Origin of the sequence: Cellulomonas sp. PS-H5 (assembly GCF_019265565.1) — a bacterium.
Lineage (GTDB): Bacteria > Actinomycetota > Actinomycetes > Actinomycetales > Cellulomonadaceae > Cellulomonas.
In genome coordinates, this window is record NZ_JAHVCI010000019.1 from 1 (window position 1) to 57,671 (window position 57,671).

The 57,671-nt window shown below is 73.0% G+C and carries 53 protein-coding genes (1 of these 53 running past the window's edge); 50 read left to right on the plus strand and 3 right to left on the minus strand.

What is annotated here, in order from left to right:
* The 46 genes from J5O08_RS09540 to J5O08_RS09765 form a co-directional block, all read left to right on the plus strand.
* A partial coding sequence (locus tag J5O08_RS09540; protein ID WP_218706642.1) for a D-alanyl-D-alanine carboxypeptidase family protein occupies window positions 1-1,227 on the plus strand: 1,227 nt, incomplete at its 5' end.
* Window positions 1,228-1,324: 97 nt separating this feature from the next.
* Window positions 1,325-1,765, plus strand: a complete 441-nt coding sequence (locus J5O08_RS09545; RefSeq protein WP_217614952.1) for an OsmC family protein — start codon at window positions 1,325-1,327, stop codon at window positions 1,763-1,765.
* A 129-nt stretch (window positions 1,766-1,894) separates the two neighbouring features.
* A complete protein-coding gene (locus J5O08_RS09550; protein ID WP_218706644.1) occupies window positions 1,895-4,849 on the plus strand; it encodes an FAD-binding and (Fe-S)-binding domain-containing protein in 2,955 nt (984 codons plus the stop codon).
* A 277-nt stretch (window positions 4,850-5,126) separates the two neighbouring features.
* Entirely contained in the window at window positions 5,127-5,657 is a 531-nt protein-coding gene (rplJ, locus tag J5O08_RS09555; RefSeq protein ID WP_147794370.1) for a 50S ribosomal protein L10, read from the plus strand.
* Between the two features lie 81 nt (window positions 5,658-5,738).
* Entirely contained in the window at window positions 5,739-6,131 is a 393-nt protein-coding gene (gene rplL, locus J5O08_RS09560; RefSeq protein ID WP_147794369.1) for a 50S ribosomal protein L7/L12, read from the plus strand.
* Window positions 6,132-6,639: 508 nt separating this feature from the next.
* The gene (gene rpoB, locus J5O08_RS09565; protein WP_217614949.1) at window positions 6,640-10,146 is read left to right on the plus strand and encodes a DNA-directed RNA polymerase subunit beta; all 3,507 of its coding nucleotides are present in this window, start codon (window positions 6,640-6,642) and stop codon (window positions 10,144-10,146) included.
* Between the two features lie 121 nt (window positions 10,147-10,267).
* Window positions 10,268-14,137, plus strand: a complete 3,870-nt coding sequence (locus J5O08_RS09570; RefSeq protein ID WP_217614948.1) for a DNA-directed RNA polymerase subunit beta' — start codon at window positions 10,268-10,270, stop codon at window positions 14,135-14,137.
* 443 nt (window positions 14,138-14,580) lie between these two features.
* Window positions 14,581-14,949 (plus strand): 30S ribosomal protein S12, encoded by a 369-nt coding sequence (rpsL, locus tag J5O08_RS09575; protein WP_147794366.1) that lies wholly within the window; start codon window positions 14,581-14,583, stop codon window positions 14,947-14,949.
* Window positions 14,950-14,953: 4 nt separating this feature from the next.
* Window positions 14,954-15,424, plus strand: a complete 471-nt coding sequence (gene rpsG, locus J5O08_RS09580; protein ID WP_122147699.1) for a 30S ribosomal protein S7 — start codon at window positions 14,954-14,956, stop codon at window positions 15,422-15,424.
* A gap of 42 nt (window positions 15,425-15,466) precedes the next feature.
* Window positions 15,467-17,584: an elongation factor G gene (gene fusA / locus J5O08_RS09585; RefSeq protein WP_308281515.1), complete on the plus strand. Its 2,118-nt coding sequence runs from the start codon at window positions 15,467-15,469 to the stop codon at window positions 17,582-17,584.
* Window positions 17,585-17,706: 122 nt separating this feature from the next.
* Window positions 17,707-18,897 carry an elongation factor Tu gene (tuf, locus tag J5O08_RS09590; RefSeq protein WP_147794364.1) on the plus strand — a complete coding sequence of 397 codons (1,191 nt, stop codon included), beginning with the start codon at window positions 17,707-17,709 and terminating at the stop codon, window positions 18,895-18,897.
* 186 nt (window positions 18,898-19,083) lie between these two features.
* Window positions 19,084-20,709 carry a methyl-accepting chemotaxis protein gene (locus J5O08_RS09595; protein WP_218706646.1) on the plus strand — a complete coding sequence of 542 codons (1,626 nt, stop codon included), beginning with the start codon at window positions 19,084-19,086 and terminating at the stop codon, window positions 20,707-20,709.
* 251 nt (window positions 20,710-20,960) lie between these two features.
* The gene (locus tag J5O08_RS09600; RefSeq protein WP_218706648.1) at window positions 20,961-21,914 is read left to right on the plus strand and encodes a hypothetical protein; all 954 of its coding nucleotides are present in this window, start codon (window positions 20,961-20,963) and stop codon (window positions 21,912-21,914) included.
* A gap of 548 nt (window positions 21,915-22,462) precedes the next feature.
* Entirely contained in the window at window positions 22,463-22,771 is a 309-nt protein-coding gene (gene rpsJ, locus J5O08_RS09605) for a 30S ribosomal protein S10 (RefSeq protein WP_122147693.1), read from the plus strand.
* Window positions 22,772-22,794: 23 nt separating this feature from the next.
* Complete coding sequence (gene rplC / locus J5O08_RS09610) at window positions 22,795-23,454, plus strand: 50S ribosomal protein L3 (protein ID WP_147794361.1); 660 nt, start codon at window positions 22,795-22,797, stop codon at window positions 23,452-23,454.
* A 5-nt stretch (window positions 23,455-23,459) separates the two neighbouring features.
* The gene (gene rplD, locus J5O08_RS09615; RefSeq protein ID WP_218706665.1) at window positions 23,460-24,152 is read left to right on the plus strand and encodes a 50S ribosomal protein L4; all 693 of its coding nucleotides are present in this window, start codon (window positions 23,460-23,462) and stop codon (window positions 24,150-24,152) included.
* Window positions 24,149-24,451 carry a 50S ribosomal protein L23 gene (gene rplW, locus J5O08_RS09620; RefSeq protein WP_203669141.1) on the plus strand — a complete coding sequence of 101 codons (303 nt, stop codon included), beginning with the start codon at window positions 24,149-24,151 and terminating at the stop codon, window positions 24,449-24,451. The genes rplD and rplW overlap by 4 nt, the downstream gene beginning before the upstream one ends.
* A 33-nt stretch (window positions 24,452-24,484) precedes the next feature.
* Window positions 24,485-25,321 carry a 50S ribosomal protein L2 gene (gene rplB, locus J5O08_RS09625; RefSeq protein ID WP_147794359.1) on the plus strand — a complete coding sequence of 279 codons (837 nt, stop codon included), beginning with the start codon at window positions 24,485-24,487 and terminating at the stop codon, window positions 25,319-25,321.
* A 16-nt stretch (window positions 25,322-25,337) separates the two neighbouring features.
* Window positions 25,338-25,619 (plus strand): 30S ribosomal protein S19, encoded by a 282-nt coding sequence (gene rpsS / locus J5O08_RS09630; RefSeq protein ID WP_147794358.1) that lies wholly within the window; start codon window positions 25,338-25,340, stop codon window positions 25,617-25,619.
* A gap of 55 nt (window positions 25,620-25,674) precedes the next feature.
* A complete protein-coding gene (gene rplV / locus J5O08_RS09635; protein WP_147794357.1) occupies window positions 25,675-26,040 on the plus strand; it encodes a 50S ribosomal protein L22 in 366 nt (121 codons plus the stop codon).
* A 2-nt stretch (window positions 26,041-26,042) separates the two neighbouring features.
* Window positions 26,043-26,882, plus strand: coding sequence for a 30S ribosomal protein S3 (gene rpsC / locus J5O08_RS09640; protein ID WP_147794356.1), 840 nt, complete (start codon window positions 26,043-26,045; stop codon window positions 26,880-26,882).
* 3 nt (window positions 26,883-26,885) lie between these two features.
* Window positions 26,886-27,302, plus strand: coding sequence for a 50S ribosomal protein L16 (rplP, locus tag J5O08_RS09645; RefSeq protein ID WP_122147685.1), 417 nt, complete (start codon window positions 26,886-26,888; stop codon window positions 27,300-27,302).
* Complete coding sequence (gene rpmC, locus J5O08_RS09650; RefSeq protein WP_109130752.1) at window positions 27,302-27,541, plus strand: 50S ribosomal protein L29; 240 nt, start codon at window positions 27,302-27,304, stop codon at window positions 27,539-27,541. The genes rplP and rpmC overlap by 1 nt, the downstream gene beginning before the upstream one ends.
* A 7-nt stretch (window positions 27,542-27,548) precedes the next feature.
* Window positions 27,549-27,842 carry a 30S ribosomal protein S17 gene (gene rpsQ / locus J5O08_RS09655; RefSeq protein ID WP_218706649.1) on the plus strand — a complete coding sequence of 98 codons (294 nt, stop codon included), beginning with the start codon at window positions 27,549-27,551 and terminating at the stop codon, window positions 27,840-27,842.
* A 79-nt stretch (window positions 27,843-27,921) separates the two neighbouring features.
* Window positions 27,922-28,290, plus strand: coding sequence for a 50S ribosomal protein L14 (gene rplN, locus J5O08_RS09660; protein WP_146838605.1), 369 nt, complete (start codon window positions 27,922-27,924; stop codon window positions 28,288-28,290).
* A gap of 1 nt (window position 28,291) precedes the next feature.
* The gene (gene rplX / locus J5O08_RS09665) at window positions 28,292-28,639 is read left to right on the plus strand and encodes a 50S ribosomal protein L24 (RefSeq protein ID WP_147794354.1); all 348 of its coding nucleotides are present in this window, start codon (window positions 28,292-28,294) and stop codon (window positions 28,637-28,639) included.
* Window positions 28,639-29,220 carry a 50S ribosomal protein L5 gene (gene rplE, locus J5O08_RS09670; RefSeq protein WP_218706650.1) on the plus strand — a complete coding sequence of 194 codons (582 nt, stop codon included), beginning with the start codon at window positions 28,639-28,641 and terminating at the stop codon, window positions 29,218-29,220. Before rplX ends, rplE begins: the two co-directional genes overlap by 1 nt.
* A 1-nt stretch (window position 29,221) precedes the next feature.
* Window positions 29,222-29,407 (plus strand): type Z 30S ribosomal protein S14, encoded by a 186-nt coding sequence (locus J5O08_RS09675; protein WP_122147680.1) that lies wholly within the window; start codon window positions 29,222-29,224, stop codon window positions 29,405-29,407.
* 82 nt (window positions 29,408-29,489) lie between these two features.
* Window positions 29,490-29,888 (plus strand): 30S ribosomal protein S8, encoded by a 399-nt coding sequence (gene rpsH, locus J5O08_RS09680; protein ID WP_147794352.1) that lies wholly within the window; start codon window positions 29,490-29,492, stop codon window positions 29,886-29,888.
* 25 nt (window positions 29,889-29,913) lie between these two features.
* Window positions 29,914-30,453 (plus strand): 50S ribosomal protein L6, encoded by a 540-nt coding sequence (gene rplF / locus J5O08_RS09685; RefSeq protein ID WP_147794351.1) that lies wholly within the window; start codon window positions 29,914-29,916, stop codon window positions 30,451-30,453.
* 3 nt (window positions 30,454-30,456) lie between these two features.
* On the plus strand, window positions 30,457-30,828 hold the full coding sequence (gene rplR / locus J5O08_RS09690) for a 50S ribosomal protein L18 (RefSeq protein ID WP_217614944.1): 372 nt from the start codon (window positions 30,457-30,459) through the stop codon (window positions 30,826-30,828).
* A 37-nt stretch (window positions 30,829-30,865) separates the two neighbouring features.
* Entirely contained in the window at window positions 30,866-31,510 is a 645-nt protein-coding gene (gene rpsE / locus J5O08_RS09695) for a 30S ribosomal protein S5 (protein WP_147794349.1), read from the plus strand.
* On the plus strand, window positions 31,510-31,692 hold the full coding sequence (rpmD, locus tag J5O08_RS09700) for a 50S ribosomal protein L30 (protein WP_146838591.1): 183 nt from the start codon (window positions 31,510-31,512) through the stop codon (window positions 31,690-31,692). The genes rpsE and rpmD overlap by 1 nt, the downstream gene beginning before the upstream one ends.
* Before the next feature lie 2 nt (window positions 31,693-31,694).
* The gene (rplO, locus tag J5O08_RS09705) at window positions 31,695-32,390 is read left to right on the plus strand and encodes a 50S ribosomal protein L15 (protein WP_218706651.1); all 696 of its coding nucleotides are present in this window, start codon (window positions 31,695-31,697) and stop codon (window positions 32,388-32,390) included.
* Window positions 32,391-32,650: 260 nt separating this feature from the next.
* Window positions 32,651-33,946, plus strand: a complete 1,296-nt coding sequence (gene secY, locus J5O08_RS09710) for a preprotein translocase subunit SecY (protein ID WP_217614943.1) — start codon at window positions 32,651-32,653, stop codon at window positions 33,944-33,946.
* Window positions 33,943-34,539, plus strand: coding sequence for an adenylate kinase (locus J5O08_RS09715; protein ID WP_218706652.1), 597 nt, complete (start codon window positions 33,943-33,945; stop codon window positions 34,537-34,539). Before secY ends, J5O08_RS09715 begins: the two co-directional genes overlap by 4 nt.
* 14 nt (window positions 34,540-34,553) lie before the next feature.
* Window positions 34,554-35,408: a type I methionyl aminopeptidase gene (map, locus tag J5O08_RS09720; RefSeq protein ID WP_218706653.1), complete on the plus strand. Its 855-nt coding sequence runs from the start codon at window positions 34,554-34,556 to the stop codon at window positions 35,406-35,408.
* Window positions 35,409-35,708: 300 nt separating this feature from the next.
* Window positions 35,709-44,348 carry an SdrD B-like domain-containing protein gene (locus J5O08_RS09725; RefSeq protein WP_218706654.1) on the plus strand — a complete coding sequence of 2,880 codons (8,640 nt, stop codon included), beginning with the start codon at window positions 35,709-35,711 and terminating at the stop codon, window positions 44,346-44,348.
* A gap of 365 nt (window positions 44,349-44,713) precedes the next feature.
* A complete protein-coding gene (gene infA / locus J5O08_RS09730) occupies window positions 44,714-44,935 on the plus strand; it encodes a translation initiation factor IF-1 (RefSeq protein WP_146838576.1) in 222 nt (73 codons plus the stop codon).
* 74 nt (window positions 44,936-45,009) lie between these two features.
* A complete protein-coding gene (rpmJ, locus tag J5O08_RS09735; RefSeq protein WP_013117849.1) occupies window positions 45,010-45,123 on the plus strand; it encodes a 50S ribosomal protein L36 in 114 nt (37 codons plus the stop codon).
* Window positions 45,124-45,324: 201 nt separating this feature from the next.
* A complete protein-coding gene (rpsM, locus tag J5O08_RS09740; protein WP_203669150.1) occupies window positions 45,325-45,705 on the plus strand; it encodes a 30S ribosomal protein S13 in 381 nt (126 codons plus the stop codon).
* 93 nt (window positions 45,706-45,798) lie between these two features.
* Window positions 45,799-46,200: a 30S ribosomal protein S11 gene (gene rpsK / locus J5O08_RS09745; protein WP_147794341.1), complete on the plus strand. Its 402-nt coding sequence runs from the start codon at window positions 45,799-45,801 to the stop codon at window positions 46,198-46,200.
* A 145-nt stretch (window positions 46,201-46,345) separates the two neighbouring features.
* Window positions 46,346-47,356 (plus strand): DNA-directed RNA polymerase subunit alpha, encoded by a 1,011-nt coding sequence (locus tag J5O08_RS09750; RefSeq protein WP_147794340.1) that lies wholly within the window; start codon window positions 46,346-46,348, stop codon window positions 47,354-47,356.
* 68 nt (window positions 47,357-47,424) lie between these two features.
* The gene (rplQ, locus tag J5O08_RS09755; protein ID WP_217614939.1) at window positions 47,425-47,961 is read left to right on the plus strand and encodes a 50S ribosomal protein L17; all 537 of its coding nucleotides are present in this window, start codon (window positions 47,425-47,427) and stop codon (window positions 47,959-47,961) included.
* Between the two features lie 134 nt (window positions 47,962-48,095).
* Window positions 48,096-48,836: an alpha/beta fold hydrolase gene (locus J5O08_RS09760; RefSeq protein ID WP_218706655.1), complete on the plus strand. Its 741-nt coding sequence runs from the start codon at window positions 48,096-48,098 to the stop codon at window positions 48,834-48,836.
* Window positions 48,837-48,907: 71 nt separating this feature from the next.
* Window positions 48,908-50,533, plus strand: a complete 1,626-nt coding sequence (locus tag J5O08_RS09765) for an HNH endonuclease signature motif containing protein (RefSeq protein ID WP_218706656.1) — start codon at window positions 48,908-48,910, stop codon at window positions 50,531-50,533.
* Window positions 50,534-50,655: 122 nt separating this feature from the next.
* Here J5O08_RS09765 and J5O08_RS09770 read toward each other — a convergent pair whose 3' ends face one another.
* Window positions 50,656-51,672, minus strand: coding sequence for a WYL domain-containing protein (locus J5O08_RS09770; protein WP_308281520.1), 1,017 nt, complete (start codon window positions 51,670-51,672; stop codon window positions 50,656-50,658).
* Between the two features lie 106 nt (window positions 51,673-51,778).
* On the opposite strand from J5O08_RS09770, the gene J5O08_RS09775 reads away from it, so the two are divergent.
* The gene (locus tag J5O08_RS09775; protein ID WP_218706657.1) at window positions 51,779-52,210 is read left to right on the plus strand and encodes a VOC family protein; all 432 of its coding nucleotides are present in this window, start codon (window positions 51,779-51,781) and stop codon (window positions 52,208-52,210) included.
* Between the two features lie 25 nt (window positions 52,211-52,235).
* Here J5O08_RS09775 and J5O08_RS09780 read toward each other — a convergent pair whose 3' ends face one another.
* On the minus strand, window positions 52,236-53,009 hold the full coding sequence (locus J5O08_RS09780; protein ID WP_217614935.1) for an ROK family protein: 774 nt from the start codon (window positions 53,007-53,009) through the stop codon (window positions 52,236-52,238).
* A gap of 43 nt (window positions 53,010-53,052) precedes the next feature.
* On the opposite strand from J5O08_RS09780, the gene J5O08_RS09785 reads away from it, so the two are divergent.
* Together J5O08_RS09785 and truA are read left to right on the plus strand one after the other, a co-directional pair.
* A complete protein-coding gene (locus J5O08_RS09785) occupies window positions 53,053-54,426 on the plus strand; it encodes an ADP-ribosylglycohydrolase family protein (protein ID WP_308281521.1) in 1,374 nt (457 codons plus the stop codon).
* Window positions 54,423-55,412, plus strand: coding sequence for a tRNA pseudouridine(38-40) synthase TruA (gene truA, locus J5O08_RS09790; RefSeq protein WP_218706658.1), 990 nt, complete (start codon window positions 54,423-54,425; stop codon window positions 55,410-55,412). Before J5O08_RS09785 ends, truA begins: the two co-directional genes overlap by 4 nt.
* Window positions 55,413-55,486: 74 nt before the next feature.
* Here the strand turns inward: truA and J5O08_RS09795 are convergent, their stop codons facing one another.
* Window positions 55,487-55,906, minus strand: coding sequence for a DUF5709 domain-containing protein (locus J5O08_RS09795; RefSeq protein WP_217614933.1), 420 nt, complete (start codon window positions 55,904-55,906; stop codon window positions 55,487-55,489).
* Window positions 55,907-55,994: 88 nt separating this feature from the next.
* On the opposite strand from J5O08_RS09795, the gene J5O08_RS09800 reads away from it, so the two are divergent.
* Window positions 55,995-57,671 carry the 5' portion of an ATP-binding cassette domain-containing protein gene (locus tag J5O08_RS09800; protein ID WP_217614932.1) on the plus strand. Its footprint extends 18 nt past the window's final position, so the window shows 1,677 of its 1,695 coding nt (coding positions 1-1,677); its start codon is at window positions 55,995-55,997; its stop codon lies beyond the right edge, outside the window.

Below are 57,671 nucleotides of genomic sequence, written 5' to 3' on the forward strand. Positions count from 1 at the left end.
CCGGTCGCGACCCTCGCCTCCGCGGAGGCGCCGAACCGTGCCGAGCGCCGCCGGCACCGGCCCCCGCGGCGGTCCGCGGCCCGCATGGCGCAGGGCGCCGTCGCCGTCGGCCTGGCCCTCGGCGTCGGCGGGTTCGCGATCGCGCCGGCCGCCGTGGGCGGCGCCTCCCTCGGGGCCGCCGGAGCGGCCACCGACGCCGAGCCCACCGCGGCGCCGAGCCCGGAGGCGACTGCCGCGACGCTGTCCCCGGCGGTCGTGCAGGAGCGCGGCGCCGCCGTGGTGTCCGCGTCGAGCACCGCCCAGGCGGCCGGCAACGCCAAGGCCGACGCGATCGCCGCGTCGGTCCCGGCCGATGCCACCGCGGCCCTCGACACCGCGGTCGCCGAGCTCGACACGCTGATCGCGGCGACCCAGGCGGAGCAGCCCGCGCTGAGCGCGCTGCAGCCGGCGACCGGCACCACGCCGGCGCCCGTGCTGTCCGGCGACGTGCTCGCGCAGGCGGTCGAGCAGGCCGGCTCCTCGGCGCTCGCGGATGCCGCTGCCGCCGACGGGGCCGTGACCACGTCGGACGACGACACCGCCGCGGACGCCTCGGCGGCGACCGCCTCCCCGTCGGCCCTGCCGACGGACGGCGCGGCGACCGCCGACGCCACGGCCGACCGGGCCGAGGACGCCGACCCCACCACGGTCCGCCTCTCCGCCGCGCGCGACCGGGTCGCCACGCTGACCGCGGAGCTGCAGACGGTCACCCAGCAGACGCAGGAGGCGGCCGCGGCCGCCGCTGCCGCCGCGGAGACCGCCCGCAAGGAGGCCCAGCGGACCTCGCTCGAGGGCTACGCCAACGGCAAGATCCCGTCCTCTGCGCTGTGCGAGCTCGACTTCGCCCCCGGCCAGGAGCTGCGCTGCGACGCGGCCGAGGCGCTGGAGCAGCTGAACGTCGCCTTCACCCAGGCGTTCGGCATCCCGCTGGCGATCACCGACTCCTACCGGTCCTACGGCCAGCAGGTCGCGTGCCGGGCGCAGAAGGGCAACCTCTGCGCGACGCCGGGCACGTCGAACCACGGCGGCGGCGTCGCGATCGACCTCGGCGGGAACGCCTACTCGTTCGGCACCGACCAGCACGACTGGATGCTGGCGCACGCCGAGGAGTACGGCTGGACCCTGCCCGACTGGGCCCGCGCGACCGGGTCGAAGCCGGAGCCGTGGCACTGGGAGTACGTGGGCTGACCACCGGAGCGCGGGTGCGTCGGCGGTCGGGGCGACCTACCGTGTGCAGCGCGGCGGCCGACCGGCCGCCGAGCCACCACTCGTGAGGAGCCTCGACATGCCCACTCGCACCGCACGCACCGCCTGGAACGGCACCCTCAACGAGGGCGGCGGCCAGGTGGAGCTCACCAGCTCGAAGGTCGGCACCTACGACGTGTCGTTCCCGAAGCGCGCGGCCGACGAGGCCGGCGGCACCACCAGCCCCGAGGAGCTGATCGCGGCGGCGCACTCGTCCTGCTACGCGATGCAGCTGTCCGCGCTGATCGGCGAGGCGGGCGGCACGCCCGAGTCCCTCGAGGTCTCCGCCGACGTGACGCTCAGCCCCGACCCCGCCGGCGGCTTCCGGATCAGCGGCATCGCCCTGACGGTCCGCGGCGAGGTCTCCGGCCTGGACGAGGCCGGCTTCCTGAAGGCCGCGCAGGACGCGAAGGCCACCTGCCCGGTCAGCAAGGCGCTCACCGGCACCGAGATCACGCTGGACGCCGCGCTCGAGTCCTGAGCGCCCCGCCCCGACGCCCCGCCCCGCCCCTCCGGGCGGGGCGGGGCGTCGCCGCGTCCGGGGCCGTGCGGCACGTCCGGGGCCTGGACGGGGCGCCACCCACCGCCCGGCCGGTGGAACACTGACCGCGTGCCGACCGCCACGTCCCTCCCCCCGGGCGCCGACCCCCGCACGCCGCAGGGCCCCGACGCCGCCGAGCTCGTCCGCGCGCTGCGCGCCGCCGTCGGGGGGGCGGTGGACGACTCCGCCCGCCGCCGCGCCGAGTACTCCACGGACGCGTCGAACTACCGCGTGGTGCCGTCGGTGGTCGTGTTCCCGCGCGACGTGGACGACGCGCTCGCCGCGCTCGACGTCGCCCGCGGCCTCGGCGCCCCGGTGACCTCCCGCGGCGGAGGCACGTCCGTCGCCGGCAACGCCGTCGGCACCGGCGTCGTCCTCGACTGGTCGCGGCACGTGAACCGGGTGCTCGACGTCGACCCCGAGGCCCGCACCGCGCGCGTCGAGCCCGGCGTCGTCATGGCCATGCTGCAGAGGGCGGCGGCGCCGCACGGGATGCGGTTCGGCCCGGACCCGTCGACCCAGGCGCGCGCCACCCTCGGCGGGATGATCGGCAACAACGCCTGCGGGCCCCGCGCGGTGGCCTACGGCCGGACCGCCGACAACGTGCTGGAGCTCGACGTCGTCGACGGGCGCGGCCGGCGGTTCACCGCCGCGAAGGGTCTCGACCCCGTCGACGGGCTGGACGCGCTGGTCCGCGCCGAGATGGCGACCCTCCGCACCGAGCTCGGCAGGTTCGGCCGCCAGGTGTCGGGCTACTCGCTCGAGCACCTGCTCCCGGAGAACGGCGCCGACCTCGCCAAGGCCCTGGTCGGCACGGAGGGCACCGTCGTCACCCTGCTCGGCGCGACGGTGCGCCTGGTGCCGGTGTCCGCCGCCCCGGTGCTGGTCGTGCTCGGCTACCCCGACATGGCCACGGCCGCCGACGCCGTCCCCGCGCTGCTGGCGCACCGGCCCCTGGCCGTCGAGGGCATGGACGCCCGCCTCGTCGACGTCGTGCGCCGGGTCAAGGGCGCCGCCGCCGTCCCGCCGCTGCCCGAGGGCGCCGGCTGGATGATGTGCGAGGTCGGCGGCGACACGCTCGACGAGGCGCTGGAGCGGGCGCACGCCCTGGCGGCCGACGCCGGCACCCGGGCGGTCGGCGTGTTCCCGCCCGGGCCCGAGGCCGCGGCGATGTGGCGCATCCGCGAGGACGGCGCCGGGCTCGGCGGCCGGACACCGTCGGGGGAGCAGGCCTGGCCCGGGTTCGAGGACTCCGCGGTGCCGCCCGAGCGGCTGGGCGCGTACCTGCGCGACCTCGAGGCGCTCATGGCGCGGCACGGGGTCGACGGCCTGGCGTACGGGCACTTCGGCGACGGCTGCGTGCACCTGCGGCTCGACGTCCCGATGGAGCGGTCCGGCGACCCCATGCGGGCGTTCATGACCGACGCCGCGCACCTCGTCGCGTCGCACGGCGGCTCGCTGTCCGGCGAGCACGGCGACGGGCGCGCCCGCTCCGAGCTGCTGCCGGTCATGTACTCCGAGCAGGCCATCGGCGCGTTCGAGGCGTTCAAGGCGCTGCTCGACCCGGACGACCTGCTCAACCCCGGCGTCCTCGTCCGCCCGCGCCCGCTCGACGCCGACCTGCGCCGCCCGCACGCCCGCCCGATCCCCGCGGGCCACGGCGGCTTCGCGTTCGGCCACGACCACGGCGACTTCACCACGGCCGTGCACCGGTGCGTCGGCGTCGGCAAGTGCCGCGCGGACTCGTCGGCGGCGGGCGGGTTCATGTGCCCGTCGTACCTGGCGACGAAGGACGAGAAGGACTCCACCCGCGGGCGCGCCCGCGTCCTGCAGGAGATGGCGAACGGGACCCTGGTGTCCCGCGGCTGGTCCTCGCCCGAGGTGCACGACGTCCTCGACCTGTGCCTGTCCTGCAAGGCGTGCTCCTCGGACTGCCCGGCCGGGGTCGACATGGCGCAGTACAAGGCGGAGGTGCTGCACCGCACCTACCGGGGCCGGCTGCGCCCGGTGAACCACTACGCGCTCGGCTGGCTGCCGCGGTGGACCCGGCTCGTCACCGGGGTCCCGGGACTGGCGCGGCTGGCCAACGCCGCGCTGTCCGTCCGGCCGCTGGCGAAGGTCGTGCTGAAGCTCGGCGGCATGGACAGCCGGCGGAAGATGGTCTCGTTCGCGCCGTCGCCGTTCCGCGCGCGCGTGCGGAACGGCGAGGTCGCGGCGCGACGCGGGGCCGCGCCGAAAGCCCAGGGCGCCGGCGCGCTGTCCGTCACCGGCACCTCGGGCCGCCCGCCCGTGCTGCTGTGGACCGACTCGTTCAGCGACAGCCTCGCGCCGTCGGTGCCCGTCGCGGCCGTCAAGGTCCTGCGGGCCGCCGGCTACGACGTGCTGGTCCCCGAGCACGACGCGTGCTGCGGGCTCACCTGGATCTCGACGGGGCAGCTCGACGGCGCGCGCAAGCGGCTCACCCACCTGCTCGAGGTGCTCGGGCCGTACGCGGTGAACGGCGTGCCGATCGTCGGGCTGGAGCCGTCCTGCACCGCCGTCCTGCGGTCCGACCTGCTCGACCTGCTGCCCGACGACCCGCGCGCCGTCGCCGTCGCCCGGTCCACCCGGACGCTCGCCGAGCTGCTCACCGCGCCCGCGCCGATCGGCCCGGGGGAGCGGTGGCGGCTGCCGGACCTGTCGGACGTCACGGCGGTCGTGCAGCCGCACTGCCACCACCACAGCGTGATGACCTACACCGCCGACCACGCGCTGCTGACCGAGGCCGGTGCGTCGTTCTCGGAGCTCGCCGGCTGCTGCGGGCTCGCGGGCAACTTCGGCATGGAGGCCGGTCACTACGACGTGTCGGTCCAGGTCGCCGAGCGCGCGCTGCTGCCGGCGCTGCGGGCGGCGGCGTCGGGGGACGTGTTCCTGGCCGACGGGTACTCCTGCCGCACCCAGGCCGACCAGCTCGCGGACGTGCAGGGCGTGCACCTCGCGGAGCTCCTGGCGGCGCACCTGCCGGCCGCGACGGCGGAGCGGTAGGGCGGCCGGCCAGCGGATTTGGGCCACGGCGTCGCGTGCCGTACTCTGGTCGCTGCCCAAGACCGCAGGTCGTCGGCTCCCGTGCTCGTCCCGCCTCCGCGGGGTGCGCCCGTGAGCCGCCCGAAGTCCCGCTCACGCGGAGGCCCGCGCAGGTGATCGAAGTTCGATGGTGGGGCGCGCGAGCGCCTCGACTGCGAGCCCCGGCGCCTGCGCCGGGGCTCTTTCCGTGCCGGGGCCGAGGACGACGCCCGGCGGCACCACCATCGGAAGGATTGCCATGGCGAGGCCGGACAAGGCAGCCGCAGTCGCCGAGCTCACGGAGCAGTTCCGTGACTCGAACGCGGCCGTGCTGACCGAGTACCGCGGGCTCACCGTCGCGCAGCTCAAGCAGCTGCGACGGTCGCTGAGCGGCAACGCGAACTACGCCGTGGTGAAGAACACGCTGACCGCGATCGCGGCCAAGGAAGCCGGCATCGAGGGGATCGCCGACGAGCTCAAGGGCCCGTCCGCCATCGCCTTCGTGACCGGTGACCCGGTCGAGGCCGCCAAGGGTCTGCGTGACTTCGCCAAGGCGAACCCCGCACTGGTCATCAAGGGTGGTGTCCTCGACGGGCGCGCCCTGACCGCTGCGGACGTCACCAAGCTCGCGGACCTCGAGTCCCGCGAGGTCCTGCTGGCCAAGGCGGCCGGTGCGATGAAGGCCAAGCTGTTCCAGACGGCTTACCTCTTCACCGCGCCCGCCTCGAAGGCCGTGCGCACCGTCGAGGCGCTCCGCGTCCAGCAGGAGACCGCCGACACCGCTGCCTGAGCCGTCCCGGCTCACGCGCTCCCCACACTGCCCCGCACGGTCGACCTGACCGGCGAGGACCGAACGGAAGGAACCGCCATCATGGCGAAGCTCACCACCGACGAGCTCATCGAGCAGTTCAAGGGCCTCACCCTCATCGAGCTCTCCGAGTTCGTGAAGGCGTTCGAGGACGTCTTCGAGGTCACCGCCGCGGCCCCGGCCGCCGTGGCCGTCGCCCCCGCCGCCGGCGGTGCCGGTGCCGAGGCCGCCGCCGAGGAGGAGAAGGACGAGTTCGACGTCATCCTCGAGGCCGCCGGCGACAAGAAGATCCAGGTCATCAAGGAGGTGCGCGGCCTCACCTCGCTCGGTCTGAAGGAGGCCAAGGACCTCGTGGACGGCGCCCCGAAGCCGGTCCTGGAGAACGTCAACAAGGAGACCGCGGACAAGGCCAAGGCCGCCCTCGAGGGCGCCGGCGCCACCGTCACCCTCAAGTGACCCGCTCCGGGTGCGGCGCGCTCGCGCGCTGACACCCGGGTCCCCTCGCACGCAGGCCCGCACCCCCTCGGGGGTGCGGGCCTGCGTCGTCCCCGGGGCGCGGCGAGCGCGCCCGGCCGCCCGGCTGACTCCCGGCAGCGCGAGCGAGTAAGGGACACGCCGAGCGAGTAGTCCGCGGGTACTCGCTCGACGCGCCGCGTACCCCCTCGACGCGCTGCGGAATGCGCGCGGGGGAGCGGGCGTTGCAGGTCACCGGAGGCACGACGGCGTGCTCCGGCACGGACGGTCCAGGTCCGCGACCAGGTGTGGCGCACGCCCCATACCACGGCGTGTGGACATGGCGCCACGTCTGTACTACGCTAGCGCTTTGCGCTGGCCTGTGCCCGCTACCCCGTATAACCCGCGCCCGACGGCATCGTAGTACGCGATGCCCGCAGGGCCTGTGGCCGGGGGGTCGCGAACCGCCGGGCCCGTCGCAGGGAACTCGATCTGCTGGGAAGGACCCCTCTTGGCTGCCTCGCGCACCTCCTCCGCAACGTCCGAAGCCATCGCGAACCGCACCATCTCCCGCCGCGTCTCGTTCGCCCGGATCGACGAGCCCCTCGAGGTCCCGGACCTCCTCGGGCTCCAGACGGAGAGCTTCGACTGGCTGCTCGGCAACGAGAAGTGGCAGGCCCGCGTCGCCGCCGCTCTCGAGAACGGCCGGCAGGACGTCCCGGAGACCGCTGGACTGGAGGAGATCTTCGAGGAGATCTCCCCCATCGAGGACTTCGGCGGCACCATGTCGCTGTCGTTCCGCGAGCACCGTTTCGAGCCGCCGAAGTACACGGCCGACGAGTGCAAGGAGAAGGACTTCACCTACGCGGCGCCGCTGTTCGTCACCGCGGAGTTCGTGAACTACACCACCGGTGAGATCAAGAGCCAGACGGTCTTCATGGGCGACTTCCCGCTCATGAGCGAGCGCGGCACCTTCATCATCAACGGCACCGAGCGCGTCGTCGTCTCCCAGCTCGTCCGCTCCCCGGGCGTGTACTTCGAGCGCGCCGCCGACAAGACGTCCGACAAGGACATCTTCTCGGTCAAGATGATCCCGAGCCGCGGTGCCTGGCTGGAGTTCGAGATCGACAAGCGCGACAACGTCGGCGTCCGCGTCGACCGCAAGCGCAAGCAGAACGCCACCGTGCTGCTCAAGGCCCTCGGCATGACCGAGTCGGAGATCCGCGAGGAGTTCGCGCAGTTCCCGGCCGTCATCGACACCCTGGAGAAGGACCACGTCCAGACCCAGGACGAGGCGCTGCTCGACCTGTACCGCAAGATCCGCCCGGGCGAGCCGCCGACCGTCGAGGCCGGCCGCGCGCTGATCGAGAACTTCTACTTCAACCCGAAGCGCTACGACCTGGCGAAGGTCGGCCGCTACAAGCTGAACAAGAAGCTCGGCATCGACGTGCCGCTCGCCGACTCGGTGCTGTCCAAGGACGACATCGTCGCCGCGATCAAGTACATGGCCGCGCTGCACGCCGACGTGGCGACCCTGCCGGGCCGGCGCAACGGCGAGGCCGTCGAGGTCCGCGTCGAGACCGACGACATCGACCACTTCGGCAACCGCCGCATCCGCGCCGTGGGCGAGCTCATCCAGAACCAGGTCCGCACCGGCCTGTCCCGGATGGAGCGCGTCGTGCGCGAGCGCATGACCACCCAGGACGTCGAGGCGATCACGCCGCAGACCCTGATCAACATCCGCCCCGTCGTGGCCTCCATCAAGGAGTTCTTCGGGACGTCCCAGCTGTCGCAGTTCATGGACCAGAACAACCCGCTAGCCGGCCTGACGCACAAGCGTCGCCTGTCCGCGCTGGGCCCGGGTGGTCTGTCCCGCGACCGCGCCGGCATGGAGGTCCGTGACGTCCACCCGTCGCACTACGGCCGCATGTGCCCGATCGAGACCCCCGAGGGCCCGAACATCGGCCTCATCGGCTCGCTCGCGACGTTCGGGCGGATCAACCCGTTCGGCTTCGTCGAGACCCCGTACCGCAAGGTCGAGTTCGGCCGCGTGACGGACGAGGTGCACTACCTCACCGCCGACGACGAGGACCGCTACGTCATCGCCCAGGCCAACGCGGCCGTGGACGCGAACGGCAAGTTCGCCGACGAGACCGTGCTGGTCCGCGTCAAGGGCGGCGACACCGAGGACGTCCCGGCCGAGACGGTCGACTACATGGACGTCTCGCCGCGCCAGATGGTGTCGGTCGCGACGGCCCTCATCCCGTTCCTCGAGCACGACGACGCCAACCGCGCGCTCATGGGCGCCAACATGCAGCGCCAGGCCGTGCCGCTGGTCCGCTCCGAGGCGCCGCTGGTCGGCACCGGCATGGAGTGGCGCGCGGCGGTCGACGCCGGCGACGTCATCGTGGCCTCGAAGCCCGGTGTGGTCACCGAGGTGTCGGCCGACCTCATCACGGTCGCCAACGACGACGCGACGACGAGCACCTACCGCGTGGCGAAGTTCCGCCGCTCGAACCAGGGCACGTCCTACAACCAGCGCGTGCTGGTCGACCAGGGCGCCCGCGTCGAGGTCGGCTCCGTGCTGGCCGACGGCCCGGCGACGGACGAGGGCGAGCTGTCCCTCGGCCGCAACCTGCTGGTCGCGTTCATGTCGTGGGAGGGCCACAACTACGAGGACGCGATCATCCTGTCGCAGCGCCTCGTGCAGGACGACGTCCTGTCCTCGATCCACATCGAGGAGCACGAGGTCGACGCCCGCGACACCAAGCTCGGCCCCGAGGAGATCACGCGGGACATCCCGAACGTCTCCGAGGACGTGCTGGCGGACCTGGACGAGCGCGGCATCATCCGCATCGGCGCCGAGGTCTCCGCGGGCGACGTGCTGGTCGGCAAGGTCACCCCGAAGGGCGAGACCGAGCTGACCCCGGAGGAGCGCCTGCTGCGCGCGATCTTCGGCGAGAAGGCCCGCGAGGTCCGCGACACGTCCCTCAAGGTGCCGCACGGCGAGTCCGGCACGGTCATCGAGGTGCGCACGTTCAACCGCGAGGACGGCGACGAGCTGCCCGCCGGCGTGAACGAGCTTGTCCGGGTGTACATCGCCCAGCGCCGCAAGATCACGGACGGCGACAAGCTCGCCGGCCGCCACGGCAACAAGGGCGTCATCTCGAAGATCCTGCCCGTCGAGGACATGCCGTTCCTCCCGGACGGCACCGCGGTGGACATCGTCCTGAACCCGATGGGTGTCCCCGGGCGCATGAACGTCGGCCAGGTGCTGGAGGTCCACCTCGGGTGGATCGCCAAGCAGGGCTGGAACGTCGAGCTGGCCGAGGGCGACCTGTCCTGGATCGACGAGGTCCCGGACATCGCCAAGTCGTCGCAGCCGGGCGTCCCGGTCGCGACGCCGGTGTTCGACGGCGTGCCGGAGGAGACCCTCACCGGTCTGCTCGGCTCGACCCTGCCGAACCGCGACGGCGAGCGCATGGTCGGCGTGGACGGCAAGGCGCGGCTGTTCGACGGCCGCTCCGGCGAGCCGTTCCCGGACCCGGTGGCCGTGGGCTACATGTACATCCTCAAGCTGCACCACCTCGTGGACGACAAGATCCACGCCCGGTCGACCGGCCCGTACTCGATGATCACGCAGCAGCCGCTGGGTGGTAAGGCGCAGTTCGGCGGCCAGCGGTTCGGCGAGATGGAGGTGTGGGCCCTCGAGGCGTACGGCGCGGCCTACACGCTGCAGGAGCTCCTGACCATCAAGTCGGACGACATCCCGGGCCGCGTGAAGGTGTACGAGGCCATCGTCAAGGGCGAGAACATCCCCGACTCGGGCATCCCGGAGTCCTTCAAGGTGCTCCTCAAGGAGATGCAGTCCCTCTGCCTGAACGTGGAGGTGCTGTCCTCCGACGGCGTGTCGATCGACATGCGGGAGAACGACGACGAGGTGTACCGCGCCGCCGAGGAGCTGGGCATCGACCTCTCGCGCCGCCCGAACGCCGCGAGCACCGTCGACGAGATCTGACGCCGAGCGTCCGCCGGCCCCCTCACCGGGGCCGGCGGGCCGCCCGCACCCCTTGCAGCATCTCCATTCCGCCGGAACGAGGCGCCCCGCGCGCACCGGCATGCGAAGGAAGTAGGACCCCTTGCTCGACGTCAACGTCTTCGACGAGCTGCGCATCGGCCTGGCCACGGCCGACGACATCCGGACCTGGTCGCACGGCGAGGTCAAGAAGCCCGAGACCATCAACTACCGCACCCTGAAGCCGGAGAAGGACGGGCTCTTCTGCGAGAAGATCTTCGGCCCCACCCGGGACTGGGAGTGCTACTGCGGCAAGTACAAGCGCGTGCGCTTCAAGGGCATCATCTGCGAGCGCTGCGGCGTCGAGGTGACCCGTTCCAAGGTGCGTCGTGAGCGCATGGGCCACATCGAGCTGGCCGCGCCCGTCACGCACATCTGGTTCTTCAAGGGCGTGCCCTCGCGCCTCGGCTACCTGCTCGACCTCGCCCCGAAGGACCTCGAGAAGGTCATCTACTTCGCGGCGTACATGATCACGTGGGTCGACACCGACGGTCGCCAGGAGGACCTGCCGAACCTCCAGAACGAGATCGACCTGGAGCGCAAGGAGATCGCGGACCGCCGCGACAACGACATCAACACCCGCGCGTCGAAGCTCGAGGCCGACCTGGCCGAGCTCGAGGCCGAGGGTGCCAAGGCCGACGCGCGCCGCAAGGTCCGCGACTCGGCCGAGCGCGAGATGGCGCAGATCCGCAAGCGCGCGGACGCCGAGATCGAGCGCCTGGACACCATCTGGGACAAGTTCAAGAACCTCAAGGTCGCGGACCTCGAGGGCGACGAGCTGCTCTACCGCCAGCTGCAGGACCGCTACGGCAACTACTTCGAGGGCTCGATGGGCGCCGCGGCGATCCAGAAGCGCCTCGAGGCGTTCGACCTGGACGCCGAGGCCGAGAACCTGCGCGAGATCATCCGCACCGGCAAGGGCCAGCGGAAGACCCGTGCGCTCAAGCGCCTCAAGGTCGTCAACGCGTTCCTCACCACGACGAACTCGCCGACCGGCATGGTGCTGGACGCCGTCCCGGTCATCCCGCCGGACCTGCGCCCGATGGTGCAGCTCGACGGCGGCCGGTTCGCCACGTCCGACCTGAACGACCTGTACCGCCGCGTCATCAACCGGAACAACCGCCTCAAGCGGCTCCTGGACCTGGGCGCGCCGGAGATTATCGTCAACAACGAGAAGCGGATGCTCCAGGAGGCCGTGGACTCGCTGTTCGACAACGGCCGCCGCGGCCGCCCGGTCACGGGCCCCGGCAACCGCCCGCTGAAGTCGATCTCCGACATGCTCAAGGGCAAGCAGGGCCGGTTCCGCCAGAACCTGCTCGGCAAGCGCGTCGACTACTCGGGCCGTTCGGTCATCGTCGTCGGCCCGCAGCTCAAGCTGCACCAGTGCGGTCTGCCCAAGCAGATGGCGCTCGAGCTGTTCAAGCCGTTCGTGATGAAGCGCCTGGTCGACCTGAACCACGCGCAGAACATCAAGTCGGCCAAGCGCATGGTCGAGCGCGCGCGCCCGGTCGTGTGGGACGTGCTCGAGGAGGTCATCACCGAGCACCCGGTGCTGCTGAACCGCGCGCCCACGCTGCACCGCCTCGGCATCCAGGCGTTCGAGCCCCAGCTGGTCGAGGGCAAGGCGATCCACCTGCACCCGCTCGTCTGCGGCGCGTTCAACGCCGACTTCGACGGCGACCAGATGGCCGTGCACCTGCCCCTGAGCGCGGAGGCGCAGGCCGAGGCCCGCATCCTCATGCTCTCGAGCAACAACATCCTGAAGCCGTCGGACGGCCGTCCGGTGACCATGCCCTCGCAGGACATGATCATCGGTCTGTTCCACCTGACCTCCGACAAGGTGGACCCGGTGGGCGCGGGCCGGGCGTTCAGCTCGGTGTCCGAGGCGATCATGGCGTTCGACCAGGGCTCGCTGGACCTCAACGCGGTCGTCAAGATCCGCATGGAGGGCCTCGTGTTCGGCCCCGGCCAGGAGCCCGAGGGCTTCTCCGCCGACGAGCCGTTCCTGTTCGAGACCTCGCTCGGCCGGGCGCTGTTCAACGAGCTGCTGCCGGTGGACTACCCGTACGAGAACGGCGTCGTCGACAAGAAGCGCCTCTCCGTGATCGTCAACGACCTCGCGGAGCGGTACCCGAAGGTCGAGGTCGCCGCCTCGCTCGACGCCCTGAAGGAGGCCGGCTTCCGCTGGGCCACCCGCTCGGGCGTGACCATCTCCATCTCGGACGTGGCGGCGCCGACCGCCAAGGCGGAGATCCTCACCGAGCACGAGGCGCGCGCGGCGAAGGTGCAGGGCCAGTACGACAAGGGCCTCATCACCGACGACGAGCGTCGCCAGGAGCTCATCGAGATCTGGACGCAGGCCACCGACAAGGTCGCCAAGGCGATGCAGGAGAACTTCAACGCCCGCAACACCGTGTTCCGCATGGTCGGCTCGGGTGCGCGCGGTAACTGGATGCAGGTCCGTCAGATCGCCGGCATGCGCGGCCTCGTGGCGAACCCGAAGGGCGAGATCATCCCCCGCCCGATCAAGTCCAACTACCGCGAGGGCCTGTCGGTCCTGGAGTACTTCATCGCGACGCACGGCGCCCGCAAGGGTCTGGCGGACACCGCGCTGCGGACCGCCGACTCGGGCTACCTGACCCGTCGTCTGGTGGACGTGTCGCAGGACGTCATCGTCCGCGAGGAGGACTGCGGCACCGAGCGCGGCCTGACCATGCCGATCGGCGTGGCCACCGCGGACGGCTCGCTCCGCCGGCACGACAAGGTCGAGACCTCGGTCTACGCCCGCACCCTGGCCACCGCCGTCGAGATCGACGGCGAGGTCATCGGGAACTCGGGCGACGACGTGGGCGACGTCCTGCTGGACCGCCTGCTCGCGGCCGGCGTCGAGTCGCTCAAGGTCCGCTCCGTGCTGACCTGCGAGTCGCGCGTCGGCACCTGCGCCAAGTGCTACGGCCGCTCCCTGGCCACCGGCAAGCTGGTGGACATCGGCGAGGCCGTCGGCATCATCGCGGCGCAGTCCATCGGTGAGCCCGGCACGCAGCTGACGATGCGGACCTTCCACACCGGTGGTGTCGCGTCGGCCGAGGACATCACGCAGGGTCTGCCGCGTGTCCAGGAGCTCTTCGAGGCCCGCACCCCCAAGGGTGAGAGCCCCATCGCGGAGTTCTCCGGCCGCATCGCCATCGACGAGGCGGACCGGACGCGGCGCATCGTGCTGACGCCGGACGACGGCTCGGAGGAGATCGCCTACCCGATCACCAAGCGCTCGCGCCTGCTCGTGTCCGACGGCGACCACGTCGAGGTCGGCACGCAGCTGGTCCAGGGTGCGGTGGACCCGAAGAAGGTCCTGCGCATCCTCGGCCCGCGCGCCACGCAGAAGCACCTGGTGGACGAGGTCCAGGAGGTCTACAACTCCCAGGGCGTGGACATCCACGACAAGCACATCGAGGTCATCGTGCGGCAGATGCTGCGTCGGGTGACCGTGCTCGACTCGGGTGACACGGACCTGCTGCCGGGCGAGCTGGCCGAGCGCGGCCGGTTCGAGGACGCGAACCGCCGGGCGGTCGCCGAGGGCGGTCAGCCGGCCTCGGGTCGTCCGGAGCTGATGGGCATCACGAAGGCGTCGCTCGCGACGGACTCGTGGCTGTCGGCGGCGTCCTTCCAGGAGACGACCCGCGTCCTCACCGAGGCCGCGATGTCGGGCCGCTCCGACCCGCTGCTGGGCCTGAAGGAGAACGTGATCCTCGGCAAGCTGATCCCCGCCGGTACGGGCCTGCCCCGCTACCACGAGGTGTCGGTGGAGCCCACCGAGGAGGCGAAGGCCGAGCTGTACCCGTCCTTCGGCTACGACGAGATCGACTTCCCCGCCCTGGGCCTCGGCTCGGGCGAGGCGATCCCGCTCGAGGACATCGACTTCGGCGACTACCGCTGATCTCGAGCCTCACCGGTCCGAGGGGGTCCGCCGCGCTGGTCGCGGCGGGCCCCCTCGGCCGTGCGGGGGAGGGTCCGGGAACATCCGGGCCCGACCTCGTGTTGTGATCGACGTCCCACCAGCCGACCGTCACCAGGTGCTTTGACCCTGGGGTGACGGCCGAGTAACGTGGGACACCGTGCCCGCGCCGTCGGGCTCTCGCGCGCGCTCACGTGGTCACCACGTGCGTCGCCGGGTGGATCGCCCCCCACCGCGCCTGTGGCTCCCTTCCGGGACCCGGTGTGCGGAGCAGGACGGGGTCGACACGCCCGGGCGCGGGGGTCGGAGCGGGACGCAAGACCTCTCGGGGTAGTCGCGCGACGGGCGACGATCCGGACCATTGCCGGCCGTCCAGGGTGACGGGTGCCGGTCAGACCAGACTCGACAACCAAGACGGAGACGTAGTGCCTACGATCCAGCAGCTGGTCCGCAAGGGCCGGCAGGCGAAGACGAACAAGTCGAAGACGCCTGCCCTCAAGGGCAGCCCGCAGCGGCGCGGTGTGTGCACCCGCGTCTACACGACCACCCCCAAGAAGCCGAACTCGGCTCTGCGGAAGGTCGCGCGCGTCAAGCTCTCCTCGGGCATCGAGGTCACCGCGTACATCCCCGGTGAGGGCCACAACCTGCAGGAGCACTCGATCGTGCTCGTGCGCGGCGGTCGTGTGAAGGACCTCCCCGGTGTGCGCTACAAGATCATCCGTGGTGCTCTGGACACCCAGGGCGTGAAGAACCGTAAGCAGGCGCGCAGCCGCTACGGCGCGAAGAAGGGCTGAACCGATGCCTCGTAAGGGTCCCGCCCCCCGCCGGCCGCTGATCGTCGACCCGGTCTACGGCTCGCCGGTCGTCACGCAGCTCATCAACAAGGTCCTCCTCGACGGCAAGAAGTCCGTCGCCGAGGCCATCGTCTACGGCGCGCTCGAGGGCGTCCGCGAGAAGACCCAGGGCGACCCGGTCGTCGTGCTGAAGCGCGCGCTGGACAACGTCCGCCCGTCGCTCGAGGTCCGCTCCCGCCGCGTCGGTGGCGCCACCTACCAGGTCCCGGTCGAGGTCCGCCCCGTCCGCCAGACCACGCTCGCGCTGCGCTGGCTCACGGACTACTCGCGCGCTCGCCGCGAGAAGACCATGACCGAGCGCCTCATGAACGAGATCCTCGACGCCAGCAACGGCCTGGGCGCCGCGGTCAAGCGCCGCGAGGACATGCACAAGATGGCCGAGTCCAACAAGGCGTTCGCCCACTACCGCTGGTAATCCCAGCTGTAGCGCGGACCCCACTACCGAGGGGCTGAACCTGTGGCACTGGACGTGCTCACGGACCTGCACAAGGTCCGGAACATCGGCATCATGGCGCACATCGATGCCGGCAAGACCACGACGACCGAGCGGATCCTGTACTACACGGGCGTCAACTACAAGATCGGCGAGACCCACGACGGGGCGTCGACCACGGACTGGATGGAGCAGGAGCAGGAGCGTGGCATCACGATCACGTCCGCTGCTGTGACCGCCTTCTGGAACAAGGGCAAGGCGAACGAGACGCAGATCAACGTCATCGACACGCCCGGTCACGTGGACTTCACCGTCGAGGTGGAGCGCTCGCTGCGCGTGCTCGACGGCGCGGTCGCGGTGTTCGACGGCAAGGAGGGCGTGGAGCCCCAGTCGGAGACCGTGTGGCGCCAGGCCGACAAGTACGAGGTCCCCCGCATCTGCTTCGTCAACAAGATGGACAAGCTGGGCGCGGACTTCTACTTCACGGTCGACACCATCGTGAACCGCCTCAAGGCCAAGCCGCTGGTCCTCCAGCTGCCGATCGGCTCCGAGAACGACTTCATCGGCGTCGTCGACCTGGTCGAGATGCGTGCGCTCGTGTGGCGCGGCGAGACCGAGATGGGCGCGAAGTACGAGATCGAGGAGATCCCGGCCGACCTCCAGGAGCGGGCGGACCAGTTCCGTGCCGAGCTGCTCGAGGCCGTCGCCGAGACCGACGACGAGCTGCTCGAGAAGTTCCTGGGCGGTGAGGAGCTCACGGTCGCCGAGATCAAGGCCGGCATCCGCAAGCTCACCATCGCCGGCGACGCGTACCCGGTCCTGTGCGGCTCGGCGTTCAAGAACAAGGGCGTCCAGCCCATGCTCGACGCCGTCGTCGACTACCTCCCGTCGCCCCTCGACGTCCCGGCCATCCAGGGCCACGACGTCAAGGACCCGGAGGTCGTCATCGAGCGGCACCCGGACGCCACCGAGCCGTTCTCGGCCCTGGCGTTCAAGATCGCGGCGCACCCGTTCTTCGGCAAGCTCACCTTCATCCGGGTGTACTCGGGGAAGGTCGTGCAGGGCGCCCAGGTCATGAACTCGACCAAGGGCAAGAAGGAGCGCATCGGGAAGATCTTCCAGATGCACGCCAACAAGGAGAACCCGGTCGACGAGGCCACGGCGGGCCACATCTACGCGTTCATCGGCCTGAAGGACGTCACCACCGGTGACACCCTGTCGGACGCGAGCGCGCAGGTCATCCTCGAGTCGATGACCTTCCCCGAGCCGGTCATCGACGTGGCCATCGAGCCCAAGACGAAGGCCGACCAGGAGAAGCTCTCCACGGCGATCCAGAAGCTCGCCGAGGAGGACCCGACCTTCCGCGTCCGCCTGGACGAGGAGACCGGCCAGACCGTCATCGGCGGCATGGGCGAGCTCCACCTCGACATCCTCGTCGACCGCATGCGTCGCGAGTTCAAGGTCGAGGCGAACGTCGGCAAGCCGCAGGTGGCGTACCGCGAGACGATCCGCCGCAAGGTGGAGAAGATCGACTACACCCACAAGAAGCAGACGGGTGGCTCGGGCCAGTTCGCGAAGGTCCAGATGACCTTCGAGCCGCTGGAGTCCGAGGACGGCGAGCTGTACGCGTTCGAGAACGCGGTCACCGGTGGTCGCGTCCCGCGCGAGTACATCCCGTCGGTCGACCAGGGCATCCAGAGCGCCATGCAGCTCGGCGTGCTGGCCGGCTTCCCGCTGGTCGGCATCAAGGCCACGCTGCTCGACGGTGCGGCGCACGACGTCGACTCGTCCGAGATGGCGTTCAAGATCGCCGGCTCGATGATCCTCAAGGAGGCCGTCCGCAAGGCGGACCCGGTCCTCCTCGAGCCGGTCATGGCCGTCGAGGTGCGGACGCCCGAGGACTACATGGGCGACGTCATCGGCGACATCAACTCGCGTCGCGGCATGATCCAGTCCATGGAGGACGCGACGGGCGTGAAGGTGATCCGCGCCCAGGTGCCGCTCTCCGAGATGTTCGGCTACGTCGGCGACCTGCGGTCCAAGACCCAGGGTCGTGCGGTGTACTCGATGCAGTTCGACAGCTACGCCGAGGTTCCTCGGAATGTTGCCGACGAGATCATCAAGAAGACCCGGGGCGAGTAGTCCCACAGGTCGAACCAAGAACGACCACCCAAACCGACCCGTAGGACCGCACGTCCGCGGGGGGCCGCAGTGCCCCCCGCATCGTTCGGCAATCTCTACACCAGAGTCCTGAGGAGGACCCAGTGGGCAAGGCGAAGTTCGAGCGGACCAAGCCGCACGTCAACATCGGGACCATCGGTCACGTCGACCACGGCAAGACGACGCTGACCGCTGCCATCTCGAAGGTGCTGCACGACAAGTACCCGGAGCTGAACCCCTTCACGCCGTTCGACGAGATCGACAAGGCGCCCGAGGAGAAGCAGCGCGGCATCACGATCAACATCGCGCACGTCGAGTACCAGACGGAAAAGCGTCACTACGCTCACGTCGACGCGCCGGGTCACGCCGACTACATCAAGAACATGATCACGGGTGCGGCGCAGATGGACGGCGCCATCCTCGTGGTCGCCGCCACCGACGGCCCGATGGCCCAGACGCGCGAGCACGTCCTGCTCGCCCGTCAGGTCGGCGTGCCCTACCTGCTCGTGGCGCTCAACAAGTCCGACATGGTCGACGACGAGGAGATCCTCGAGCTCGTCGAGATGGAGGTCCGCGAGCTGCTGTCGTCGCAGGGCTTCGACGGCGACAACGCGCCGGTCATCCGCGTCTCCGGCCTGAAGGCCCTCGAGGGCGACGCCCAGTGGGTCAAGTCGGTCGAGGACCTGCTGGACGCCGTGGACGAGTCCGTCCCGGAGCCGGTCCGTGACATGGACAAGCCGTTCCTCATGCCGATCGAGGACGTCTTCACGATCACCGGTCGTGGCACCGTCGTCACCGGCAAGGTCGACCGCGGCAAGCTGCAGATCAACTCCGAGGTCGAGATCGTCGGCATCCGCCCGGCGCAGAAGACCACGGTCACCGGCATCGAGATGTTCCACAAGCAGATGGACGAGGCGTGGGCCGGCGAGAACTGCGGCCTCCTGCTCCGTGGCACCAAGCGTGAGGACGTCGAGCGCGGCCAGGTCGTCGTGAAGCCGGGCTCGATCACGCCGCACACCGAGTTCGAGGGTCAGGTCTACATCCTGGCCAAGGACGAGGGCGGGCGTCACAACCCGTTCTACTCGAACTACCGTCCGCAGTTCTACTTCCGGACCACGGACGTCACCGGCGTCATCACGCTGCCCGAGGGCACCGAGATGGTCATGCCCGGCGACAACACGGAGATCTCCGTGACGCTGATCCAGCCCATCGCGATGGAGGAGGGCCTCGGCTTCGCCATCCGCGAGGGTGGCCGCACCGTCGGCTCGGGCCGCGTCACCAAGATCATCAAGTGATCTGACCCCTCCGGGGGACACCGCTTGACCGGGAGGGCCCGGGTGCTTCGGCACCCGGGCCCTTCTGCGTGCCCGGGCCACGGATGGGTGACGGTTCAACCAGTTGGCGAGAAACCGTCAGCACGGTCGGGATCGCGACGATGGGAAGGCTGCCCCGTGCAGCCAACTCCTGAGGAGCACCGTCCCGTGAGCGCCCGCCCGTCGTCCCGCCCGTCCGCCGTCCGCCGCGGCGCAGGCGGCATCGCCGCGAAGATCCTGCTGTCCGTGGCGATCATGGCCGTCGTCGCCCTCGCCACCGGCCTGCTCGCCGTCGCCCGCCTCGGGTCGCTCGACGACCAGGTGCAGCGGATCCAGGCGGAGAACGTGCTGCGCCTCGACGCGCTCGTCGGCATCCAGCAGAACCTCGCGGCCACCTACAAGGGCACCATCCGGTACACCACGCCGGGGGAGACCCTCGGCTCGGACGAGGCGCTGCAGCAGACGCTCGCCGCGGAGGACGGCGTCACCGAGGCGCTGGCGCAGTACACGGCCGTCCCGGACGCCGACCCCGCGTGGCAGGAGAACGTCGACGCGTTCGAGGCCGCGTGGACCGGGTACCTCGACCTGTTCAACACCGAGGTGCTCGGGCAGCCGGCGCCGGCCGGGTACACCTCGCCGACCGTCGACCAGCTCGTGGCGACCTTCAACGCGGCCGAGGCGTCGCTCGCCGAGACGGCCGACGCCCTCGGCGACTACGAGGTCACGCTGACCACCGAGGCGTCCACCGCCGCGCACACCCAGGCCGCGGAGTCCCGGGTCCTCGTGATCGTGCTGCTGCTCGCCGGCGTGGCCGGCGCCGTCGTCGTCGCCCTGCTCGTCGGCCGCAGCACGGCCCGCCGGGTCGCCCAGGTCCGGGACGTGCTCGAGGCGCTCGCCGAGGGCGACCTGACCGAGCGCCCGGTGCCCGACGGCGCCGACGAGATCGGCCAGATGGGCCGCGCCGCCGCCCGCGCCGCGGTGAGCCTCCGCGAGACCGTGCACACGCTCGCCGAGAGCTCGGCCGCCCTCGACCGGGGCTCCGCCGCGCTGCTCGACCGGGCGCACGAGATCGCCGGCACCTCCGAGGCCACCACCGACCAGACCCGCGCGCTCGGCGTCGCGGCGAAGGACGTCTCGGCGAACGTGCTGACCGTCGCCACCGGCGCCGAGCAGATGGGCGCGGCGATCCGGGAGATCTCGCAGTCCGCGCAGGAGGCGGCGCGGGTGGCGAACCAGGCCGTGGCGTCCGCCGAGCAGACGAACGCGACCGTGGGCAAGCTCGGGGAGTCGTCCGCCGAGATCGGCAACGTCGTCAAGGTGATCACCACGATCGCCGAGCAGACCAACCTGCTCGCCCTCAACGCCACCATCGAGGCCGCGCGGGCGGGGGAGGCCGGCAAGGGGTTCGCGGTCGTCGCGTCCGAGGTCAAGGAGCTGGCCCAGGAGACCGCGCGCGCCACCGAGGACATCGCGACCCGCGTCCGCGCCATCCAGGAGGACAGCACCGAGGCGGCGGGCGCCATCGCCGGCATCGCGGAGGTCATCGCGCGGATCAACGACTACCAGGCCACCATCGCCAGCGCCGTCGAGGAGCAGAACGCCACGACGACGGAGATCAGCCGCAGCATCGCGCAGACCGCGACGGGCGCCACCCAGATCGCCGCGGGCATCGACGATGTCGAGGCGCAGGCGGCCGTCACCTCCGGGAGCGGCGAGGCCACCCGCACCCAGGCCGAGCACCTGTCGCAGCTGGCGGCCACCCTCACGACGACGGTCACCCGCTTCCGCCTCTGACCGGCGGGCGCGCCGGGGTGCGCCGAGCGCGCCGGGGTGCGCCGAGCGCGGTCGTTCCAGCCGAGCGCGGTCGTCGGATCGTCCGCGCTGGGCGGGGCCCGCCGCGCTCGGCGGGAACTACCGCGCTGGGCGGGCCTGCGGGGCCGGGCGGGACCTGCCGCGCTCGGCGAGGACTGCCGCGCTGGACGGCGGGATGGGATCGGCCTGGGGACGACCGCTGTCTGCGAGGGCGGGGGTGGCACGGTGGTGGCATGACCAGCACGCGTGACCGCACGGGCCCGGCGCCGCTGCTCACACCCGCGCTCCTGCGCGCGCGGGGCGAGGACGTCGACGGGTTGGCGCGGGGCGCCCGCCAGGGGGCGCTGCACCGGGTGCGACGAGGGGTGTACTGCCCCGCCTCGTCGTGGGACGCGGCCGACGAGGCGCACCGGCACCTGCTCCGCGTGCAGGCCGCGGCGGACGCCCTGCAGGATCCCGTCTTCTCGCACCGGTCCGCCGCGGCTGTCTGGGGACTGCCTCTCATCGGACCCTGGCCCCGGGACGTCGAGGTGGTCGCGCCGTCGTCGTCGGGCGGCCGGTCGGCGCCAGGCGTCCGGCGGCGCACAGCCGCTCCGGTACCCGCCCCGGTCCTGACGAGGGGGCTGCCCGTCACCGACCTGAGTCGGACCGTGGTCGACCTGGCGTGCACCGAACCGTTCGCGTCGGCGGTGGTCGCCGCAGACCACGCGCTCGGCCGTATGGGCCTCGACCCCGACGCCGCGCGCGCGGTCCTCGCCTCCCGCGGGTCGGCGCGCGGGGTGCGGCGCGCACGCGAGGTCCTCGCGTTCGCGGACGGCCGGTCCGAGTCACCGGGGGAGTCGCTCAGCCGGGTGCGCATGCGGGAGGTCGGTGCCCCGGTGCCGGTGCTGCAGCAGGAGCTGCGGGACGGCGACGGGTTCGTCGCCCGGGTCGACTTCTGGTGGGTCGAGCACCGCCTCGTGGGGGAGTTCGACGGTCGGCTCAAGTACCGCTCCGACGGTCCGCGGGACGGGCGGTCCGTGGAGGAGCGGGTGTGGGCGGAGAAGCGGAGAGAGGACCGCATCCGCTCCCACGGGGTGCGTGTGATCCGGTGGACCTGGCAGGACGCGATGGATCCGGACGCCATGCGCCGCGTGCTCGGTGCCGCGGGCCTGCTCGACCACGGGGCGGGTCGCCGAGCCCGATAGCCGGCGTCGAGCGCGGGAGACAGCGTCGAGCGCGGTAGATCCAGCCGAGCGCGGTACCTTGAGCTACCGCGCTCGACTGGAGGTACCGCAGCCGCCGGCCGGGTCAGCCCGCGGCCGCACCGGTAGCTGCGGCCGTGACGGGCGGGTGGCACCCGTGACGGGCGACCGGCGCCGGCGCCCGGCGGCCCTCGCAGGGTGGCGGGGCGGGCCCCGCGGTGGCGCGGGGCGCGTGATCACGCGGGTGTGACGCAGGTCCGGTTGGACCTTTCGGGTCCCGACTGGCACACTAGACAAGTTGCCCGACGACGGGGGTGTCTGCGCGCGTGCGCTCCGACGCCCCGAGGAACGGGCACGGGACGCGTGCGAGTCCAGCTCACAGCCCGGGGTCACCCGGCGTCGGACTCATCACCAAACGAACGACCTCGTCCCGGCCGGCGCGCGCCCTGCGCACCCGGACGGGACCGGCGCTGAGGAACGTCGCGAAAAGCGACACGCCCGAGCGCGGGGGTCGGACTCCAGTAGTTCGAGAGAGAGAAGCAGACGACGCCATGGCGGGACAGAAGATCCGCATCCGGCTCAAGTCCTACGACCACGAGGTCATCGACAGCTCGGCGCGCAAGATCGTCGACACGGTGAGCCGCGCTGGTGCGACGGTCGTGGGCCCGGTGCCGCTCCCGACGGAGAAGAACGTCTTCGTCGTCATCCGGTCGCCCCACAAGTACAAGGACAGCCGCGAGCACTTCGAGATGCGCACGCACAAGCGGCTCATCGACATCATCGATCCCACGCCGAAGGCGGTCGACTCGCTCATGCGTCTCGACCTGCCCGCGGACGTGAACATCGAGATCAAGCTCTGACGCTGGGAAGGAACTGATCTTTCATGGTTACCCAGCAGAACGCGCGCCCCGTCACGGCGGTGCTCGGCACGAAGCTCGGCATGACGCAGGTGTGGGACGACAACGGTCGTCTCGTCCCCGTCACGGTCGTCTCGGTCGGCACCAACGTCGTGACCCAGGTGCGCTCCGCTGAGGCCGACGGCTACGCCGCGGTGCAGCTGGCCTACGGCCAGGTGGACCCGCGCAAGGTCACGAAGCCGCTGAAGGGCCACTTCGAGAAGGCGGGGGTCACCCCCCGTCGGCACGTGGCCGAGATCCGGACGCCGGACGCCGCCGAGTACACGCTCGGCCAGGAGATCACCGCGGAGGCCTTCGCGGCCGGCGCGCTGGTCGACGTCATCGGCACCACCAAGGGCAAGGGCACCGCCGGTGTCATGAAGCGCCACGGGTTCTCCGGCGTGGGCGCCTCGCACGGTGCGCACCGCAACCACCGCAAGCCGGGCTCGATCGGTGGCGCCTCGACGCCGTCGCGCGTGTTCAAGGGCCTGCGGATGGCCGGTCGCATGGGCCACGCCCGCCAGACCACCCAGAACCTGACCGTCCACGCGGTCGACGCCGAGAAGGGTCTGCTGCTGCTCAAGGGCGCGGTTCCGGGCCCGAAGCGGGGCGTCGTCGTCGTGCGTACCGCCGTGAAGGGGGCATGAACCACATGTCCGAGACGCTGACCGTCGACGTGCTCGACGCCCAGGGCAAGAAGGCCGGCACGGCCGACCTGCCCGGTGAGGTGTTCGACGCGCAGACGAACGTCCCGCTGATCCACCAGGTGGTCGTCGCCCAGCTCGCCGCCGCGCGCCAGGGCACCCACGACACCAAGACCCGCGGCGAGGTCCGCGGTGGTGGCAAGAAGCCGTACAAGCAGAAGGGCACCGGCCGCGCCCGCCAGGGTTCGACCCGTGCGCCGCAGTTCGCCGGCGGTGGCACCGTCCACGGCCCGACCCCGCGCGACTACTCCCAGCGGACCCCGAAGAAGATGAAGGCCGCGGCGCTCCGCGGTGCTCTCTCGGACCGCGCCCGCGCCGGCCGCGTCCACGTCGTCACCGGCTTCGGTGTCGACGAGGCGCCGTCGACCAAGGCCGCGCTGCAGGTCCTGGACACGCTGTCCGGCCGCAAGCACGTCCTCGTGGTCGTGGAGCGTGCGGACGAGCTGGCCTGGAAGTCGCTGCGGAACGTCGAGCGGGTCCACCTGCTCGTCGCCGACCAGCTCAACACCTACGACGTGCTCGTCTCCGACGACGTCGTGTTCACCCAGGGCGCGCTCGACACGTTCCTCGCCGGTCCCGTCAAGGGCCGCGGCGCGACCGCCGTCGCGACGTCGTCCGAGGCCGAGGAGGACGCCAAGTGACCGCCGTCGCCAAGGACCCCCGCGACATCCTGATCGCGCCGGTCGTCTCCGAGAAGAGCTACGGGCTGCTCGACGAGGGCAAGTACACCTTCATCGTCGACCCGCGCGCCAACAAGACCGAGATCAAGATCGCCGTCGAGCAGGTCTTCTCGGTCAAGGTCGACTCCGTGAACACGATCAACCGCAAGGGCAAGACGCGGCGGACCCGTTCCGGCATCGGCAAGCGCAAGGACACGAAGCGCGCGATCGTCACCCTCCGCGAGGGCACGATCGACATCTTCGGCGGACCGGTCGGCTGACCGGGCCCGAGAGCAGATTGAGGACAGATCCCCATGGGAATCCGTAAGTACAAGCCGACGACGCCGGGGCGCCGCGGCGCGAGCGTCGCCGACTTCGTCGAGATCACGCGCTCCACGCCGGAGAAGTCTCTGGTCCGCCCGCTGCACAAGACCGGTGGTCGTAACTCGACCGGCCGCGTCACCATGCGGCACCAGGGTGGTGGCCACAAGCGCGCCTACCGCGTGATCGACTTCCGTCGTCACGACAAGGACGGCGTGCCGGCCAAGGTCGCGCACATCGAGTACGACCCGAACCGCACGGCGCGCATCGCGCTGCTGCACTACGCGGACGGCGAGAAGCGCTACATCATCGCGCCGAACAAGCTGAAGCAGGGCGACGTCGTCGAGAACGGCGCCGGTGCCGACATCAAGCCCGGCAACAACCTGCCGCTGCGCAACATCCCGACCGGTACCACGATCCACGCCATCGAGCTCAAGCCCGGTGGCGGCGCCAAGATCGCCCGCTCCGCGGGTGCCTCGGTGCAGCTGGTCGCGAAGGACGGGCCGTACGCGCAGCTCCGCATGCCGTCCGGCGAGATCCGCAACGTCGACCTGCGCTGCCGCGCCACGGTCGGCGAGGTGGGCAACGCCGAGCAGTCGAACATCAACTGGGGCAAGGCCGGCCGCATGCGCTGGAAGGGCAAGCGCCCCTCGGTCCGCGGTGTCGCGATGAACCCGATCGACCACCCGCACGGTGGTGGTGAGGGCAAGACGTCCGGTGGTCGTCACCCGGTGAGCCCCTGGGGCCAGCCGGAGGGCCGCACGCGTCGTCCGAACAAGCCGAGCGACAAGCTCATCGTCCGTCGCCGCCGCACCGGCAAGAAGCGCTGATAGGGAGCCGGGAGACATGCCTCGCAGCCTGAAGAAGGGGCCCTTCGTCGACGGGCACCTGCAGAAGAAGGTCGACGTTCAGAACGCCGCCGGCACCAAGAACGTCATCAAGACGTGGTCGCGTCGTTCGATGATCACCCCGGACTTCCTGGGCCACACGTTCGCGGTGCACGACGGCCGCAAGCACACGCCGGTGTTCGTGACGGAGTCGATGGTCGGGCACAAGCTCGGCGAGTTCGCCCCGACGCGCACGTTCCGCGGCCACGAGAAGGACGACCGGAAGGGCCGTCGCCGCTGACCCCCGGGTCAGCTGAGCGACTGCCCTGACGGCAGAGACAGAAGGCAGGACAGCAATGGAAGCCAAGGCGAAGGCGCGGTTCGTCCGCGTCACGCCCCAGAAGGCCCGGCGCGTCGTGGACCTCATCCGTGGCAAGCAGGCCGGCGAGGCCGTGTCGACGCTGAAGTTCGCGCCGCAGGCCGCTGGTGAGACGGTCCTCAAGGTCGTCGAGTCGGCGATCGCGAACGCCCGCGAGGGCGCCAAGCGCGCCGGTGAGCGCTTCGACGAGGGCAACCTCTACGTGGCCGAGGCGTTCGTGGACGAGGGTCCGACGCTGAAGCGGTTCCGCCCCCGGGCGCAGGGCCGCGCGAGCCAGATCCTCAAGCGCACGAGCCACATCACCGTGGTCGTCGCCGAGCGTGAGACGAAGGGAAGGGCCTGACAGTGGGACAGAAGGTCAACCCGCTCGGGTACCGCCTGGGCATCACGACCGACCACCGCTCGCGGTGGTTCGCCGACTCGACCAAGCCGGGTCAGCGGTACCGCGACTACGTCCGCGAGGACGTGCAGATCCGCAAGCTCATGAGCACGGGTCTGGAGCGCGCGGGCATCGCGAAGGTGGAGATCGAGCGCACGCGTGACCGCGTCCGCGTCGACATCCACACCGCGCGCCCGGGCATCGTCATCGGCCGCCGCGGCGCCGAGGCGGACCGCATCCGCGGTGAGCTCGAGAAGCTCACCGGCAAGCAGGTGCAGCTCAACATCCTCGAGGTCAAGAACGCCGAGATCGAGGCGCAGCTGGTCGCGCAGGGCATCGCCGAGCAGCTGGCGAGCCGCGTGTCCTTCCGTCGTGCGATGCGCAAGGGCATGCAGTCCGCGCAGCGCGCCGGCGCCAAGGGCATCCGCGTGCAGGTCTCCGGCCGCCTCGGCGGTGCGGAGATGAGCCGCACGGAGTTCTACCGCGAGGGCCGGGTGCCGCTGCACACGCTCCGCGCGAACATCGACTACGGCTTCTTCGAGGCCCGCACGACCTTCGGCCGCATCGGCGTGAAGGTCTGGGTCTACAAGGGCGACATGACCGAGCGCGACTTCGCCCGCGAGCAGGCCACGCAGGCCCCGCGCCAGTCCCGCGGCCCCCGTGGGGACCGTGGCGACCGCGGCGGCGACCGTGGCCCGCGTGGCGGCGGCCGCCGGAACGAGCGGACCGAGGCCCCCGCGGCCGAGGCCACCGCTGCTCCGGCCGCCGAGGCGACGACCGCTCCTGAGACCGGAACGGAGGCCTGAGCCGTGCTGATCCCGCGCAGGCTGAAGCACCGCAAGCAGCACCACCCGGGGCGCTCCGGCGCCGCGACCGGTGGCACCGCGATCTCGTTCGGCGAGTTCGGCATCCAGGCTCTGGAGCCGGCCTACGTCACGAACCGCCAGATCGAGGCTGCTCGTATCGCGATGACCCGCCACATCAAGCGTGGCGGCAAGGTCTGGATCAACATCTACCCGGACCGTCCGCTCACGAAGAAGCCCGCCGAGACCCGCATGGGTTCCGGTAAGGGTTCGCCGGAGTGGTGGATCGCCAACGTCAAGCCCGGCCGAGTGATGTTCGAGCTCGCCGGCGTCCCGGAGCCGCTGGCTCGCGAGGCCATGCGCCGCGCGCAGCACAAGCTCCCGATGAAGACCCGTTTCGTGGTTCGCGAGGGTGGTAACTGATGGCTATCGGCACCAAGGACCTGGCTCCCACCGAGCTGGACGCCTTCGACGACGAGCGCCTCGTGGCCGAGCTGAAGAAGGCCAAGGAGGAGCTGTTCAACCTGCGCTTCCAGTCGGCCACCGGTCAGCTCGAGAGCCACGGCCGCCTCAAGGCCGTGCGTCGCGACATCGCCCGGATCTACACGATCCTGCGCGAGCGCGAGCTCGGCATCCGGACCGCGCCCAGCGCGAGCGAGTGAGGACTCGATGAGCGAGAACACCAACGAGACCACCACCGCTACGGGGACCCAGCGTCCCTACCGCAAGACGCGGCGCGGCTACGTGGTCAGCGACAAGATGGACAAGACCGTCGTGGTCGAGGTCGAGGACCGGGTCAAGCACCCGCTCTACGGCAAGGTCATCCGGCGGACCAGCAAGGTCAAGGCGCACGACGAGGCCAGCTCGGCCGGCGTCGGTGACCTGGTCCTCATCATGGAGACCCGCCCGCTCTCCGCCACCAAGCGGTGGCGTCTGGTGGAGATCCTCGAGAAGGCGAAGTAAGGCTCGCGCCTTCTTGTCCACTATCCGTTCGGCCAGGCTCGCCGTGTGCGAGAACCGGCAGACGACAGGAGTTCGATAGATGATTCAGCAGGAGTCGCGACTTCGGGTCGCCGACAACACGGGTGCGAAGGAGATCCTCTGCATCCGCGTTCTCGGTGGTTCGGGCCGTCGCTACGCCGGTATCGGTGACGTGATCGTCGCCACCGTCAAGGACGCGATCCCGGGCGGCAACGTCAAGAAGGGCGACGTCGTCAAGGCGGTCGTCGTGCGCACCCGCAAGGAGCGCCGGCGCGTGGACGGCTCGTACATCAAGTTCGACGAGAACGCCGCGGTGATCCTCAAGAACGACGGTGAGCCCCGTGGTACGCGCATCTTCGGCCCGGTGGGCCGCGAGCTGCGCGACAAGAAGTTCATGAAGATCATCTCGCTGGCGCCGGAGGTGCTCTGACATGGCGAAGATCAAGAAGGGCGACCTCGTGGTCGTCATCTCCGGCTCCCGCAAGGACCGGGGCAAGCAGGGGCGCGTCCTCGAGGTCCTCACGGACCGCGACCGCGTGCTCGTCGAGGGCATCCACCGCATCACGAAGCACACCAAGGTCGGCCAGAGCCAGCGCGGCTCCCGCACCGGTGGCATCGAGACGGTCGAGGCCCCCATCCACATCAGCAACGTGATGCTGGTCGACCCCGAGACCAAGCGTGGTACCCGGGTCGGCTACCGCACCGAGCAGGTCGAGCGCGACGGCCGGACCCGCACCGTTCGGGTCCGCGTCGCCAAGCGCTCCGGTAAGGACATCTGATGACCGCCACCGACGAGACGACGCGCGCCTACCCGGTCCCGCGCCTGAAGGTCCGGTACAACGACGCCATCCGCACGGCGCTCCGTGAGGAGTTCTCCCACGAGAACGTGAACCAGGTCGCGCGCCTGGTGAAGGTCGTCGTGAACATGGGTGTCGGCGACGCGGCCAAGGACTCGAAGCTGATCGAGGGCGCCATCCGCGACCTCCAGCAGATCACGGGTCAGAAGCCGCAGGTCACCAAGGCCCGCAAGTCCATCGCGCAGTTCAAGCTGCGCGAGGGCATGCCGATCGGCGCGCACGTCACGCTGCGCGGCGACCGTGCCTGGGAGTTCCTGGACCGCCTGCTGTCGACCGCGCTGCCGCGCATCCGCGACTTCCGCGGGCTGTCGCCGAAGCAGTTCGACGGCCACGGCAACTACACCTTCGGTCTGACCGAGCAGTCGATGTTCCACGAGATCAACCAGGACAAGATCGACCGGGTCCGGGGCATGGACATCACGGTGGTCACCACCGCGACCACGGACGCGGAGGGCCGGGCGCTGCTCAAGCACCTGGGCTTCCCGTTCAAGGAGGAGAACTGACATGGCGAAGACCGCCCTGATCAACAAGGCCGCGGGCAAGCAGAAGTTCGCCGTGCGGGCCTACACCCGGTGCCAGCGCTGCGGGCGTCCGCACTCCGTGTACCGCAAGTTCGGCCTGTGCCGGATCTGCGTGCGCGAGATGGCCCACGCGGGCCAGCTCCCCGGTGTGACCAAGAGCAGCTGGTAAACAACGACGTCGCAGGTCCGCGGCGCGCCGCCCCCACGGGCGGCCGCCGCGGAAACCACGGCGAGGAAGGGCGATAGCCCCCATGACGATGACCGACCCGATCGCAGACTTCCTGACGCGTCTGCGCAACGCGAACTCGGCGCACCACGACACGGTGACCATCCCGTACTCGAAGCTGAAGTCGCACATCGCGGAGATCCTGCAGGCCGAGGGCTACATCTCCGGCTGGACCACCGAGGACGCCCGCGTGGGCAAGAACCTCGTGGTCGAGCTGAAGTACGGCCCGAGCCGCGAGCGTGCGCTCGCCGGCATCAAGCGCGTGTCGAAGCCCGGCCTCCGGGTGTACGCGAAGTCGACCAACCTGCCGAAGGTCCTCGGTGGCCTGGGCGTGGCGATCCTGTCCACGTCCTCCGGTCTCCTGACGGACAAGCAGGCCGCCAAGAAGGGCGTGGGTGGGGAAGTCCTCGCCTACGTCTGGTAAGTCCGAGACGGAAAGGAGCTAGCCAATGTCTCGTATCGGCAGAATCCCCGTTTCGGTCCCGGCCGGCGTGGATGTTTCCATCAACGGCGCCGTCGTGACGGTGAAGGGCCCCAAGGGCACCCTCACGCACACGGTCGCGTCGCCCATCGAGGTCGCCCGCGACGACGAGGGGGCCCTCGTGGTCACCCGTCCGAACGACGAGCGCCTCTCGCGGTCGCTGCACGGCCTCACGCGCACCCTCCTGGCGAACCTTGTCACCGGCGTCACCGCCGGCTACGAGAAGAAGCTGGAGATCGTCGGCACCGGTTACCGCGTGTCGGCCAAGGGTGACGCGCTCGAGTTCGCGCTCGGCTTCAGCCACCCGGTGTCCGTGACGCCGCCCGCCGGCATCACCTTCGCCGTCGAGTCCCCGACCAAGTTCTCGGTCTCGGGCATCGACAAGCAGCAGGTGGGCGAGGTCGCCGCGAACATCCGCAAGATCCGCAAGCCCGAGCCGTACAAGGGCAAGGGCGTGCGCTACGCGGGCGAGAACGTCCGCCGCAAGGTCGGAAAGGCTGGTAAGTGAGCCATGGCGATCAGCATCATCGGTAAGGGCAAGTTCAAGGCCCGTCGCCGCCGCCACCTGCGGCTGCGCAAGAAGGTCGCCGGCACCGCCGCGCGTCCCCGCCTGGTCGTCACCCGGTCGAACCGCAACCTCGTCGCGCAGGTCGTCGACGACGCCGTGGGCCGCACCCTGGTCTCCGCCTCGACCCTCGAGGTGGACCTGCGTGCCGCCGAGGGCGACAAGACGGCCAAGGCCCGTCGCGTCGGCGAGCTGATCGCCGAGCGCGCCAAGGCGGCCGGCATCGACGCGGTGGTCTTCGACCGCGGCGGCAACAAGTACCACGGGCGTGTGGCCGCAGTGGCCGACGCCGCCCGCGAGGGCGGTCTGGCGCTGTGACGACGACCATTCCCGCATCGAAGAAGAGGATCCACTGATGGCTGCTCCTCAGCGCAGCAACACGGGCGCTCCCCAGGGCCAGGGTGGCGGTGACCGCCGCGACGGCGGTCGTCGCGACGGCCGCCGGGGCGACGCCGCCGAGAAGAGCGCGTTCCTCGAGCGCGTCGTGTCGATCAACCGCGTGGCCAAGGTCGTCAAGGGTGGTCGCCGGTTCAGCTTCACCGCCCTGGTGGTCGTCGGCGACGGCGACGGCACGGTCGGTGTCGGCTACGGCAAGGCCAAGGAGGTGCCCGCGGCGATCGCCAAGGGTGTCGAGGAGGCGAAGAAGAACTTCTTCCGCGTCCCCCGCATCCAGGGCACCATCACCCACCCCATCCAGGGTGAGGCCGCCGCCGGTGTCGTCTTCCTGCGTCCCGCGTCCCCGGGTACCGGCGTGATCGCCGGTGGTCCGGTGCGCGCGGTGCTCGAGTGCGCCGGCGTCCACGACATCCTGTCCAAGTCCCTCGGCTCCTCCAACGCCATCAACATCGTGCACGCCACGGTCGCGGCGCTGAAGGGTCTCGAGGAGCCGGCCGCCGTGGCGGCGCGCCGTGGCCTGCCGCTCGAGCACGTCGCCCCGGCGCCGCTGCTCAAGGCGCAGGCGGCGGGTCGTGCGGCCAAGACGGAGAAGGTGGGTGCCTGATGGCCCGCCTCAAGGTGACCCAGACGAAGTCCGCCATCGGCGGCAAGCAGAACCAGCGCGACACGCTGCGCACCCTGGGCCTCAAGCGGATCGGCGACGTCGTCGTCAAGGAGGACCGTCCTGAGATCCGCGGCATGGTCAAGACGGTGACGCACCTGGTCGCGGTCGAGGAGGTGGAGTGACGATGGCGGAGAAGGACACCGAGAAGGTCGAGGAGACCGCTGCCGCGGCTCCGAAGGCCACGCGCGCCAAGAAGGCGACGGCGACCGAGTCGTCCGCCGCCGAGAAGCCGGCCCGCAAGGCCCCGGCCCGCACGACCAAGGCGAAGGCCGAGGCCGAGGCGGCTGCCGAGGAGAAGCCGGCTGCGAAGGCGAAGGCCCCCAAGGCCGCCGCCGCCAAGGCCCCCAAGGCCGAGGCGCAGGCGACCGAGGGTGCCGGCGGCACGCTCAAGGTGCACCACCTGCGTCCGGCCCCGGGTGCCAAGACCGCCAAGACCCGCGTGGGTCGTGGTGAGGCGTCCAAGGGCAAGACCGCCGGTCGCGGTACCAAGGGCACCAAGGCCCGGTACCAGGTGCCGGAGCGCTTCGAGGGCGGGCAGATGCCGCTGCACATGCGGCTGCCCAAGCTCCGCGGCTTCAAGAACCCGTTCCGGGTCGAGTACCAGGTCGTGAACCTGGACAAGCTGTCGGCGCTCTACCCCGACGGCGGCGACGTCACGGTGGCGGACCTGGTCGCGAAGGGCGCGGTCCGCAAGGGCCAGCCCGTCAAGGTGCTCGGCACCGGCGAGCTCACGGTGAAGGTGGCCGTGGCCGTCGACGCGTACTCCGGTTCGGCCAAGGAGAAGATCCTGGCCGCCGGCGGCAGCGTCGCGCAGGACTGATCCCAGACGAACGGGGTCGGCGAGGGCTCCACGCCCCGCCGGCCCCGTTCGGCTTTCCCCGGGGGACCGGGCCCGTCGCGGCCCGTGACCCCGCCGCCGCCACGGCCGCACGGCCGTGGGGCGATGCCCACCCAGGGACGGAAGTCCGTTAGGGTTCGGCAGGGCGTCGGGCGCCGCGGTGCGCCCGACCCGACGACGGACCGGCGCGCGGCGTGCCGGACGCCTCGACGACATCCCGCTTCGGCGGAGCAGGAGGACACGTGCTCAGCGCATTCGTGCGGGCGTTCAGGACACCCGACCTGCGGCGCAAGCTGCTGTTCACCATCGGCATCATGGTGGTCTTCCGCATCGGCTCGTTCCTGCCGACGCCGGGCGTGTCCTACCCGAACGTGCAGATCTGCATCGACCAGGGCGAGTCGAACACGCTGCTCGGCCTGGTGAACCTGTTCAGCGGCGGTGCGCTGCTGCAGCTGTCGGTGTTCGCGCTCGGGATCATGCCGTACATCACCGCGAGCATCATCATCCAGCTGCTCCGCGTGGTCATCCCGCGGTTCGAGGCCCTGCACAAGGAGGGCCAGTCGGGCACCGCGAAGCTCACGCAGTACACGCGGTACCTGACCATCGGCCTGGCGGTCCTGCAGTCGACGACGGTCATCATCACGGCGCGCAACGGCCAGCTCTTCCAGGGCTGCTCCGTCGACGTGATCCCGGACGACAGCATCGTGACGACGCTGCTCATGATCATCACGATGACCGCCGGTACCGGCCTCATCATGTGGCTGGGCGAGCTCATCACCGAGCGTGGCGTCGGCAACGGCATGTCCCTGCTCATCTTCACCTCGATCGCCGCGTCCTTCCCCGGCGCCATGTGGTCGATCGCGGGCGGCTCCGGCGGCATCGGCGCGTTCCTGGTGATCATGGCGATCATCGTCCTGGTCATCGCGCTGGTCGTCTTCGTCGAGCAGTCCCAGCGCCGGATCCCGGTGCAGTACGCCAAGCGCATGGTCGGGCGCCGCACCTACGGCGGGTCCTCCACGTACATCCCGATCAAGATCAACATGGCCGGCGTCATCCCGGTGATCTTCGCGTCGTCCCTGCTCCAGGTCCCCGCCCTGCTCGCCGGCTTCGGCGACCAGACCGCCGGCTGGAAGCAGTGGGTCGCGAACAACCTCGCCGCCACGGACGCGCCGCTGCACATCGCGCTGTACGTCCTGCTGATCATCTTCTTCTGCTACTTCTACACGGCGATCACGTTCAACCCGGACGAGGTCGCGGACAACATGAAGCGGTACGGCGGGTTCATCCCCGGCATCCGCGCCGGCCGCCCCACGGCCGAGTACCTGGACTACGTGATCACCCGCATCACGGCGCCCGGGTCCCTGTACCTCGCGCTGGTCGCGCTGATCCCGACGATCGCGTTCATCGTCCTGGGCGTCGGCACGAACATCCCGTTCGGCGGCTCGTCGATCCTCATCGTCGTGGGCGTCGGCCTCGAGACGGTGAAGCAGATCCAGTCGCAGCTCGAGCAGCGCCACTACGAAGGGTTCCTCCGATGAGCCACGACTCCGGCTCCACCGCCCGCCTCGTCCTGCTCGGCCCTCCCGGGGCCGGCAAGGGCACCCAGGCCGCGCGCCTGGCCGAGCGGCTCGGCGTCCCGGCGATCTCGACCGGCGACATCTTCCGCGCCAACATCAAGGGCGGCACCGAGCTCGGCCGCACCGCGCAGGAGTACACCGCGCGCGGCGAGCTCGTCCCGGACGAGGTCACGAACGCGATGGTGCGCGACCGGCTCGCGCAGCCGGACGCCGTGCAGGGCTTCCTGCTCGACGGCTACCCGCGCAACACGGCGCAGGTCGGCGAGCTCGACGCGATCCTCGAGGCCGACGGCCGCGCCCTGGACGCCGCGCTCGAGATCACCGCGGACGCGAACGTCGTCGTCGAGCGGCTGCTGAAGCGCGCCGAGATCGAGGGGCGCGCGGACGACACCGAGCCGGTGATCCGTCGCCGCCTGGACGTCTACGCCGAGCAGACCGCCCCCGTTTCGGGCCTGTACGCCGAGCGCGACCTGCTGGTCCGCGTGGACGGCATCGGCGAGGTCGACGAGGTCACCGAGCGGCTGCTCGCGGCCCTCGCCTCGCAGGTCGGCTGACCGGCGGGGGAGTCGTGTTCGGACGCGAGAAGATCGAGCTCAAGACGCCCGACCAGGTGCTGCTCATGCGGCGCGCCGGGCTCGTGGTCGCGGACGCCCTGGCGGCGGCCCGCGCGGCCGCCGTGCCGGGCGCCACGACCGCCGACCTGGACGCCGTCGCCGCCGCGGTGATCACGGACGCCGGCGCCCTGCCGTCGTTCCTCGGGTACTACGACTACCCGGCGACCATCTGCGTGTCGGTCAACGACGAGGTCGTGCACGGCATCCCGTCCGGCCGCGTGCTGCAGCCGGGCGACGTGGTGTCGATCGACTGCGGCGCGATCGTCGAGGGCTGGCACGGCGACTCGGCGCTCACCCTCGTGCTGCCCGAGGCCGACCCTGCCGACCAGGCCCTGGCGGACCTGACCGAGCGCTGCATGTGGGACGGCATCGCCGCGCTCGCCGGCGAGGGCGGCGGGATCGCCGACCGGCTCGCGGTCGTGGGCGACGCGGTCGAGGACGCCGTCGCGGCGGCGGACGCCTCGGTCAACGGCGGCGTGCCGTTCGGCATCGTGCAGGACTACGTCGGGCACGGCATCGGCTCCGCGATGCACCAGCCGCCGGACGTGCTGAACTACCGGTCCCGCGACCGCGGCCCGAAGCTGCGCGCCGGGATGTGCCTGGCCGTCGAGCCGATGATCACCCGGGGTGGCCACGCGACCGAGGTGCTCGACGACGACTGGACGGTCGTCACGGCCGACGGCGCCCGCGCGGCGCACTGGGAGCACTCGGTCGCCCTGCACGACGGCGGCATCTGGGTGCTCACGGCCGTCGACGGCGGCGCGGCCGAGCTGGCCGCGCGCGGCGTGACCGTCGCCCCGCTGGGCTGACGCCGGCCGCGGGCACGCGCCCGACCGGCCCCTCCCGAGACCCACCTCCCCGACGCGGGGACGGTGGGTCTCGGCGTCCCGGGGCGTCACCCCGGCGCGCCGGCCCGCTCCCCGGGCGGGTGAATCCGGTCCCCCGGGCGGGTGCTAGCACCTCACCCCAAAGCGGACAGACCAGGTCAGAGGGGTGCTTTCACCCCATAGCGGACTCATGACGGGTCAGGTGGCCGCCGAAGGTAGGGCGTCCCCCCTCGTGCGACGCCCGGTCGTCGCGCGCTCGTGCCTGCCCCCCGAAAGCCGCGCATGCCTGCCTCGCTCCGCCTCCGCCTCCGCCGACCTGCCGTGCTGGCCGTCGTCGCGGCGCTGCTCGCCCCTCTCGTGGTGGCGACCACCGCCCCCGCGGCCGTCGCCGCGGCCGACCCGGTGCTCACCGTCACCGGCTTCTCGGTGACCTCCGGCGCCACGGCGCAGGCGGCCCCGCCCACCGACCCCGAGTACGGGTTCGACGCGGCGTACACCGCGAGCCCCGCGGCGGGCACGGTCAGCAGCACCCTCGGCTACCGGTGCGCCGGCGACGAGTCGTCCTGCGAGCACGCGACGATGGACGTGGCGCTCGACGCGCTCCGCCTGACGCAGGCGCTCGACGTCTCCGGCCTCGGCGCGACCGTGCAGTACTGGGCCGACGCCGTCGGCGGCACCGCGACCGCGGACTACGCCGCGGCAGCCGCGTTCTCCGTGCGCTTCACCAGCACCACCTCGGACGGCCTCACCGGCCTGCAGTCGGGCGTCAGCGGGGACCTGCGCCTGTCGACCCGGCTGGTCACGCCGAACGGGGGCGGCACGCAGACCGGGACCATCACCGCCACGCCGTCGGCCACGGGCGGCGTCGGCACGCAGGGCCGGGTCCGGATCACGGGCGACTTCCCGGTCAACCTGGCGACCAGCACGCAGGTCACCTGGTCCCGCGAGGGCTGGCTCTCGGGCGTCGAGGACGGCGCCGAGACCCCGACGAACAGCGCGACCGTCGCCGGCGCCCTCACCGGCGACCCGGCCGAGAGCCTCACGCTCACCTGGGGTGGCAGCAACCCCGCGAACGCGCCCGCGGCCGGCACCGTCGGGATGCTCACCGACCTGACCGGCCTCGCGATCACGACCTGGCCCGCCGGCGCCTCGACCGCCACCGTCACGGGGTGGACCTGGACGGGCTCGGGCAGCCCCGTGCGGGTCACGATCGGGTCCGCGACGGGGGCGGACGCCGCGGCGGACCTCCTCGCCGAGCTCGACGCGACCACGCGGTCCCGCCTCACCGGCCTGCAGGTCGTGTTCGCCGCGGCGACCGGGGGCCTCGTCGCCTCCGGCTCGCCCGCCACGCTGCGGGTCGACGTGCGCGAGCACCTCAGCCAGGACGCGACGCCCGTCGCGCGGACCGGCGCCAAGGCCGACTACGTCACCGCGGGCGCCGCGACCTTCTCCGCCGCCTCCGACATGAACACGCTCACCGTGACCGGCACCGCGACCACGCGGGCCGTGCGCGGCGCGGCCCCCTCCGCCACCACCACCGACACGCGGGGCTTCCGCATCTACGACCCGCGCGCCTACGCGGGTTCCGCGACCGCGCTCGTCGGCCTGAGCACCCCGGTGTACGGCGGCGGCTTCGTCCGCGGCACCGCGGCCGGCACCAACTGGTCGCGCCGCGCCGTGGACGCCCTCGTCGTCGAGGTCCCGGCCACCGCGGCGCAGGTCTCCGCCACGAACGCGGCGCTCGACCCCGACCTCCCGGCCCTGGCGAACCCGTTCGGCTCCGGCCTGTCCTTCGCGGGCTTCGGTGCCGCGCGCGGCACCGCCCCCGGCGCCACCGACAGCGCGGACGGCTCGGGAGTCGCGGTGCAGGGCCTCACCGGCCCCGCCCGCCTCGAGCTGACCGTGCTCGCCGGCGGGACCGAGCACACCGTCGACCTCGACGCGACGGCGCCCGCCGTCCCGACCGACCCGGCGGCGTTCGGCCTCACGTCCTGGTCCGAGGTCACCGGCTTCCGCGTCACCGTGCACGGCACCGGCTCCGCGGTCCCGATGGGCGCCTCGGTCACCCTGCCGTACCTCGCTCGGACCGCGACCTCGAGCACGGCGGCGACGTACGCCGTGCACACCGTCGCCACCACCCGGCTCGGCACCGACACCTCCGCCGTCACGCCGCGCACCCAGGCGAGCGGCAACCGCCCCGTCACCGCGGCCACCGTGTCCGTCGCCGTCCCGACCGTCGACGTCGCCGGCACCAAGTACGTCGCCGAGCCGTACGTCACCCGCGCCGCGGGCGCGACCGTCAACGCCGTGCTGGAGGCGACCGCCCGACCGCTGAGCGGGGGGAGCGGGCACCTGCCCGACACGCTGACCCTCGAGGACAGCGCCGCGTCGCGCACCGCCGCCACCGGCGGCACCTCCGGCGCCGCGTGGTGGACCGCGTTCGCGCCCACCTCGGTCGACGCCACCGTGCCCGCGGGCGGGTCCGCTCAGCTGCAGTACGCCACCGTGGACGGCCAGTGGGTCGACTACACCGGCTCCACCGCCGCGCTCGGCGACACCTCCGCCTGGCGCGGCGTCCGCGTCGTCGTCACGCGTCCCGGGGGCGGGACGTTCGCCAACGGCGACCGCGCGCGCGTCCGGATCACCTTCGCCCTCCGGTCCGGCGTGACCACCGGGACCTGGGCGGACGGCGCCGACCGCACGAACGTCGCCCAGATCACCTCCTCCGCGGCCATCGAGGGCTTCGTCGTCACCAGCGCGGTCCGCCGCGTCTCCGACACGGTGCAGATGCTCGGCGGCACCGGCACGGGCGGCTACCCCGCGCTGGTCAAGACGATGGACAACCGCGACCGGACCGAGGGCAACGGCGACGCCACCACCGCGACGCTGACCTGGGGCACGGGCGGCGAGGACCTGTCGAGCGTGACGGTCACCGACGCGAACGGTGCGGGCTCGCAGCAGGACCCGGCGACGGGATCTGCCGGCAGCTTCTACGACACCTTCGACCTCCAGGGCGTCCAGCCGATCACCTCGGGCACGGCCGCCTCGGGCGTCTACGACCCGTACCTCGTGTTCGACCGGGTCACCGACGTGCGGGTGTTCGACGTCGTGGACGATCGCTGGGAGTCGCTGGCGACCCGCGTGTGGACCGGCTCCGCCTGGGCCGACCGCACGAACCCCGCGGCGGCCCGCTCCGACGTCGCGTTCGGCGGGGCCGCCGCGCAGGGCGCGTTCCCGTACGCCGGCTCGTTCCCGGGCGTGGCCGTGCAGTCGGACAGCCTGCGGGCCCGGATCGGCGGCGTGCAGCTCGTGTACGCCGCGCGCCCGGACGCGGAGCGGCAGGCGCTCGCCGCGTCCGACTGGCGCCGCGGCCTGCTCGGCACGCTGACCACGGGCGCCGTCGCGACGACCGACGCACCCGCGCGCAAGGTCGCGCTCACCTTCGCGCTGCGGGACACCTCCCGCGCGACGGGGGAGCCGGTCAACGACGCGTACACCTACACCGGCTCCGCGCCCGGCGCCGTCGAGAACTCCGGCGCCGTGACCGGGACCGCGTCCTCCGACGGCTCGGCCGTGGACCTCGGCGGCCCGGTGAACCCGGTCGGCGAGCGCACCGTGACCGTGCAGCCCGCCTCGCTCGGCGCTACCGCCACCAAGACCTGGCTCCGGGACGCCAACGGCAGCCCGCTGACCGGCAGCAGCAACCTGCACGACCTCGCGCTGCCCGTCGACCCGTCGGCCGCGCCCGACTCCGCGTGGCCGACCGCGACCCTGACGGCCACCGCCGCCAGCGCCTCCGGCACCCGGGTCGACCAGCTCGTCCTGACCGAGCCGCGCGGCATCGACACCGCCACCTCGATCGACGCCGACGCCCCGTTCGCCGCCTTCGCGGTCACCGACGTCCGCGAGCTCACCGACGCGTCCGCCCTGCCCGGCGCCTCCGCCGTCGAGATCGTCGTGTACGAGCGGGCGGCCGACGGCGCCGTGACCCACCGGACCGTCCCGCGGGCCGACCTGCTCGACGCGGACGAGGCCGCGCTGGCCGCCGTCGTCGGCGTGCAGGTGCGCTACACCGGCCGCATCGCCTGGACGAACCAGGCCCGCCTGGTGCTCGGCACCCGCCTGCTGGCGCACAACCGGGTCTCCGGCGACGTCCCCGAGGCGAGCGCGGTCTCCGGGCAGGGCGAGGAGGTCACGATCGCCAACGTCGCCGAGGCCCGCGTCACCGACGCGCGCGTCTGCGCGGACGAGACCCGCGGCATGTCCCGCACCCCCACCTGCGCGCCGGGCACCGCCTCCGGCACCGCCCACGACGCCGTCACCCTCCGGGGCGCCCAGCTCGAGGCGTTCCCGACCGTGACCGTCTCGCCCGTCGACGTGCAGCGCGACGCCGCGACGCCGGCGGTCACCAGCACGCTGTCCGTGCAGAACTTCGGCCTCACCCCGGCCGACCAGCTGCTGCTCACCGACGCGGACCCGCGGTTCTTCAACGCGGTCGGCCTCCGGACGGTGGCCGTGCAGTCCGTGCCGTCCGGGGTCGAGCGCGCCGAGCTCGAGGTCCTCGTCGCCGGCGCCGACCTCGACGTCGCCGCCGACGGCAGCTACGCCGGGACGCAGGACTGGCAGGCCTGGGGCGCCGTGGTGCCGACGGGGACGTTCGACCTCGCCGCCCTCGCGCCGCAGCACGGCGTCCAGGCGGCGGACGTCATCGGCGTCCGCGTGCGGTTCCTCGACACCGACGGCTCGACGATCCCCGCCCCCGGCCAGGGCTACGGCCGCGTCGTGCTCGCCGGCACCCTCCGCGAGGAGCTCCGCACCGGCGGCCTGCCCAGCGCCGTCGGCGCGGACGGCTGGCGGTACCAGGGCCGGGCCGAGCTGACCGCGAACCCGGGCGAGAGCGCCCGCGGCACGATCAGCAACTCCGTGACCGCCCAGGCCCTGCGCGCCGACCTCGGCTCGCAGGCGCAGACCGCCGGACCCGTCGGCACCACCGTGCACGCGGGTGCCGCAACGATCCGCGTGCAGAAGGCCGAGCTCGACGCCGCGTCCCGCGCACCCGGCGACCTCGTCCGGTACCGGATCGCCGTCACCAACACGGCGAGCGGCACGAACGCCGCCGACCTCACCGGCCTGGTCGTCACCGACCGCCTGCCCGAGGACGGCTCGCTGGTCTACGGCGCCGCGCCCGAGGGCCAGGCCCCGGTGGTCGTCCAGGCCGCCGGCGGCGGCGCGAACCCGCTCGGCGACCCCGACGTCGCCGAGCGCGACGGCCTGCTCACCGTGACGTTCCCGGCCGACAGCCGGCTCGCGCCCGGCGCCGGCGTCGAGGTCCTGGTCTGGCTCCGCATCGCGACCGACCTGTCGACGACGTCCATCGTGAACACGGCCACCGCCGCGTCCGCGACCCGCCCCGTGCAGGCCGCGCCCACCGGCAACGACGGCGGCACCGCCTGCGCGCCGGGCAGCTACGACGCGGCCACCGCGTCCTGCCTCGCCCGCGCCGGGGCCGTCACCATCGGCGGCGCCAACGTCTACGTCTCCGAGGAGTGGGTCCGCGACGCCGCCGGCACCCAGGGCGCCGTCCGCACCACCCCGGCGCGCGCCGGCCAGTCCGCCGACTGCGCCCCGCGCGGCACGGGCGCCGACGACCGCGACTGGTACCGCTTCCCGTGCTCCGTCGTGACCACGGCCGGCTCGACCACGCAGTGGCAGGTGCAGGTCACCAGCCGCGCGACGATCGCGACCGACCGGCTCGAGATGATCTCCATGCTCCCGACCACGGGCGACTACCCGGCGATGGACGGCACCGCGTCCGGCAGCCGCGGCAGCCAGTGGCGGCCCGTCTGGGACGGCGTCGTGCCGACCCTGGTGACCGCCGCGGGCCTCCCGGCGGGCGCCACCGTCGCCGTCTACACCACCACGGCCGACTACCGGCAGGGCGGCCTCGCCGCCAGCGCCGCGTTCGACCCGGTGCCCTCGACCTGGTCCGCCACCGCGCTGACCCCCGGCCAGCGGGTGCCGGCGGCCCAGGCGGCGCGCGTGACCGGCCTGAAGTTCGTCGTGAGCTTCACCTCCGCCGACCGGTTCTCCTCCGGCGAGTCCGTCCGCGTCCAGTGGGCGATGCGCACCCCGCTGTCCGGGGCGCGCGCCGCCGCCGACACCTGGAGCTCCTTCGCGTTCCGGGTGCCGGCCGACGACACCGCCGGGCGGCCGTCCGACGTCACCTCCGTCCCGCTCAAGGCCGGCGCCCGGTTCGCCCTCGCCGCCGTCGGGGCCGACCCGCTGGTCGCCGTCGGCGACCGGGTGTGGCTCGACGCCGACCGCGACGGCCGGCAGTCCGCCGACACCGCGGTCGAGCCCGGCGTCCCCGGCGTGACCGTCGACGTGCTCGCCGTCTCCGGCGGCAGCACGACGTACGTCGCCTCCGCGGAGACCGACGCGGACGGCGAGTGGCTGGTCGACGGCCTGCCCGCCGGGACCTACGACCTCGCGTACACGCTGCCCGGCGCGCTCGCCGCGCAGTACCGGTACACCGGGGTGGGCGCGGGCCTCGACGACACCGTCGACTCCGACGCCGTCGTCGACCCGGCCGCGCCGGCCACCGCCGTCGACGCGGGCGTGGTGCTCGGCGCCGGCGGCAGCGAGACCACCGCCGTCGGGTCCATGCCGCAGGCCTGGCAGGACGCCCACCCGGACCTCGTCGCGACCCAGGTCGACGTCTCGCACGACGCGGGCCTGCAGTGGCGGCCGCTGGCCGTCGGCGACCGCGTGTGGTTCGACGCCGACCGCGACGGCCGCCAGGGGGCCGGCGAGGCCGCCGTCGAGGGCGCGACCGTGCGCCTGCTCGACGCCGGCGGCGCCGTCCTGGCGACCACCGTCACCGGCGCCGACGGCTCGTACGTCTTCGACGCGCTCGACCCGGGCAGCTACCGGGTCGAGGTCGAGCTGCCCGACGCCCTCGCCGCGCGGTGGACCTTCACGTCCGCGCTCGTGGGGGACGCCGCGGGCGACTCGTCCGTGATCGCCGCGACGGCGCGCGTCGGCCGGACCGCGGCGTTCATTCTGGCGCCCGGGGCGTCCCTCGCGGCCGTGTCCGACCTGGCCGGCGACCCGGTCTGGGCCGGCGTCGACGCCGACTACGCGGACCCGACCCAGGACGCCGGCCTCGCCGAGCTGCCCGTGCGCGTCGGCGACCGGGTGTGGGTCGACGTCGACGGCGACGGCGTGCAGGACGCCGGCGAGCCCGGCCTGCCCGGCGTGGTGCTCACGCTCGCGGACGCCGCGGGCGACCCGGTCACCGACCTCGCCGGCGCGCCCGTCGGCCCGGCCACCACCGACGCCGACGGGGCGTACGCCTTCACCGGCCTGCTGCCCGGGTCGTACACCGTGACGGTCGACGCGGCCACCTCCGCTGCCGCGCTCGCGCCGTACGTGCCCACCGCCGCCGGGTCGGGCGACCCCGCGACCGACTCCGACACGGGCTCCGCGTCGACGTCCGCCCCGCTCGTGGGCGGCGAGGCCGACGACACCCTGGACTTCGGCTTCCGGCCCCTGTGGGCGCTCGGCGACCGGGTGTGGCTCGACACCGACCGCGACGGCGTGCAGGACGCCGGCGAGCCGTCGTTCCCCGGCGTCACCGTCCGGCTGCTCGACGCGTCCGACGTCGAGGTCGGCAGCACGGTGACCGACGCGGACGGCCGGTGGCGGTTCGACCTGCTCGAGCCGGGCACGTACCGCGTCGAGCTCGAGCTCGGCGCGTCCGACGCCGCCCGTTACACCTGGACGACCCCGCGCTCCGCCGCCGCCCCGCGCGCCGACGCCGACTCGGACGTCGAGGAGACCGCCCCCGGCGTCGCCCGCACCCCGGCGATCACCGTCGGCCCGGGCACCGGGGGCGTGCGCCCCGCCACCGCCGCGGACGGCCTCACCGCCGCGTTCGTGGACGACACGTGGGACGCGGGCCTCGTCGAGCGGCCCGTCTCCGTCGGCGACCTCGTCTGGTTCGACGAGGACCTCGACGGCCTGCAGGGCGCCGGCGAGCCGGGCGTCCCCGGCGTCGTCGTCGAGCTGCGGACCGCCGACGGGCGCCCGGTCACCGACGCCTCCGGCGCGGCCGTGGGACCGGTGGCCACCGACGCCGACGGCGCGTACGCCTTCGACGGCCTGCTGCCGGGGGAGTACGTCGTGCGGATCGACCGGCTCGCGTCCGCCGACGCCCTGGCCGGCTACGCGCCGACCGTCGCGGGCACCGGCGCCGACCGGGCGCTCGACTCGTCCACCTGGACCGCGACCTCCCAGGTCCTCGTCGGCGGCGGGTCCGACACCACGCTCGACTTCGGCCTCGTCCTCGCGGACGACGTGCAGCTCGCGCTGCGCAAGGTCCCCGTCGCGCGGACCGCGGACAGCATCACGTGGGACGTCACCGTGATGTCCACCGGCACCCAGGACGCCTACGCCGGCTTCACCGTCGTCGACGCCCTGCCCGGGTCCCTGACCTTCCGGTCGGCCTCCGGCACCGGGTTCGCCTGCGTCGCCGTCGACCGGGTCGTCACCTGCGACCACGACGGCTCGCTGCCGGCGGGGGAGTCTGCCACCGTGCGGATCGTCACCGGCCTCACCGCCGCGGGCGCCGACGTCACCAACACGGCGACCGTGGACGTCGACGGGCGCGGCTACCGGTTCGAGGTGCTCGCGGCCGAGGACGTGGCGTGGAGCGAGCCCGTCGAGCGCACCGGCGGCGCGACCGTCACCGCGCCCGGCGGCGACCTCGCCACCACCGGCTCCGACGCCGCGTGGCCGCTCGTCGCGGCCGGCGTGCTGCTCGCGCTCGGCGCGGCGCTGATCGCGCTCGCGCAGGGCCGCCACCCGGCGCGTGGGGTGCGGGTGGCCTCCCCGGGGCGGCGGAGCCGGCACCGGGCCTGACGAGGGCCGGGACGGCGGGGCCGGCACGGGGCCCGACGAGGGCGGCGAGGCGCCCGTGGCGCGCGGGAAGAACCCGCGCGCCACGGGCGTTGACCCCGTCGTGCCCGGCACCGGCGCGTCCGCTTGACGGACCGCACCGCGTTTCTCGGACGCCGTCCGATGGCGTATGATCGTCCGTTGGGTGTGCGCCCTCGCGCTGTCGCACGTCCCGCCCGAGCCGACCGCACCGCGGTCGCGCGCGTGCGGGCCGGTCGCCGGACGTCAGGACCAGGGCACGTCCACCACGTCCGCACCGGACCCGTCGGCACCGCCGGGGGGAGACGACGGCGTGGACCGGCAGTTCAGGACAAGAGTTAGCGGAGGACATGGCGAAGAAGGACGGTGTCATCGAGATCGAGGGCAGCGTGATCGAGGCTCTCCCCAACGCGATGTTCCGCGTGGAGCTCACCAACGGTCACAAGGTGCTCGCCCACATCTCGGGCAAGATGCGCCAGCACTACATCCGGATCCTCCCCGAGGACCGGGTGGTGGTCGAGCTGAGCCCGTACGACCTGTCCCGCGGGCGCATCGTCTACCGCTACAAGTAACCGACCGAACGAGCATCGCCGTCGGCCTGCGTCCCGCGAGGGACCACGGCGCATCGGCGGCGGAGGAACAGGCCATGAAGGTCAAGCCCAGCGTCAAGAAGATCTGCGACAAGTGCAAGGTGATCCGCCGGCACGGTCGCGTCCAGGTGATCTGCGAGAACCTGCGCCACAAGCAGCGCCAGGGCTGAACGCCCTGCCGCTCGGGACGCACCTGAGCAGCACCGCCGCCGGATCCTGACGGACCGGCACCAGCGCATCGCCGAACCGGCAGCGCACCCGCCACGGCGGGTCGCCACCGGTGAACCCCCGGCTCGGAGGCCGGGGCCCGCAGACCCGCGGGAGGACGGTGCGGCAGACCTCCGATCGAAGTCCAAGGAGCCGAAAGGCACATGGCACGTCTTGTCGGCGTCGACCTCCCCCGCGAGAAGCGGCTCGAGATCGCGCTCACCTACATCTACGGCGTCGGCCGTACCCGCGCCCAGCAGACCCTGGCCGCGACGGGCATCAGCCCGGACCTCCGCGTCAAGGACCTGGACGACTCCCAGCTCGTCACCCTCCGCGACTACCTCGAGGGCAACTTCAAGCTCGAGGGCGACCTCCGCCGTGAGGTCGCCGCGGACATCCGCCGCAAGGTCGAGATCGGCAGCTACGAGGGCCTGCGTCACCGCCGCGGCCTGCCGGTGCGTGGTCAGCGCACCAAGACCAACGCGCGCACCCGCAAGGGCCCGAAGCGCACCGTCGCCGGCAAGAAGAAGGCCGGCCGGAAGTAACCCGCCCGCGGCCCGCCGGGCCTGTCCACGGACAGCCGCCCGCGCCGCGACGGGGCACCGACCTCACGACCAGCAGCGAGAGAGAACGAGCACATGCCTCCCAAGACCCGCAGTTCCGTGCGCAAGCCGCGCCGCAAGGAGAAGAAGAACGTCTCCCACGGCCAGGCGCACATCAAGAGCACCTTCAACAACACGATCATCTCGATCACGGACCCCAGCGGCGCCGTGATCTCCTGGGCGTCGGGCGGCGACGTGGGCTTCAAGGGCTCGCGCAAGTCGACCCCGTACGCCGCGGGCATGGCCGCCGAGGCCGCCGCGCGCAAGGCCGCCGAGCACGGCATGAAGAAGGTCGACGTCTTCGTCAAGGGCCCGGGCTCCGGTCGCGAGACCGCGATCCGCTCCCTGACCGCGGCCGGCCTCGAGGTCGGCTCGATCCAGGACGTGACGCCGCAGGCCCACAACGGCTGCCGTCCGCCGAAGCGCCGCCGCGTCTGACCCGTAGCCGGGCCGCCACGGGCGGGGGAGCGATCCCCCGCCCGCGGCGGTGCCGGCCGGTCGCGCGGGTGGACCGAGACCCGCGCCGCCCAGCGAGTACCTGCGCTGCGTCATATGGCGGACGCACGCTGAGAGGAACCCCGAAGTGCTCATCGCACAGCGCCCCACCCTGACCGAAGAGGTCATCTCGGAGTACCGCTCGCGGTTCTCCATCGAGCCGCTCGAGCCCGGCTTCGGCTACACGCTCGGCAACTCCCTGCGTCGGACCCTGCTGTCGTCCATCCCGGGCGCGGCCGTGACGAGCATCCGGATCGACGGAGTGCTGCACGAGTTCAGCACGGTGCCGGGCGTCAAGGAGGACGTCACCGAGATCATCCTCAACATCAAGAACCTCGTCGTCTCCTCGGAGAACGACGAGCCGGTCGTGATGTACCTGCGCAAGCAGGGTGCGGGTGACGTGACCGCGGCGGACATCGTGCCGCCGGCCGGCGTGGAGGTCCACAACACGGACCTGCACCTCGCCACGCTGAACGAGAAGGGCAAGCTCGAGATCGAGCTGACCGTCGAGCGCGGCCGTGGCTACGTGTCGGCCAACCAGAACAAGTCGTTCGAGGCCGAGATCGGCCGCATCCCGGTCGACTCGATCTACTCGCCGGTGCTCAAGGTGACATACAAGGTCGAGGCGACCCGTGTCGAGCAGCGCACCGACTTCGACAAGCTCGTCGTCGACGTCGAGACCAAGCCGGCGATCAGCCCGCGCGACGCCCTGGCGTCCGCCGGCAAGACGCTCGTCGAGCTGTTCGGCCTCGCCCGCGAGCTGAACGTCGAGGCCGAGGGCATCGAGATCGGCCCGTCGCCGACCGACGCGGCCCTGGCCGCCGACCTGGCGCTGCCGATCGAGGACCTGCAGCTGACCATCCGGTCGTACAACTGCCTCAAGCGCGAGGGCATCCACACCGTGGGCGAGCTCGTGGCGCGTTCCGAGGCCGACCTGCTCGACATCCGCAACTTCGGTGCGAAGTCGATCACCGAGGTCAAGGAGAAGCTGGCCGAGCTCAACCTGTCCCTCAAGGACAGCCCGCTCGACTTCGACCCCACCGCCGCCGCGTACTACGACGGCGACGAGGGCGACTTCACCGAGGACGAGCAGTACTGATGCCGGGGAGGCGGGCGCGCGCACGAGCGTGACCCGCCGGCCCATCACTGGAACCAAGGAGTAACGACATGCCTACGCCCACCAAGGGTCCCCGGCTCGGTGGCGGCCCGGCGCACGAGCGGCTGATCCTGGCCAACCTGGCCACCTCGCTGTTCGAGCACAAGCGCATCACGACGACCGAGGCCAAGGCCAAGCGCCTGCGCCCGCTCGCCGAGCGCCTGGTGACGTTCGCCAAGCGCGGCGACCTGCACGCCCGCCGCCGCGTCCTCACCGTCGTCCGCGACAAGTCGGTCGTCCACGAGCTCTTCGTGGAGATCGCCCCGCAGATGGCCGAGCGCCAGGGTGGCTACACCCGCATCACGAAGATCGGCCCCCGCAAGGGCGACAACGCGCCGATGGCCGTGATCGAGCTCGTGCTCGAGCCCGTCTCCCCGAAGCAGGCCGTCGTCCGCGAGGCGACCAAGGCCGCGCAGAAGGCGGCGCCGAAGGCCGAGGAGACCCCGGCGGAGGAGACCCCCGCCGAGGAGACCACGGTCGAGGAGACCGCGACCGACGCCCCCGAGGCCGAGGCCGCCGACACCAAGGACGAGGCCGACAAGGCCTGACCTGACGTCAGCACCGGGAGGGCCCGGGCCGCGCGAGCAGACGCTCGCGGGGCCCGGGCCCTTCTGCGTGCGTCGGCGGGCGGGGTCGGGTCGGGCCGGGTCGTGCTGCGGGGGGCGTGGGTAGCGTGGCGGGCATGACCGTCCCCGTGGTGCTCGTGCACGGGCTGCGCACGTCGCGGACGATGTGGCGCGCCCAGGTCGAGGCGCTGCGGGCGTACGGGGTCCGGGCACTGGCCGTCGACCTACCGGGCCACGGGGAGCGGCGGGGGGAGCGGTTCACGCTCGACGGGGCGGTCGCCGCCGTCGCGGACGGGGTGGACGCCGTCGGCGGGCGCGCGCTCGTCGTCGGGTTGTCACTCGGCGGGTACGTCGGGATCACGCACGCGGCGCGACGGCCGGACCAGGTCGCGGGGCTCCTGGCCGCCGCGTGCTCGACCCGGCCGCTCGTGGCGCTCGTCGACGGGTGGGCGGCGCTCGCCCGAGGCATCGCGCGCCTGCCGGACGCGGGCGCGGGGCTGAACCAGGGGATGGTCGACCGGGTGCTGTCGCCGGCCGCGGCGGCGGACGTGGCCGCGGGCGGGTTCGCGCTCGACGTGATGGACGACGTGTTGCGCGCCATGCGGGCCGCGACGCCCGTCGAGGACCTCGCGCGGGTCGAGGCGCCGGTGTGGTTGGTGAACGGGCGGTACGACCACTTCCGGGGCGAGGAGCGCCGGTTCCTGCGCGCGTGCCGGGACGGGCGGCTCGTCGTCGTGCCGGGGGCGACGCACCTGGTGTCGCTGACGGCGCCCGTGGCGTTCACGCGGGCGGTGCTGGGTGCCGTGGACGCGGTGTCGGCGCTCGGTGGGCGGGTGCCGAGTCCTCCACAGGTGTGAAGTCGTGCGTGGTCCCCAGGCTGGTTCGGGTGGGGCGGTGGCGGGGCGGTGTCGGTCCCTAGCGTGGTCGTATGCCTGATGACCTGCCGGGGCGCGCCGCGCCCGACCCCGACGACCGTGGCCCTGGTGCTGCGGTGGTCGCGGGTGCGCCGGTCACGGGCGAGGGGCTCGGGGAGCGGTGGGACGCGATGGCGGCGGGTCCGGGCCTGCTGGCGGAGCTGGAGGCCCTGGACCTGGGGGCGTTGCCGTCGTTCGAGCTGCCCGAGGTGGTCGTGCAGGCCCGGCGGGTCGCGGCGCGTGCGCACGCCCTCGAGGCCGCCGCCGCGGCGGCGCTGGCCCGGCACCCGGACCTGCAGCACCCGGACCTGGCGGCGGTGTGCCGTTCGCTGCCCGAGGGCACCGCGTTCGTGCACGCCGACCTGGCCGCGGCCGACCTGTCCGCGCGGCTGCTGGTGTCCCCGGGCGAGGCGAAGCTGCTGATCCGCGAGGGCCGCGCCTACGCCGGTGCCCTGGCCGGCACCGGTGCCGCCCTGGCCGACGGGCGGATCGAGCCGGCCAAGGCGCGGGCGATCGTGCAGGGCGCCGGGGACGAACCCGCGCACGTCGCGGCCGCGGTCGAGGCGGAGGTGCTGCCGCGGGTCGCGGGCCGGTCGGTCAGGCAGGTCCACGCCGACGTCGCCCGGGCGTTGAACCGGGTCGACCCCGAGGGCGCCGCCGACCGGCACCGCACCGCCCGCGCCGCGCGGACCGTGTCCCGGCCGCGGATCCTGCAGGACGGCATGGCCGGGTTGTGGGCCGTGCTGCCCGCGGCGGACGCCGTGCGGCTCGACGGGATGCTCGACGCCCTGGCCCGCCGGTCCCGCCAGGCCGGCGACCCGCGGACCCTGGACCAGCTGCGCGCCGACGAGCTCCTGGACCGGGTGCTCGGGCGTGCGGCGCACCTGGTCGCGGGCGACGGCACCGTGCTGCCCTCGCACCGCGACGGCGCCCACGAGCACCACGACGCGTTCGGGCTGGCTGCCGGCTCCGCTCCGGAGCCCGAGGGTGCGCAGGCTGTGCCGGCGGAGGTCGCGCCCGGCGGGGCTGCCGCTGCGGCGGACGCCGTGGCCGGCCGCCCTCGAGACGTCGGGGAGGCCGCCCCGCGGACCGTGGTCCACCTGACGGTGTCCCTGGCCACGCTCCTGGGCGCCGACGACGCACCCGGTGACCTCGCCGGGTACGGCCCGATCGACGCCCAGCAGGCCCGGGCGATGGCCCTGGACCTCGGATCCACCTGGCAGCGCGTGGTGACCGACCCGCTGTCCGGGACCGTCCTGGACGTCGGGCGCACCACCTACCGGCCACCGGCCGCCCTGGCCGACCACGTCCGGCACCGCGACAAGTACTGCACCGCACCCGGCTGCCCGGTGCCCGCCACCCGCTGCGACCTCGACCACACCATCGAGTACCACCCACCACCCGACGGCACACCATCGCGACCGCTGGGCACCACCTGCGCCCACAACCTCGGCCCGCTGTGCCGCACCCACCACCGGCTCAAGACCGCCGGCATCGTGCGCGTCCACCAACCCACCGCCGGCGAGTTCATCTGGCGCACCCCCACCGGGCACGCTTTCCGCGTCCGACCCGGCACCGACGAACCCACCATCCACCTCACCGCACGACCCAGCACCCACGTGCCGTCGCCACCGTTCTGAAGGGTCGTAGCCGGCGTGCGGTCCGGGGGTAGGTGTGCGGATATCGCACCGGTGGTCGCGTCGGCGCGGATCGGTGCCGCGCCTACCTCAGCGTTGTTCGAGGAGCACGACCGTGCAGGGGATCAGCCCGGCCTTCCCGGGCGGTGGGAGGTCGCGGCGACCCGGGCGAACCGGTCCGCCAGCACGGCGCATGCGTCGGCGAGCTCCTGCGGCTCGACCTGCAGCACCGCGACGTCGAACCGCGCAACGGCTGCGGCGAGCGCGACCCACGACCAGGACCCCAGCGTGACGCGGCACCGCCCTCCGCCCGCGTCCTCGACGACCCCGTCCGTCACGAACGGCGCGACGTCCCGGGCATCGGCGGCGAGGACGACCGTCCCACGGCACGGCCAGGCGCCGTCCGTCGTGGCAGCACCGTGGAACCGCGCGGCGATGAACGCCTCGACGTCGCCACCCGGGAGCTCTCGCGGGTCGAACCGCGCCCCACCGGGCGTGCGTGGTCGGACGCGGTCGGTTCGGAACACCCGCCAGTCGCCGACGTCGAGGTCCCACGCGACGAGGAACCACCGGCCGGCCCGCGCGACGACGTGGTGCGGCTCGACGCGCCTGGTCGGTGCGTCGGCGTCGGGAGTCGCACCGGTGCCAGCTCCTGCCTGCACCGGTCGGACGTACCCGAACCGCAGCACCTCCCGCGCCCGCACGGCAGCGCCGATCGTGGTGAGGACAGCCGGGTCCACCACCGGGGCACCCGGTCCCGCGACGACGGTGACCGGCACGGCGTCGACCCGGTGCGCGAGCCGCGAGGGAAGGACCTGGCGCACAGTCCGCAGCGCGCGTTCGGCCGCCTCCCCGATGCCCGCCCCCGAGGCAGCGGCGGCGCGCAGCGCGAGGGTCAGGGCGACGGCCTGCTCGTCGTCGAACAGCAGCGGCGGCAGGCGGGCGCCCGCGTCGAGGCGGTAGCCGCCCTCGCGCCCGCGCGTGCTCGTGATCGGGTAGCCGAGCTCGCGCAGCCGGTCGACGTCACGCCGCATGGTGCGGTCGGTCACGCCGAGCCTGTCGGCGAGCAGGGCGGCAGGCCAGTTGCGGCGGGTCTGCAGCAGCGACAGCAGGGCGAGCAGCCGGGGCGCGGTCGTGGGCACGCCGCCAGTCTGCACGCCTTTCCGGACACGACCTGTCCGGATGAGCCGCGAAAGTGGGCACGCACCGGCCGACCGGCTGGTGCACCCCCTCGACCGAGGAGCCATCATGGCAGTCACGACCACGACTCACCTGAACTTCCGGGGCGACGCCCGCGCCGCGCTGGAGCACTACCGCGAGGTGTTCGGCGGGTCGCTGAACATCGCCACGTACGCCGACGCGGGCGCCGCCGTGGATCCCGCGGAGGCGGACCACGTGATCTGGGGCGAGGTCCGGGCGGCCGACGGGTTCCACGTGATGGCGTTCGACGTCCCGGGCTCGCGCCCCTGGGACTCGGGCACGGACGCGTTCTACGTGTCGGTGCGCGGGGAGTCGACGGAGGAGATCGCAGCGCTGTGGGAGCGGCTCGCGGTGGACGCGGCGGGGGCGGCGGTCGTGGTCCCGCTGGGGCCGTCCGGCTGGACGCCGCTGTACGGGATGGTGCGGGACCGCTTCGGGGTCACCTGGGTCCTCGACGTCGCGGCGCCGTACGCGGGCTAGACGGACGAGGCGCGGCCGGGTGCGGTCAGGCGTCGCCGCCCAGCTGCCACGCGCGCACACCGCCGACGATGCCCGCCTGGTTCGGCACGACGACGACGTCGTCGCCGAGCCGGGCGAGCACCTGCGGGGTGATCTGCCGGGAGTTGCCGCCGCCGAGGTAGAGCCGGTCCCACAGGACGACGGGTCGCAGGCCCTCGACGACCTGCCGGACGCGGCGAGACCAGAGGCCGTCGCCGAGCCGGGCGCGCTGGATCTGGCCGATGTACTCGTCGTAGGTGGTCAGCCGGCGCACGGGGGCGTGGGACCACTCGAGGTGCGGGGCGAGCCGGCCGCCGTCGAAGAGCGCCGAGCCGAGCCCGGTGCCCAGGGTGAGGACGAGCTCGACGCCCGTGCCGGAGACGACGCCCGCGCCGTGCACCTCGGCGTCGTTGAGGACGAGGGCGGGGACGCCGAGGCGCTGGGCGACGGCGGCGCGGATGTCGCAGCCGGACCAGGCCTCGACGAGCTCGGGGTCGACGCGGGTGTGCGGCCCGGACCGGGTGACGTAGTGCGGGGTGGCCACGACGACGCCGTGCCGGATCATCCCGGGCATGCCGACGGTGGCCCGCTGGAACGGCGGGAGGCGGTCGGCGATGTCGGCGATGGTGTCGACGAGCCGCGAGGGCGGCAGGGGGTACGGGGTGGGCACGCGGACGGCCGGGGCGTGCAGGGTGCCCGAGGCGTCGAGGACGGAGGCCTTGATGCCGCCGCCCCCGCAGTCGACGGCGAGGGTGTACGGGGCGGGGTCGGGCGTGGGCACCGGACCACGGTAGAGCAGGCGCCCGGCCCGTACTCTCGGGGGCGTGCCCGACCAGCCCCTGCGCCCGACCACCGCCGAGACGGAGCCCACGACGGCCCCCGGCCTCCGCCCCCTCGACCGGGGCGTGCTCGACCGCGCCTCCGGCGTGCTGCTCGCCCAGGCGGCGGGCGACGCGCTCGGGGTGCCGTACGAGTTCGCGGAGCCTCCGGCGCCCGGGGAGCTGCCGGAGATGCGGGGCGGCGGGCTCGGCCCGTACGCGCCGGGCGAGTGGAGCGACGACACGCAGATGTCGGTCGTGGTGGCCCGGGTCGCGGCGCGCGGCGGCGGGCTTGGCACGGAGGAGGAGCTGGACGAGGTCGCCGCGGGGTTCGAGGGCTGGCGGACGGGCGGCGCGAGCGACGTCGGGACGCAGACGGCGGCGGTGCTCGCGGGTGCCGGTCGGCGCACGGGCCGGCCGGCGGCGCGGCTGCGGGCGGCGGCCGCGGAGCTGCACGCGGCGACGGGGCGCACGGCGGGCAACGGCGCGCTGATGCGGACGGGCGTGGTGGGCCTGGTGGCGCTGGACGACCGCGCGGCGACGGCCGGGGCGGCGCGCGCGGTCGCGGAGCTGACCCACCCGGACCCGCTGGCGGGCGACTCGTGCGTGCTGTGGTCGGAGGCGGTGCGGCTCGCGGTCACGGAGCGACGCCTGGACGTGCACGCCGGGCTGGACCTGCTGCCGTCGGAGCGTCGCGGCGCGTGGCGCGGCTGGCTGGACGACGCGGCATCGCCGCGCCCGGCGGCGGACCTGCGCGCGAACGGGTTCACCGTGACCGCGCTCCAGGCGGCGTGGCACGCGGTGGTCCGGTCGCTGCCGCCCCTGCCCGAGGCGGTGGAGGTGCCCGGGAGCGTGCACCTGCCGCTGGCGCTGGCCGCGGCGGTGCGGATCGGCGGCGACACGGACACGGTCGCCGCGATCGCCGGCGCGCTGCTGGGGGCGCGGTACGGCGGCGGTGCGGTGCCCAGGGTGTGGTCGCGTGCGGTGCACGGCTGGCCGGGGCTCGCGGGGCGACGCCTCGGCGCGCTCGGCCGGGCGACGGCGCAGGGTGGACCCGGGGTGCCGGGGACGCCCGGGGACCAGGTCTGCCCGCTGTGCGGGACGCGCGAGCCGTTCTTCGAGCGGTACGCGGGCCACGTGTGCGCGTGGTGCGCCGGGTGGGTGACGGATGCCGTGGGTCGGCCGGTGGGCCTGTACAACGAGTCGTTCACCGGCGGGTACACCGCGCAGTACGAGGACGGGACGACCGCCTCGCCGGAGGTGCTCGCGGGCGAGGTGCGGATCGACGGGCGTCGGCTGCGCGCGGTGGAGGCGAGGTTCGGCGGGATCGTCGTCCAGCTCCCCGTCGACGAGGCCCCGGACGCGGTGGTGGTCCCGTGACCTCGTCGACCCCACCGCCCACCCCCGCACCCGCCAACGCACCCGCCGCCGGCCCCGCCCCCGTCCGCGTCCGCGTCGACCTCGCCTACGACGGCACGGACTTCGCCGGCTGGGCTCGCCAGCCCGGCCTCCGCACGGTGCAGGGCGTGGTCGAGGACGCCCTGGCGCTGGTGCTCCGCTCGGAGCACCGCGGGGACGCGCCGCCGCGGGTGACGGTCGCCGGGCGCACGGACGCGGGCGTGCACGCGCGGGGCCAGGTGCTGCACGTGGACGTCCCGGCGGGTGCGTGGGCCGCGGTGCCCGGCCGGTCGGACCGCACGCCCGAGGAGTCGCTGCTGACCCGGCTGGGCGGGGTGCTGCCGCCGGACGTGGTCGCCACGGCGGTCACGATCGCGCCCGAGGGGTTCGACGCGCGGTTCTCGGCCGTGGCCCGCCGGTACGTGTACCGGGTGTGCGACGACCCGGCGCTGCGCGACCCGCTGCGCCGCGCGCACGTGCTGTGGACCCGGCGGCCGCTGGACGTGGCCGCGATGCACGAGGCGGCGGCCCGGGTGCTGGGCCGGCACGACTTCGCGGCGTACTGCAAGCCCCGTCCGGGCGCGACGACGATCCGCACGCTCGACGAGCTGACGTGGGAGCGACCCGCGGACGGACCGGATGCCGGGCTGGTGGTGGCGACCGTGCGTGCGGACGCGTTCTGCCACTCGATGGTGCGGGCGCTGGTCGGCGCGAGCCTGGCGGTGGGGGAGGGCCGGCGGCCGGTGGACTGGCCGGCGGAGCTGCTGGTCGGCGGGCGGCGCGACCCGGGCAGCGCGGTGGTCGCGGCGCACGGGCTGACGCTGGAGGAGGTCGTGTACCCGCCGGACGCGGAGCTGGCCGTGCGCCAGCTCCGGACGCGCGCGATGCGCTCGGCGGACGACGTGCACGCAGCCCCCACCCGGGCCGGCGCCCCGGCGACCGGCCCGGTGGATCCCGCGGAGGAGTGACGCGGACGGCGGACGCCGGTGCCCCCGCACCCGTGCCCGCCGCCCGCCCTCACCCGCCGGGAGGAGGCGTGGAGTCAGTCCTCCTCGTCGACGATGTGGACGGCGGCCTCCTCGGCGCTCGCCGCGCCGCCGTCGACGCCCGCGTCGAGCGCGAACTGGTCGTTCCCGCCGGACTCGACGGCGTCGTCGTCCTCGAGGAGCCGGCCGGCGCGGTCGGGCTCGCGGGACGGGTCGGGCGCGCGGTCCGGGTCGTCCCAGACGTCGGGCTCCTCCTGGGCGATGCGCTGGTCGAGGGTCTCGCCGCGCGACTCCTCCCACGCCGTCTCGCCGAAGTGGCTCGAGGCGGGGCGCGGGCGCTCGGGCGGGCTGTAGCCCTCGTCCAGCAGGTCGTCGACGCCGCGTCCGACCAGCGTGTCCTCGGCGGGGAGCTGGTCCGCGTCGCCCTCGGCGCCGGTGGCGGCGTCGGTGCTCGTGGCAGGGGTGTTCTCGCTCATGCGTCGAGCCTGGCACCGCACCTCCCGCCCTGCCACCGCACGGATATCGGGTTGGGACCTCGCCGGGACACCTGGGACGATCGGCGCCATGGGTCATCTCGAGGTGCACGACGTGCGCTACGTGCTCCCCGACGGCCGTCCGCTGCTCGGGGGTGTCGACCTGCGGGTCGGCGAGGGGCAGCGCACCGCGCTGGTGGGTCCGAACGGCGCGGGGAAGTCGACGCTGCTGCGGATCGTGGCGGGTGACGAGCAGCCGCACGACGGCGCGGTGGTCCGCACGGGCGGGCTCGGTGTGATGCGGCAGGACGTGGGGCGGATCGCGGACGACCGCTCGGTCCGTGACCTGCTCGCGTCGCTGGCGACGGGCGCGATCGGCGCGGCGGCGGCGGAGCTGACCGCCTCGGAGCTGCACATGATGGAGGTCGACGACGAGCCGTCGCAGATGCGGTACGCGCAGGCGCTCGCGGACTGGGCGGACGTCGGCGGCTACGAGGTCGAGGCGGACTGGGACCGGGTGACGGACGCGGTGCTGTCGGTCCCGTTCGACCGGGCGCAGCACCGCGGCGTGCGGACGCTGTCGGGCGGGGAGCAGAAGCGGCTGGTGCTGGAGGCGCTGCTGCGCGGACCGCAGGAGGTGCTGCTGCTCGACGAGCCGGACAACGCGCTCGACGTCCCGACGAAGCGCTGGCTGGAGCGGCGGCTGCTCGACAGCCCGAAGACGGTGCTGCTGGTGAGCCACGACCGCGAGCTGCTGTCCCGGGTGCCGACGCACGTCGCGACGCTGGAGCCCGCGAGGGCTGGGGCGACGGTCTGGATCCACGGCGGCACGTTCACGACGTACACCGCGGCCCGGGAGGCGCGTCGCGAGCGGCTGGCCGAGCTGGCGCGCCGGTGGGACGAGGAGCACCAGAAGCTCGTGACGCTGGTGAACACCCTCAAGACCAAGGCGGCGTTCAACGACGGGCTCGCGTCGCGGTACTCGGCCGCCCAGACCCGGCTGCGGAAGTTCGAGGAGGCCGGGCCGCCGGAGGTCGTCTCCCACGACCAGCACGTGCGGGTCCGGCTGCGCGGCGGGCGGACCGCCAAGCGCGCGGTCGTCGCCGAGCGGCTGGAGCTGACGGGTCTCATGAGGCCGTTCGACCTCGAGGTGTGGTTCGGCGAGCGCGTGGCCGTCCTCGGGTCGAACGGGTCGGGCAAGTCGCACTTCCTGCGGCTGCTGGCCGCGGGCGGCAGCGACCCTCAACCCGAGCAGGCACCGGCCGAGGGGGAGCTGCCGATCGACCCGGTGTCCCACACGGGCGTCGCCCGCCTGGGCTCGCGCGTGGTGCCCGGATTCTTCGCGCAGAACCGGCAGCACGCGCAGGACGCGGCGTTCGCCGGGCGCACGCTGCTCGAGATCCTGCACCGCGGGGAGGGCCGCCGGCCGGGCATGGGCCGGGAGCCCGCGAGCAAGGCGCTGGACCGCTACGAGCTCGTGGCGTCGGCGGAGCAGCGGTACGAGACGCTGTCGGGCGGGCAGCAGGCGCGGTTCCACATCCTGCTGCTGGAGCTCGGGGGCGCGACGCTGCTGCTGCTCGACGAGCCCACGGACAACCTGGACCTGCACTCGGCGGAGGCCCTGGAGGCGGGGCTCGCGGCGTTCGAGGGCACGGTGCTGGCGGTGACGCACGACCGGTGGTTCGCCCGGGGGTTCGACCGGTTCCTCGTGTTCGGCGAGGACGGGGCGGTCGTGGAGACGCCGGAGCCCGTGTGGGACGCCGGCCGG

Bases quoted from the DNA above. Each gene is read 5' to 3' on its own strand.
- rplX (WP_147794354.1), top strand. From the start codon at position 28,292: ATGGCGAAGATCAAGAAGGGCGACCTCGTGGTCGTCATCTCCGGCTCC.
- J5O08_RS09765 (WP_218706656.1), top strand. From the start codon at position 48,908: ATGCCTGATGACCTGCCGGGGCGCGCCGCGCCCGACCCCGACGACCGT.
- rplD (WP_218706665.1), top strand. From the start codon at position 23,460: ATGTCCGAGACGCTGACCGTCGACGTGCTCGACGCCCAGGGCAAGAAG.
- rplE (WP_218706650.1), top strand. From the start codon at position 28,639: ATGACCGCCACCGACGAGACGACGCGCGCCTACCCGGTCCCGCGCCTG.
- rpmJ (WP_013117849.1), top strand. From the start codon at position 45,010: ATGAAGGTCAAGCCCAGCGTCAAGAAGATCTGCGACAAGTGCAAGGTG.
- J5O08_RS09725 (WP_218706654.1), top strand. From the start codon at position 35,709: ATGCCTGCCTCGCTCCGCCTCCGCCTCCGCCGACCTGCCGTGCTGGCC.
- rplR (WP_217614944.1), top strand. From the start codon at position 30,457: ATGGCGATCAGCATCATCGGTAAGGGCAAGTTCAAGGCCCGTCGCCGC.
- J5O08_RS09715 (WP_218706652.1), top strand. From the start codon at position 33,943: ATGAGCCACGACTCCGGCTCCACCGCCCGCCTCGTCCTGCTCGGCCCT.
- infA (WP_146838576.1), top strand. From the start codon at position 44,714: ATGGCGAAGAAGGACGGTGTCATCGAGATCGAGGGCAGCGTGATCGAG.
- rplF (WP_147794351.1), top strand. From the start codon at position 29,914: ATGTCTCGTATCGGCAGAATCCCCGTTTCGGTCCCGGCCGGCGTGGAT.
- rplN (WP_146838605.1), top strand. From the start codon at position 27,922: ATGATTCAGCAGGAGTCGCGACTTCGGGTCGCCGACAACACGGGTGCG.
- rpsM (WP_203669150.1), top strand. From the start codon at position 45,325: ATGGCACGTCTTGTCGGCGTCGACCTCCCCCGCGAGAAGCGGCTCGAG.
- rpmD (WP_146838591.1), top strand. From the start codon at position 31,510: ATGGCCCGCCTCAAGGTGACCCAGACGAAGTCCGCCATCGGCGGCAAG.
- rplO (WP_218706651.1), top strand. From the start codon at position 31,695: ATGGCGGAGAAGGACACCGAGAAGGTCGAGGAGACCGCTGCCGCGGCT.
- rpsJ (WP_122147693.1), top strand. From the start codon at position 22,463: ATGGCGGGACAGAAGATCCGCATCCGGCTCAAGTCCTACGACCACGAG.
- rpsK (WP_147794341.1), top strand. From the start codon at position 45,799: ATGCCTCCCAAGACCCGCAGTTCCGTGCGCAAGCCGCGCCGCAAGGAG.
- rplV (WP_147794357.1), top strand. From the start codon at position 25,675: ATGGAAGCCAAGGCGAAGGCGCGGTTCGTCCGCGTCACGCCCCAGAAG.
- rplC (WP_147794361.1), top strand. From the start codon at position 22,795: ATGGTTACCCAGCAGAACGCGCGCCCCGTCACGGCGGTGCTCGGCACG.
- J5O08_RS09675 (WP_122147680.1), top strand. From the start codon at position 29,222: ATGGCGAAGACCGCCCTGATCAACAAGGCCGCGGGCAAGCAGAAGTTC.
- rpmC (WP_109130752.1), top strand. From the start codon at position 27,302: ATGGCTATCGGCACCAAGGACCTGGCTCCCACCGAGCTGGACGCCTTC.
- rpsG (WP_122147699.1), top strand. From the start codon at position 14,954: ATGCCTCGTAAGGGTCCCGCCCCCCGCCGGCCGCTGATCGTCGACCCG.
- rplQ (WP_217614939.1), top strand. From the start codon at position 47,425: ATGCCTACGCCCACCAAGGGTCCCCGGCTCGGTGGCGGCCCGGCGCAC.
- J5O08_RS09775 (WP_218706657.1), top strand. From the start codon at position 51,779: ATGGCAGTCACGACCACGACTCACCTGAACTTCCGGGGCGACGCCCGC.
- rplJ (WP_147794370.1), top strand. From the start codon at position 5,127: ATGGCGAGGCCGGACAAGGCAGCCGCAGTCGCCGAGCTCACGGAGCAG.
- J5O08_RS09760 (WP_218706655.1), top strand. From the start codon at position 48,096: ATGACCGTCCCCGTGGTGCTCGTGCACGGGCTGCGCACGTCGCGGACG.
- rplL (WP_147794369.1), top strand. From the start codon at position 5,739: ATGGCGAAGCTCACCACCGACGAGCTCATCGAGCAGTTCAAGGGCCTC.
- J5O08_RS09795 (WP_217614933.1), bottom strand. From the start codon at position 55,906: ATGAGCGAGAACACCCCTGCCACGAGCACCGACGCCGCCACCGGCGCC.
- rplB (WP_147794359.1), top strand. From the start codon at position 24,485: ATGGGAATCCGTAAGTACAAGCCGACGACGCCGGGGCGCCGCGGCGCG.
- rpsQ (WP_218706649.1), top strand. From the start codon at position 27,549: ATGAGCGAGAACACCAACGAGACCACCACCGCTACGGGGACCCAGCGT.
- rpsE (WP_147794349.1), top strand. From the start codon at position 30,866: ATGGCTGCTCCTCAGCGCAGCAACACGGGCGCTCCCCAGGGCCAGGGT.
- J5O08_RS09545 (WP_217614952.1), top strand. From the start codon at position 1,325: ATGCCCACTCGCACCGCACGCACCGCCTGGAACGGCACCCTCAACGAG.
- rpsS (WP_147794358.1), top strand. From the start codon at position 25,338: ATGCCTCGCAGCCTGAAGAAGGGGCCCTTCGTCGACGGGCACCTGCAG.
- J5O08_RS09600 (WP_218706648.1), top strand. From the start codon at position 20,961: ATGACCAGCACGCGTGACCGCACGGGCCCGGCGCCGCTGCTCACACCC.
- rpsH (WP_147794352.1), top strand. From the start codon at position 29,490: ATGACGATGACCGACCCGATCGCAGACTTCCTGACGCGTCTGCGCAAC.